This window comes from Cellulophaga sp. F20128, from assembly GCF_023015805.1.
Lineage (GTDB): Bacteria > Bacteroidota > Bacteroidia > Flavobacteriales > Flavobacteriaceae > Cellulophaga.
This window is the reverse complement of record NZ_JALKBA010000017.1, coordinates 1-57,671: the sequence shown is the minus strand read 5'-3', so window position 1 is coordinate 57,671 and position 57,671 is coordinate 1. Positions and strand designations below refer to the sequence as shown.

At 34.8% G+C, this 57,671-nt stretch carries 35 protein-coding genes; 21 read left to right on the top strand and 14 right to left on the bottom strand.

Annotation, left to right across the window (positions count from 1 at the left end; all coding sequences use genetic code 11):
* The first annotated feature begins 12 nt into the window (after window positions 1–12).
* From MWU65_RS14055 to MWU65_RS14045, 3 genes are all read left to right on the top strand, one after another.
* Window positions 13–2,238 carry a cytochrome C gene (locus MWU65_RS14055; RefSeq protein WP_247078883.1) on the top strand — a complete coding sequence of 742 codons (2,226 nt, stop codon included), beginning with the start codon at window positions 13–15 and terminating at the stop codon, window positions 2,236–2,238.
* Window positions 2,239–2,509: 271 nt separating this feature from the next.
* The gene (locus MWU65_RS14050) at window positions 2,510–3,442 is read left to right on the top strand and encodes a serine hydrolase (RefSeq protein WP_247078881.1); all 933 of its coding nucleotides are present in this window, start codon (window positions 2,510–2,512) and stop codon (window positions 3,440–3,442) included.
* A 114-nt stretch (window positions 3,443–3,556) separates the two neighbouring features.
* Complete coding sequence (locus MWU65_RS14045) at window positions 3,557–6,391, top strand: Npt1/Npt2 family nucleotide transporter (RefSeq protein WP_247078879.1); 2,835 nt, start codon at window positions 3,557–3,559, stop codon at window positions 6,389–6,391.
* Here MWU65_RS14045 and MWU65_RS14040 read toward each other — a convergent pair.
* The 12 genes from MWU65_RS14040 to MWU65_RS13985 form a co-directional block, all read right to left on the bottom strand.
* The gene (locus MWU65_RS14040; protein ID WP_247078878.1) at window positions 6,378–7,637 is read right to left on the bottom strand and encodes a serine hydrolase; all 1,260 of its coding nucleotides are present in this window, start codon (window positions 7,635–7,637) and stop codon (window positions 6,378–6,380) included. The genes MWU65_RS14045 and MWU65_RS14040 overlap by 14 nt on opposite strands.
* A gap of 6 nt (window positions 7,638–7,643) precedes the next feature.
* Complete coding sequence (locus tag MWU65_RS14035) at window positions 7,644–10,553, bottom strand: PEP/pyruvate-binding domain-containing protein (protein ID WP_348646039.1); 2,910 nt, start codon at window positions 10,551–10,553, stop codon at window positions 7,644–7,646.
* A 326-nt stretch (window positions 10,554–10,879) separates the two neighbouring features.
* On the bottom strand, window positions 10,880–11,965 hold the full coding sequence (locus MWU65_RS14030; RefSeq protein ID WP_247078877.1) for a Gfo/Idh/MocA family oxidoreductase: 1,086 nt from the start codon (window positions 11,963–11,965) through the stop codon (window positions 10,880–10,882).
* A gap of 218 nt (window positions 11,966–12,183) precedes the next feature.
* Window positions 12,184–12,888, bottom strand: a complete 705-nt coding sequence (locus tag MWU65_RS14025) for an LrgB family protein (protein WP_247078876.1) — start codon at window positions 12,886–12,888, stop codon at window positions 12,184–12,186.
* Window positions 12,881–13,219, bottom strand: a complete 339-nt coding sequence (locus MWU65_RS14020) for a CidA/LrgA family protein (RefSeq protein ID WP_247078875.1) — start codon at window positions 13,217–13,219, stop codon at window positions 12,881–12,883. Before MWU65_RS14020 ends, MWU65_RS14025 begins: the two co-directional genes overlap by 8 nt.
* Before the next feature lie 535 nt (window positions 13,220–13,754).
* Window positions 13,755–14,909 carry a sialidase family protein gene (locus MWU65_RS14015; protein ID WP_247078874.1) on the bottom strand — a complete coding sequence of 385 codons (1,155 nt, stop codon included), beginning with the start codon at window positions 14,907–14,909 and terminating at the stop codon, window positions 13,755–13,757.
* Between the two features lie 25 nt (window positions 14,910–14,934).
* Entirely contained in the window at window positions 14,935–15,708 is a 774-nt protein-coding gene (locus MWU65_RS14010; protein WP_247078873.1) for a creatininase family protein, read from the bottom strand.
* 660 nt (window positions 15,709–16,368) lie between these two features.
* Window positions 16,369–17,754: a pectate lyase gene (locus MWU65_RS14005; protein WP_247078871.1), complete on the bottom strand. Its 1,386-nt coding sequence runs from the start codon at window positions 17,752–17,754 to the stop codon at window positions 16,369–16,371.
* A 50-nt stretch (window positions 17,755–17,804) separates the two neighbouring features.
* Window positions 17,805–18,911: a pectate lyase gene (gene pelA, locus MWU65_RS14000; protein ID WP_247078870.1), complete on the bottom strand. Its 1,107-nt coding sequence runs from the start codon at window positions 18,909–18,911 to the stop codon at window positions 17,805–17,807.
* A 28-nt stretch (window positions 18,912–18,939) separates the two neighbouring features.
* Window positions 18,940–19,755: a PepSY-like domain-containing protein gene (locus tag MWU65_RS13995; protein WP_247078869.1), complete on the bottom strand. Its 816-nt coding sequence runs from the start codon at window positions 19,753–19,755 to the stop codon at window positions 18,940–18,942.
* Between the two features lie 333 nt (window positions 19,756–20,088).
* Complete coding sequence (locus MWU65_RS13990; protein WP_247078868.1) at window positions 20,089–21,366, bottom strand: HAMP domain-containing sensor histidine kinase; 1,278 nt, start codon at window positions 21,364–21,366, stop codon at window positions 20,089–20,091.
* The gene (locus tag MWU65_RS13985) at window positions 21,363–22,040 is read right to left on the bottom strand and encodes a response regulator transcription factor (protein ID WP_247078867.1); all 678 of its coding nucleotides are present in this window, start codon (window positions 22,038–22,040) and stop codon (window positions 21,363–21,365) included. The genes MWU65_RS13990 and MWU65_RS13985 overlap by 4 nt, the downstream gene beginning before the upstream one ends.
* Window positions 22,041–23,012: 972 nt before the next feature.
* Between MWU65_RS13985 and MWU65_RS13980 the strand changes: the two genes are divergently transcribed.
* The 4 genes from MWU65_RS13980 to MWU65_RS13965 all read left to right on the top strand — a co-directional run bounded on the left by MWU65_RS13980 (window position 23,013) and on the right by MWU65_RS13965 (window position 30,419).
* Complete coding sequence (locus tag MWU65_RS13980; RefSeq protein WP_247078866.1) at window positions 23,013–23,981, top strand: family 43 glycosylhydrolase; 969 nt, start codon at window positions 23,013–23,015, stop codon at window positions 23,979–23,981.
* 39 nt (window positions 23,982–24,020) lie between these two features.
* Complete coding sequence (locus MWU65_RS13975) at window positions 24,021–26,342, top strand: discoidin domain-containing protein (RefSeq protein WP_247078865.1); 2,322 nt, start codon at window positions 24,021–24,023, stop codon at window positions 26,340–26,342.
* A 55-nt stretch (window positions 26,343–26,397) separates the two neighbouring features.
* Window positions 26,398–28,050, top strand: a complete 1,653-nt coding sequence (locus tag MWU65_RS13970) for a sodium:solute symporter family protein (RefSeq protein ID WP_247078864.1) — start codon at window positions 26,398–26,400, stop codon at window positions 28,048–28,050.
* Between the two features lie 74 nt (window positions 28,051–28,124).
* Window positions 28,125–30,419, top strand: a complete 2,295-nt coding sequence (locus MWU65_RS13965; RefSeq protein ID WP_247078863.1) for an FAD-dependent oxidoreductase — start codon at window positions 28,125–28,127, stop codon at window positions 30,417–30,419.
* A gap of 183 nt (window positions 30,420–30,602) precedes the next feature.
* On the opposite strand, the gene MWU65_RS13960 is transcribed toward MWU65_RS13965, so the two are convergent.
* Entirely contained in the window at window positions 30,603–31,631 is a 1,029-nt protein-coding gene (locus tag MWU65_RS13960; protein ID WP_247078862.1) for a LacI family DNA-binding transcriptional regulator, read from the bottom strand.
* A 741-nt stretch (window positions 31,632–32,372) separates the two neighbouring features.
* Here MWU65_RS13960 and MWU65_RS13955 point away from each other — a divergent pair.
* The 13 genes from MWU65_RS13955 (at window position 32,373) to MWU65_RS13895 (ending at window position 54,451) form a co-directional block, all read left to right on the top strand.
* Window positions 32,373–34,613 (top strand): glycoside hydrolase family 31 protein, encoded by a 2,241-nt coding sequence (locus MWU65_RS13955; protein WP_247078861.1) that lies wholly within the window; start codon window positions 32,373–32,375, stop codon window positions 34,611–34,613.
* An 898-nt stretch (window positions 34,614–35,511) separates the two neighbouring features.
* Window positions 35,512–38,631 carry a TonB-dependent receptor gene (locus tag MWU65_RS13950; RefSeq protein WP_247078860.1) on the top strand — a complete coding sequence of 1,040 codons (3,120 nt, stop codon included), beginning with the start codon at window positions 35,512–35,514 and terminating at the stop codon, window positions 38,629–38,631.
* Window positions 38,632–38,736: 105 nt separating this feature from the next.
* Window positions 38,737–40,644, top strand: coding sequence for a RagB/SusD family nutrient uptake outer membrane protein (locus MWU65_RS13945; RefSeq protein ID WP_247078859.1), 1,908 nt, complete (start codon window positions 38,737–38,739; stop codon window positions 40,642–40,644).
* Between the two features lie 12 nt (window positions 40,645–40,656).
* Entirely contained in the window at window positions 40,657–41,844 is a 1,188-nt protein-coding gene (locus MWU65_RS13940; protein ID WP_247078858.1) for a DUF5000 domain-containing lipoprotein, read from the top strand.
* Window positions 41,845–41,860: 16 nt separating this feature from the next.
* Window positions 41,861–42,976 (top strand): DUF4998 domain-containing protein, encoded by a 1,116-nt coding sequence (locus MWU65_RS13935; RefSeq protein WP_247078857.1) that lies wholly within the window; start codon window positions 41,861–41,863, stop codon window positions 42,974–42,976.
* Window positions 42,977–43,221: 245 nt separating this feature from the next.
* Window positions 43,222–44,673 (top strand): AraC family transcriptional regulator, encoded by a 1,452-nt coding sequence (locus MWU65_RS13930; RefSeq protein ID WP_247078856.1) that lies wholly within the window; start codon window positions 43,222–43,224, stop codon window positions 44,671–44,673.
* Between the two features lie 419 nt (window positions 44,674–45,092).
* Window positions 45,093–45,824, top strand: coding sequence for a DUF1080 domain-containing protein (locus MWU65_RS13925; RefSeq protein WP_247078854.1), 732 nt, complete (start codon window positions 45,093–45,095; stop codon window positions 45,822–45,824).
* A gap of 33 nt (window positions 45,825–45,857) precedes the next feature.
* Window positions 45,858–49,043 carry a c-type cytochrome gene (locus MWU65_RS13920; protein WP_247078852.1) on the top strand — a complete coding sequence of 1,062 codons (3,186 nt, stop codon included), beginning with the start codon at window positions 45,858–45,860 and terminating at the stop codon, window positions 49,041–49,043.
* A 16-nt stretch (window positions 49,044–49,059) separates the two neighbouring features.
* Window positions 49,060–50,310 carry a VCBS repeat-containing protein gene (locus tag MWU65_RS13915; protein WP_247078850.1) on the top strand — a complete coding sequence of 417 codons (1,251 nt, stop codon included), beginning with the start codon at window positions 49,060–49,062 and terminating at the stop codon, window positions 50,308–50,310.
* 41 nt (window positions 50,311–50,351) lie between these two features.
* Window positions 50,352–50,648 (top strand): Dabb family protein, encoded by a 297-nt coding sequence (locus MWU65_RS13910; protein WP_247078848.1) that lies wholly within the window; start codon window positions 50,352–50,354, stop codon window positions 50,646–50,648.
* Between the two features lie 22 nt (window positions 50,649–50,670).
* The gene (locus MWU65_RS13905; RefSeq protein ID WP_247078846.1) at window positions 50,671–51,885 is read left to right on the top strand and encodes a Tm-1-like ATP-binding domain-containing protein; all 1,215 of its coding nucleotides are present in this window, start codon (window positions 50,671–50,673) and stop codon (window positions 51,883–51,885) included.
* Window positions 51,886–51,919: 34 nt separating this feature from the next.
* Window positions 51,920–52,777, top strand: coding sequence for a phosphoenolpyruvate hydrolase family protein (locus MWU65_RS13900; RefSeq protein ID WP_247078844.1), 858 nt, complete (start codon window positions 51,920–51,922; stop codon window positions 52,775–52,777).
* 63 nt (window positions 52,778–52,840) lie between these two features.
* Window positions 52,841–54,451, top strand: a complete 1,611-nt coding sequence (locus MWU65_RS13895; RefSeq protein ID WP_247078842.1) for an MFS transporter — start codon at window positions 52,841–52,843, stop codon at window positions 54,449–54,451.
* A 174-nt stretch (window positions 54,452–54,625) separates the two neighbouring features.
* On the opposite strand, the gene MWU65_RS13890 is transcribed toward MWU65_RS13895, so the two are convergent.
* The gene (locus MWU65_RS13890; protein WP_247078840.1) at window positions 54,626–56,500 is read right to left on the bottom strand and encodes a right-handed parallel beta-helix repeat-containing protein; all 1,875 of its coding nucleotides are present in this window, start codon (window positions 56,498–56,500) and stop codon (window positions 54,626–54,628) included.
* A gap of 599 nt (window positions 56,501–57,099) precedes the next feature.
* Here MWU65_RS13890 and MWU65_RS13885 point away from each other — a divergent pair.
* A partial coding sequence (locus MWU65_RS13885; protein WP_247078838.1) for a hypothetical protein occupies window positions 57,100–57,671 on the top strand: 572 nt, incomplete at its 3' end.

Sequence of the window (57,671 nt, the reverse complement as noted above, 5' to 3'; positions counted from 1 at the left end):
AAAAGAATCAACATGAAATTGAAATTCACTTACTTCCTTTTACTAATTTCCTTATTCTTTTATAATTGTAAGGAAAAAGAATATTCGGAAAAGATTTATGACAAACCAGTAATTGTAAAAGAGGCGCCTTCTGATTTTCTCTCCCCAGAGGAAGCTATGAAAACCTTTTACCTGCCTGAAGGGTACAAGGTAGAATTGGTGGCCAGTGAACCTATGATTGATGAACCTGTGGCCATTGCATGGGACGGAAATGGCCGTATGTATGTTGCCGAAATGAATACCTACATGCAGGATGTTGATGGTACAGGAACCAATAGATCTATCAGTAAGATAAAGTTGTTGGAAGATACCAATGGGGATGGAAAAATGGATAAGAGCACTGTCTTTATAGATAGCTTATTATTACCTCGGATGATTTTGCCTTTAGAAAATGAACTTATTGTTAATGAAACCTATTCCTACGATTTATGGAGTTATAAGTATACCGATAATGATGGGGTAGCCGATAAAAAAGAACGTGTATACTACAACCCAAACCGAAGAGGCGGAAATTTAGAGCACCAACAAAGTGGACTACTTTGGAATCTAGACAATTGGGTATATACTACCTATAACCCTGTGCGTTTTAAATTCAAAGGAGGGAAAGTCGTGGTAGATTCACTCGATAATATGCCTAGCGGGCAATGGGGTTTAACTCAGGATGATATGGGGATTATGTATTATTCAAGGGCTGGTGGTGAAGATCCGGCCTACGGCTTTCAACAAGCTGCTGTTTATGGCGATTACAATCCAAAGGGTAGGTTAGCCGAAGGCTTTATGGAACCCTGGCCAATTGTAGGTACACCAGATGTTCAAGGAGGTCCCAAAAGACTACGGGATGATAATACCTTAAACCATTTTACGGGCGTAGCAGGACAAGAAATCTTTAGAGGGCATAAATTACCACCATCTACCTATGGCGATTTATTTATTCCAGAACCTGTAGGGCGCTTAATAAGACGCGCTAAGGTAAAAGTTGAAGATGGTAAAAGAGTACTTTATAATGCCTATGAGAAAACCGAATTTATGGCATCTACCGATTTAAATTTTAGACCCATTATGGCTAAAACAGGGCCAGATGGCGCCTTGTATATTGTTGATATGTACCGCGGTATTATTCAAGAAAGCAACTGGACTAAAAAAGGAAGTACTCTTAGGCCAGTCATTATTAGAAAAGAATTGGATAAAAACATTGGAAAAGGGAGAATCTACAGAATAGTGCATAAAGATATCACTCCAGATAAGAAACCGCAGCTTTTGGGTAAAAAAGCAGCTGATTTATTATCGTATTTAGGCCACCCCAATGGTTGGTATCGCAACACGGCCCAGAAACTAATTATTTTAAAGAATGATGTAACAGTGGTGCCTGAATTAATAAAAATAGCTCAGGATAACACTTCTATTTTTGATGGAATTTTTAATAGTAATAAGGATTTAGGAATAGAAAGAGTACATGCTTTATGGACGCTAGAAGGACTAGGAGTAGTTGATAAGGGGCTTATTATTGAGAAATTGTCAGATGAAGATGCACGCGTACGTAGAACAGCAATACGTTTAAGTGAAACCTTTTTAAAATCTGGAGATGACGCTATATTGTCTGAATTGGAAAAATTGATTGATGATACCGATATAGAAGTTGTAAATCAACTAGCCTTAAGTTTAAGATACAGTAAGGCCCAAGAGGCCACCAATATTTTAAATATCCTGGCCGATACATTTTCGGAAAATGAAGTTGTGACACATGCTGTACAAGAAAGCCTAAAAAAGGATGATTCGGAATTGGTAAAACTAAAAGAGTTGATTTCTAATAGGGGGCTAGGAGATAAAAAAAGTGTGCTACGAGGGTACGATTCATACAAACAGTTGTGTGTTACCTGTCATGGTCCAGATTTAAAGGGTCTACCTACTGAAGATGGTTCATTAATAGCGCCTACCTTAATTGGTAGCCCGAGAGTTATGGGTGATAAAACAATACTGAGCAAAATAGTATTGAATGGATTAATAGGTCCCGTAGACGGAACTGATTATGGAATAATGATGCCTTTAAAAGCCAATAGTGATTCGTGGATTGCAGATGTATTAACCTATGTTAGAGCAATGAACAATGAAGGCGGAGTACATAAAAATGTGGTTCGAGATGCCCGAAAAGAATCAGAGGATAGAGAAGATTATTGGACTTTAGAAGAATTAGAAAAGTGAGAAATCCAAGAACTTAGATTCAATTCACAAACAAAGGATTACAATTAATAAAAAAGCCTAAAATTAAGTTTTTAGGCTTTTTCCTGAAAAGGGAGATTACCCGCTCATTTTTTATTTATAAAAATCAAAATTTAACAGATTAAAAGCATCCAAAGCTGCGGCCACATCGTATTTGCTAGTGTGTTTTTATTTTAGAAGCTTTAAATTTTAACAAACTAGTAGCCAATAATTTAGATATTTTTGCATAACTTAATTACTAATGATTTTTTAAATGAAAAAGAAGGCTTATTTCTTATTATTTTTTATCGGTTACAACATAACCTTATATAGTCAAAAAGGACTCCCTATGCATGTAGTCGATTCTAAAATACATCCCTTAGTTTCTCTCACAAATTCCAACTTACAAAAGGGTTTAGAAAAAGAGCTCAATGCCAATCCAGAGTGGAAAAATTTAATCGCATCCAAGAAAATGGCGGTGGGGGTTGTAGATTTAAGCAATCAAGACGAAGTGAAATATGCAAGTGTGAATGGGAACCATATGATGTACGCGGCAAGTTTACCAAAAATCGCCATTTTGTTATCTGCTATGGATGCCTTTGAAAAGGGAGAACTTAAAGAAACGCCTACTATTAAGAATGATATGCGTTTAATGATTAGTAAATCGAACAATCAGGCTTCCACCAGAATGATTGATAGGTTGGGTTATCAAAAAATTGAAAGTGTTATGACAGACCCTAAATATATGTTTTATGATGAGGATAAGGGTGGTGGATTATGGGTTGGTAAGCGGTATGGCGGTGGTGGTGATACTAATCGAGAACCATTGAAACACTTAAGTCATGCTGCTAGTGTCATTCAAGTTTGTCGGTATTATTATTTACTGGCCTATGGTAAGTTGGTCAATGAAAATAGATCAAGACAAATGTTAGATATTATGGGAGATCCAGAATTACACCATAAATTCGTAAATACGGTTGAGAAAATTGCGCCCAATGCAAAATTGTTTAGAAAATCGGGCTCTTGGAAAAGCTATCATTCCGATTCTATTTTAGTGTGGGGTAATGAACCTAGTAGGCGCTATATTTTAGTAGCATTAATTGACGACGAAAATGGGGAACAAATAATTAGAAATTTGATTAAACCTGTTGAAAAAGCTTTAAAAATGAAAACTACAAGCACTAAGAGTGGATTGGTCATTAATTAATACTTGATAATCCTATAAATGAATACTTATCAAAAAGGAATGCATTAATTTTGCGATGGAATTCTAACACCAAGATTTCCATCTAAAATTAAAGGTTGAAATTGTCACAATTATATGTCAATTAAAAACACGCTGAAATTATATATTCTTAAGGTCTTTGATTTAAAAGAAGAAGAGTTAACAAAAACCCTTCTCCTGCAGGCTAATATTTTTATTATTATTACGGTATTACTCATTGTAAAACCTACTGTAAACTCACTTTTTCTCTCAGAATTAACATCAGAAGCCTTGCCTTTGGCTTATGTCTTCACCGCCATACTAGCTATTGTGGGGTATCATTTTTATGACAAGGCTCTAGAACGTTATGCTTTAAATATCATCATAGATAGAACCATCATTGGATCAGTGTTTTCCCTTGTTTTGTTTGCTATAGCTTTTAATTTTAATCTTGCCAAGGGCGTTCTGCTGTATATACCCTATGTTTGGGTCGCTATTTTTGGATTATTAACAGCATCTCAGTTTTGGATTTTAGCCAATTTGGTGTACAATGCAAGAGAGGCAAAACGTGTATTTGGTTTTATTGGGGCAGGGGCCATTGCTGGAGGCATTTTTGGGGGCTATTTAACCTCCTTATTAACTAACTTTTTAGGCACAGAAGATTTATTATTTGTTGCCGCAGTATTACTTATTGGTTGTATTCCCATTACAAGATACATTTGGAAAAACGAAGTTGTGAAGTTAAATTCATTTCAGCTTTCCTTGCGCGCGAGTCCCAAGGGGGAATCCCCCATTAAATTAATAAAACAATCCAAGTTACTTAGTTTAATCGCGGTAGTTATTGGTATTAGTGTCTTAATTGCGAAACTCGTTGATTACCAATACAGTGATTACGCATCAAAATTAATTCCAAATCAGGAAGATTTAACCGCTTTTTTCGGCTTTTGGTTTTCTACACTTAGCGTTATTTCTCTAATCATTCAATTGTTTTTAACCAAGCGTATTGTAGGAACTTTTGGTGTTGGAAAATCATTGTTATGGTTGCCATCAGGGATTCTTGTGGGGTCTATTCTGCTGCTAATATTACCGCAACTTTGGGTCATAGTCTTTATAAAAATAATTGATGGCAGTTTAAAGCAATCGGTTAATAAAGCAGCAACGGAGTTACTTTCTATTCCCATTCCTATAGCGATAAAAAAGAAAACAAAAACATTTACTGATGTAGTAATTGACAGTGTTGCTACTGGTTTAGCAGGTTTTATTCTGATTTTTTTTATCAATGGATTGGAAATCTCATCGACCTATATCAGTTTAATTATTATCGTATTAATTTTAGTTTGGTTGTATTTTATTTATCATTTGAGGCTAGAATATATTGTAGCCTTTAAAGCCTTGTTTGATGATGCGTTGGAAGTAAAAAAAGGAAAAGTAATCAAGGAAGAAATTAAAGTTACTTCTATTGTTGAAACGGTAATCTTGGTATTGCATACCGGAAATGAACGGAAAATAGTACATATGCTTCAAAAGACTCTTGAGGTAAAAGACGAACGGTTTTTCTTTGCTATTAAAAATCTTCTACAACATGAATCGCCCGAAGTGAAGACCTTAGCAATTGAAAATTTATACTTTTTAAAGACTGAAAATTTATCAGACATTATTGAGACTATGGTGTATGATGACAGCCAGGAAGTAACAAAATCGGCCTTTAGGTATTTGTTAAAACACTATAAAAAGAATACGGTAGAACTTTTTAATACTTATTTAGAAGTAGAAGACAAAACTATAAAAAATGCGGCTCTTGTTGGACTTTCCCTGGAATTGAGGAACAATACTGTACTGCAAGAGAAATACAGCTTGGAACAACGGATTGAAAAGGCCTTACGCGAGTACAATCAAGAATGGTCCGAGAGGGATAAAGTGCATCGTATGCAAGCCATATTGGAGGCAATTGGTCATGCTCATTTGGTTCGGTTTTATACGGTTATTAAACAGGAATTAATAGCTAAAAATAGCAATGTTTTACAAAGTGCCATTTTAAGTGCAGCGCAAACATTAGACCATCAATTTATTGCACTTATCATTCCTCACTTATCCAATAAAGAATTTAGGAAAGTGGCCACAGATAGCCTGTTTTCTTATGGAGATTCCATTATGGAGGAATTGTACCACATGCTTAAAAAAGAAGTGGTAGATCAAGATGATGTTCCTTTTGTTATTCAGGTAATCGAAAAATTTGCATCTCAAAGGGCGACAAACCTATTAATTAAACTTACGGATGACAGTGAACATATAGTTAAAATTGAGGCTATTGAAGCTTTAAAGCGTTTAAAATGGAAATTCCCAAGTTTGATAATTAAGGACCGCTTTATTGTAGCTAAAATTTTAGATGAATGTTATCTGTACCAAAACACCCTCTCTGTTATTCATTCACAAATTATAATTCAATATAAGAAGAAAACAGATGTTGAAAATAGCAAGCAAGAAGACGAAGCTAGAAAAGCCCTTATTATTTTATTGGAACAACGTCTAGATAGGCAATTGCAACGTATGTTTCGGTTTTTGGGTATAAAATATCCACCTCATGATGTGGACCCCATTTTAAATACCATTTTAAATGGGAAGGAAGAACAGCGGATTCATGCAATAGAATTTTTAGATAACATTCTAGACAAGGAACTTAAAAAGGAACTCATACCTGTAGCTGAATCCATATTGTTTGAAACAAATACAGAAGAAAAGATTAAGAAACTAAACATTAAAATTTTAAGCGAAACAGAATGTTACTACGCCTTGTTAAAACGAAAAGATGCTAAATTAAAGATTGCAGTTTTATACCTTATTGAGCATTCTACCCCTTTACAATTTAATGCATTATTAGACTTTGTAATACAAACAGAAACAAACCCTAAAGTACAAGAACGAGCTCAAGAAATACGCTCTACTGCCGTATAATTTTATCAATACTAGAGGCCAACATCATGTGATCTGTAGCTGAATTTTTTCGCAAAACATTGGTCATTAATACCACAATATAGTTGCAATTGTCAGGGTGCTCCACTATAGCCACGGAATTCATAAAATTTTGGACATTCCCCATATACTTTCCGCAAACTTCGCCTTTACTCCTGTCGCATTTATACAAACTCCCTGATTTAAAATAAACGGCTGCATCTTTTAGGGCTGGGGCTTGCGCATACCTGATACGCCTATCTGTCATATACATAAGGCGTTTCATTTCTAAACTAGACGCAGCATCTATGACAGTTCCTTGTTCTAGTTGTACTAAAAATTTCATAAGTCCAAGAGTAGAGCCAATACTGCCTCCTTTGTCCCCAACATAGGTGTTAGCGCCTCTTGTGAAAAAGCTACCTAGGCGCCACTCTTCATGAGTAATCCCCAATTGGCGTAAGGGCAGATTTACAACATCATTTCCTGAATCTGTCAATTCTTTTTTTGGTGTTGTTTTAAAATATGCGGTACTTTCTTCTTCCGTTAAACTGGGATATTTTTCTCCAAAAGCTTGCATTAGTAGCACCTCGCGCCAAACAATACTTGCTGCACCATTATTGCTTACGGACAGCATATGATCTGCCCATTCAAACAAGCTAAAAACATCGCTAGCGATCACTTGGCGTTTAACTAATTTTTGAGTTTCTATATTGTAAATGGGAATAGTGTGCTCATCAGTTAAACCCCAAACCCCTGCTTTAACCGATTTAGAACGTAATAACTCCAAACGCTTTTCAAAATCGTCCGGATAGATTTTTGCCAATTGATGAAATAACCCCACCAAGACGGCTAATTTACCAACACTTCCTGGCTGATAACCAGCGGTTTCATTGCGTTGCGCATAGCGAATATGATCAAGATCTGAGATGTCTAACACTGCCAAAGAATAACTTTTATCCAAGCCACGAAATAAGGTGTTGATCTCTTTTTGAAAACTTTCATCAACTTGTAAATAACTGTCTACCGTAGCACCTTCTTTAGAAGTGAGGTTTAGTTGAATATCCATAAAGGATTTTAAAGCCCCTTCAGGAAGTTTTGTGGCATCTTTAAGTTCTCCACTTTTAATGAGTTCCAAGCGCTTTAATCGCTTAATACCTGTATGGGCATAACCATCAATAGGATAGTAATGTATGGTGGTAAATGCAGTACAGATTAAAATTACGGTAAAGATTATCCCAATTTTTCTCATCTCAATTTATATTTTTTTCGCAAGCGAAATTTCTTTGTTTTTATTTATTTTAGGGGTAATAGATTCCAAATAATCAGAACTTAATGCCTTTTTGTTTTCAACAAATGGTCTAATTTGAAACAACCAAAGTTTATTGTTTTTAAACCCTAACTCTACATCATAGGCCCCTTTATAATCAGAATGTGTTTCCTTTGGCAGTATGTCTCGGATGGTATTTGCTAAATTGTGTATCTCATCAATATTTCCGGGATTAAGTATGGGTTCCTCAAAAGTAGCCACCATTTTAGTTGTACCACCCGTTATTGGTAACCTATTGTAAAAAGTTTCTCGCGCCGGTGCTAAAAACCGTGTCCCTCCTTGATTTTTTATCAAATAGGTTTCGGCAGACTGCCCATCAACCGCGCCCCCAGCTCCTCTACTAAAAGCTACGGTGAGGTCCTTGTCATTGCCATTGTTAAGTCCTTTTGTTATTAAAACCCCCGAATAATCTACATCTACACTTGGAATAACCAAAATTGAAGGAAATACATTTTCTGGATTTAACAGGTATTTTTGACGCCATTTAAAACTCCGTTCTGTGTAGGGTGATGCCCATACTGCCTTGATACCTTCTATAATTTTGTCTTTGTTGGCCACATTAAAAAGGGTTAGATTTAAGCCGGCACCCGTAAAATCTTTAAGGTCTTCCATATTGGTATCACTTCGTAAAAATACAGGGGTATCTCCTAAATTTTCGCCTAAAATGGTACTAAAGCTTTCTTCCAATTGCTTTACAAACTCAGGTTTTAAGGTAATTGCTTTAATGGCTTCCCGCAAAATCTCCAACTGTTGTAGTTGATAATTTTCAACCTCCATCTCATGAATTCCTACAACCCGCATGGCTTCCGCTTTCGAAAACATAGTGTTTAAAAATGTCCAATATGATTGTTCGCTATTAGGCATTGGTAAATTCATATGTTCTTTAAAAATTCCAAAGGGGATCACTAAGCCTTCAACAACTTTCTCGGGAAATAACTTTTTTAACTGACCCAAATTCGCTGCCTTAGGTCCACAAAGTTTCCCAGAATCATTGGCATCTACGCTTCTTAAATTTAAGATGTTCGTTTCTGTTAAATTAATCTGCTCAACTGGCACCTCAATTTTTTCGGCATTGCGTTCTTTATTCACAAAAAGTAAGCGCTCCGTTTCTGTCATCTCACTTTCGGGCTTTATAATAATATTTCCTTTGTTTGATACGGCATAAAAGACACGGGATCCATCATATTTTTTTAAATTTTTCAAATTAGCATCAGATAGTGCTGCGTTAGGGATTCCTAGATTGCGCGCCAATAGTTGCACATGAGATACCATATTGCCTTCAGACACCGTGGCAATACCGGCAATTGGTTTTAAATCTGCTGGTGGGCGTTGAAATATATAAATCTGATCAGAAGATACTTCTATCTCATCCGGAGAACCATCAACTACAACCAATTTACCAAGGGCATAGCCGGGATTAAGGCCACGAAACGAACTTTGGTTGCTTACATCCATAACTTTGTTGGTTAGCGAGGATTCTTCAGCAATAAAATCGCCTAATTTTCCAACGCTTTCTCCCAGCTGTAAGGCAATAGAGCCTCTAATTTTATCATCGATAAAGCCATAGGCCTTGGGTTCAAAACCCGTATAAATATCTACCGTGTTCTGATAGTTAGCTTTGACCATTGAAGAACTCCACTCTACCAAGCTTCGTGCATTTTCTAGGACTGTGGTAAGCTCTTCCAATGTTAAATTAGTAGCAGTGGCTAATGGAGCATTTAAATTGATTTGCTCCCATTCATGTATTTCTATATAACCAGATCCTACAGTAGCCATACCTAAATAACAAATTTTAGTCAACATTTGCTGAAGATTTTCAGGCTGCCATTGTGGGGCATTCTTATAAATAATTTCTTCTAGTTTTAAAGTCAAATCCAGCAATTGTAATCGCGCTAAAGGTCGCTTTTCATCAACAATGGATGCTCTTATCTGTACCAATAGTTCTGCCGTTTCGGGAATGAGATCAGCCGGAACACTATTTTCAGAATTTCCTGAAATGTAAGATTGAATCTTTTCTCCAAGGGATGTGTTTAGATACAGGGATGACGAACCTATCAGTGACTGTATTGCTATGGGTTTATAAAATGTAGCCATAGTCTTTATAAGTTCGTCCATTTTAAGTAGCACTCCATTAGATAGTTGTGCCTTGTACTTCTCTTTAAATGCTTTAACGGAGGTTATATCGCTACTTTCTGGTCTACTATGAATTTTGACCCGTACATCCATAAATGGTAAAAATTCATCTGAAATCACTTTAGACTGACTTCTAATGAGTTGCGATAAATTATCATCCCCATTGTGTGGAATGTCTTTTAAAGATTGACGAATTAAAAAATAATTACGCTTTACAAAGGCATCATCTTTTAAAAGCCATTTGTAAAAATCAATACCCCAGGCTTCCTCGTCTTCAGACTGAATGGAACCCCTGTAAAACTGCCCTTTTTCATTGATCCAACCATTATCAATGGTACGTAAATATCTATCCAGTTGATACTGTTTTAATCGAGAGTGGTTGTTTTCAGCATCCCAAAATTCTTCCTTAGACGTAGAGGCTAAAATTTGCCCTAAATAGATTTGATTGGACTTTGATAATTGAACCACCGCATCCTTATACCGGGCGTGTTGTACTCCAGGGCCTATATTGTCAGGACAGGGATCTTTCGGTTGTCGTAAACTACCATCTGTACAAAACCATCGAATATCTTTATAGGGACCTCGACTATCCTTTTTGTATTGAAGTATTTGTTGCGAAATAGCCTCATTATTCAATTTTTGAGCGAAGCAATGACCAGTAAAAATGATACCTATAAAACTAATAAGAACTAACTTTTTCATCATACGACTTAATATACTATAATCTAGCAAAATTAAAGCCAAATTAGATATTAAATGATATTATTTTTGCCCTATTAAAAATCGTATCAAAAGAGCACCCCAATTTTGTTTTAGAATTTTTATGGGTATGGTTAGGATTACATGATTATCACTATTTTTAGGACTACTAAAATCTAAAGCAACACGGATTACAAAAAGTAGTATGACGCTTAGTATTGCAAGTTTAATTCTGTGATTTTTTATTTTTATGTCAATTAAATGCGTAGAAGGATTTAAGTTTTAAAGTTTGGTGGCGAAGAAAGAAGTGAGTTTCTGGGCATTAATTTAGGTTAGAGGGATAGTTCAACTGGTTTTCCCGTTTTTACAGACGCATCACATGCAAGTGCAATCCGCAAACTATTTATAGCATCGTTTATAGATTCCGAAAGGTCTAGATCTTCATGAATAGACTTGAGGAAAAAAGCTTGTTCCCGGTTACATAATTCCTGGTGATCTGGTTCATCTTCCAAATCAATCCATTGATCCGCTTTAATAAACGCATTGTTTTCATCTAGTTCGGCATAATGGCAATGTAGCGATTCCGTTTTTGTATGTGCATCTACCGAATCTGAATTGCCTGTAGCACTTGCTTTCTTGGCTACAATGGATACCGATCCATTGGGACCAATGACATCTTTTATAAAAAAAGCCGTTTCACTAATCATAGGTCCCCATCCAGCTTCATACCAACCTATGGAACCATCTTCAAAGCGAAGCTGCAATTGGCCATAGTTATAATTGTCTTTAGGAATATCATTGGACAACCTTGCGCCAATGGCCGATACTTGTACTGGTTTAGATCGTGCCATTTGGCACATAACATCGATATAATGCACACCACAATCCACTATTGGGCTAAGGCTGTCCATTAGATTGCGGTGCACATCCCACATTCTCCCGTGGCTTTGTTGGTTGAGGTTCATTCGCATTACCAAAGGTTTACCCAATCCGTGGCTTAATGCAATAAAGCGCTCCCAAGAAGGATGGTATCTAAGAATATAACCAACGACCAACTTTTTATGGTATTTTTTGGCAGCCTCGGCTACTCTCATTGCACCAGCTACTGTATCGGCCAAGGGTTTTTCTACAAAAACATGACTCCCCATTTCTATGGCCTTAATAGCGTAGTTCTCGTGGGTATCTGGATAGGTAGAAATACTAACAGCATCTGGTTGCGTCTCTTTCAAAGCAGTTTCAAAATCATTGAAAAGCGTATAAATACCCCCTAATTTCTTGTTCAATTCCACCTTGCTATTTCCTCTTGATACTAGACCACATATGTCAAATCCATTTGATAGGTGATAGGACATGGCATGGGATGCACCCATATTACCACAACCAACTACTAATACGCGAATTTTCTTGTTTTTATTCATAAGTTTTAGATTAATGCTTAGTCAAATATACACTTATTAGATGCCCTCAAATCGTTAACTTTCTTAAGCTTTACCCTATCCTAAAATAGTAAACATTCAACACAGAAATTCAATAATTTAGTATAGGGCGTCATTAAACCCTGAACCAGCTGCTCTACTTTAACACCATTCTAATGAAACCGGCTCCGAATCATAAATGGTTGTATTCTATTGTCATTTTAAGAAAATAATGAAAACACTATATTTATGATATAGGGTGTAAAAATGGCTGTTAAAAACCCATTGATACACATGGCCAATCCACCATATGCTCCAGGTAGTTTTCCTTCATCTAGTGCCCTAGCCGTTCCAATACCATGAGAAGCAGTCCCCAAGGCAGCACCAATGGCATTTTTGTCCTTTATACCCAAGGCACGTAAAATAGCTGGACCAAAGGCATTTCCAAATATGCCCACGGCTATCACTATACCGGCGGTGATGTAGGGAACCCCGCCAATACTAGTAGAGATTTCTAATGCTATTGGAGTTGTAACAGATTTTGGGGCTATGGATTTTATAATAAATTCAGGGGCACCTAATACAAGGGCTATAGTGCTTACAGAAATAATACTTAGAGTGCCTCCGATCAATACAGCAGATACAAAAGGCCATATATTTGCTTTTATTTGCTCATATTTCTCATAAAAGAGAACTCCTAGAGCTACCACAGTTGGTCCTAGTAGAAAACCTAAATATTGACCTCCAATATTGTAGGCTTCAAAATCAATTTTAAAAATGACAAGAAAACAAATAATGGAAACTACTGAAAGTAAAACAGGATTAAAGAGAACAAATTTAAATTTCCGGCTTATGATTTTGGACCAATGAAAAGCCAAAAGTGTAATAAAAATTCCAAAAAAGGGTTGCTGATAAATTTCACTCATTCTTGCCAAATTTTTGAAGAACGATAGCAGTAATATAAAGTGTTAGAATGGTGCTTAGAACCGTACCCACAACAATTGCAATCCAATGCATTTTTAGAATGTCATAAAAGGCCATGAGACCTACGCCATAGGGTACAAAAAATAAAACCATATACTTTATAAACTGGTCAGAAGCTGGTTTCACATCTTTGAGTTGAATAATTTTAAATTTTAATGCAATAAAAATGGCAACCATACCTACAATATTGCCAGCTATTGAAAGGTTAAAAAGGTAGACAATGATTTCGCCAATGACCAGGAATAAAAATATATATAAAACGCCCTTAAACATTTTTTGAATTTATTTTGATTAATTAATGTAGAATAATAGCACTTGTCAATTGCCAAAAATAGCATATTAATCCTATGATGTACGGAGGTTTGTTCCATTTTATGCTGTTAGTATTCCTCGTTTTATTCACTTAAAAAGTATTGGTTTAATGTTTTACAGCACTATAAATAAATGATGGGCATTATGCAATTTTACACTAAAATATTTGACTTTAAAAATATTTTAACCTCATAGATATACTTTCTGTACAAGCAAGTTTATACATCTAGGGGATCGGGGTGTCTATTAGAAAAACAACGGGTGCTAATAACAGCTTTGTGTTGCCAATTTTGATCTATTGGATACTTGGATATCAAGGATATTCCTTAATGTGTTTCCCTTCATAGTTCCTAGCCCCCTTTTTGATAAATTGCAAGCCGCTGTCCAAAGCTTAAAGAAACTCCTTACTATTTCAGGGAATAGAAGCGTATCTACGGATATCTAACTTAGAGTCACCTTGCTATGAACTTACCTCATTCTTTGTTTTCTTCTCAAATTATTTATTTGAGATAATTTCGTTTTTCTTTCGCTTTGATGGTTTTTTCCATTTATCCAGTCCATCTGTCAGCCATTTTAGGGAAAAGCTTACATAAGGATTTTTAGTATACTCATCTTGCTCAAAAAACAAGCCGATATCTCCATTTTTTAAAACGGTCATTGAAGAGTAGGCTGCGCTTCCAGAATAGATGGTTTTTCCGGTAGACCATGTCATTCCTTCATCATAACTAATACGGACCGTCATATTCATTCTTCCTTTTTCCATTTTTGCATTTGAAAACAGCAGTCGATTTTTCTTAAATCCGTCTTCAATAGCGGTATATCTAATGATACTGGCATTACAACCAGGGTCTATTAGTTCTGGTTCTTCAGTTGTAGTCCATGTTTTGCCTTCGTCTGAAGAACGGTGAACATAGCGAAGCCCAGCCTTGTTTACGCGCGCATTAATCATCCAAGTCCCATCCACAAGTTCTATAACTTTAGATTCATCGGCTGGCTGAATAGGAGTGTCTATTAAATACCAAGATTTTCCATGGTCGTCACTGGCAAATAAATGGAGGCCGCTATTTAGATTTACCATAGTATGCAAGAGCTTTCCATTCCTGGTTTGTATTCCTCGGCCAGAAGTAATAAATTTAAAATCGTTATGCCATGCCTCTTTGGCAATCTGACTCGTGATATCTACTGGTTGTGTCCATGTTTTACCGTTATCAGAACTTTTAACCATTTGAAAATAATATACATCCTTCGCTTTGTCTAAATCCATATAATTGTAGAACATGAATATTTCTTTAGTGTCCCGATCTAGGATCATAGAGGGGTCGGAGGCCGACTGTCCAAACGGTAAATTTACCACGGTTTCTATAGCGGTCCATGTCTTCCCATTGTCATTACTTCTTCTAATCACAATATTGATATCCTTACTCCACTTCAGATCGCCACAGCCTGGTACGCGCTCATCTATGGCAGCAATGAGATCTCCATTAGAGGCAGTGATGATTGCAGGAATTCTAAAGCAAGCGACTCCATCTACCACTGCAGCATTAAATAAATCTTTATAAACAATTACCCCATCTGCAATTGTATGGGTTTCTGTCTGTCCCTGTAGGACGATGCTAGTACAAATAAACAGCCCGATAAATATTTTTCTCATATCCATTATTAAAATTTTGTTGTTCTTACTCGTAAAATTCCTCCAAATCCGTTTGATGCAATTCTTCTAAAAACGCAGCTATATTTTTTGTTGAGAGGTCAAAAAATAGCTTCCCTTTTTCTTTTGTTGCTGCTTTAGGGTTTCCAACTCCGGTATCTTGGGTTACTTTGGTCCACTGGCGTTGGGCTTTCACCCACCCTTGTTTAAGGCCTTCTATTTTAAATGACTTTGCAGATCCCGATCCCGCTTCAGAAAGGGGTAATACCAATTCTGGAGTTAAGTGCATGACTGCTGCGGTTTCAAGTTCACCTGCGTGATCCCCTGGTTCATCAAAATAAGCTTTTGGGTCTAAACTAGCCCACCAATTTAAGGTACATACAAATACCTTGGGAAAAGCTACACTTAATTCTCTTATGATTTGTTTAAAATCGTTGCCTCCATGGCCATTTACAATCACTAGTTTAGTGATGTTATGGGCATTAAGAACCGCTACAGTATCCTTTAAAATGGCGTATTGGGTACTTGGGTTTAAATTCATACATAGCTTTACATCCATTTGCCCCGTATTAACGCCAAACGGAATAGTAGGTAATACCACTACTTTTACACCCTTTTCCCAAGCCAAGCTTGCGCTTTCTATTGCTGCGTTCTCTGCCAAAATGTTATCTGTAGCATATGGCAAATGATAGTTGTGTGCTTCTGTAGCTCCCCATGGTAAGACCGCTACGGAATACTTCGTTCCTTTAACTGTTTTCCAGTTTGTTTCAGCTAATACGTAGGGCCTGGGTTTATTTTTCATAACTATTATATAATATCCATAAAGGTACTATAGTATCCACATCTGATACAAAAGATTGTACCTTTTTCTATTCGATTTTTATTTATTTGATATCTGATGTCTTAGATGAAACCTATTGCTAGGGGAGATGGGGTGGAAGGATTACACCCTGGCCATACAGCTATATCTATCTATACGTTAATAATTTTCCTGTAATTAATGGCTATACTCCTTTTTAGAAAGTTATTTTAGAGGGCCAGGATTGGATCAGGGAATAGATTTAAAAACTTCTTCTCTTGAAAATGTTATTTTAAATAGTCATGAATATGTCAGCTTAATTGTTCAGTGAGTAGGACAATATTTTTAGTGATTAATTTTTATAAGGACCTGATTGTTTCAATTCACCAAGCATAAATTATACATAATAGTAACTACGGGGCAATTTCAAATATTATTTGTAGATTCCATGGATATTTTGTTGTTCATAACATTAGGTGTTTTGTAGTATGAAAATAACAATATTGTAGTTAAGAACAATCTCCACTTCTGTCTCATACTACCACTGTATTGTAAGCTGGGATACTTTTTTGGGCTATTCTCAACTAATGTATTGAATAGCCCATTATTTTGAATTTATATTGAAATGTGTTTGGAAATCGGAACTCTGGTTGCTATGAATGTTTATTTTATACTATTCAAATATACCTCTAACATTGTATAACCGTCATTTCCAATAGTATTTCTATCCTTAGCATCTTTTGGATTGAGTTTGTTTTTTATTTCCCAAACATCAGGCATACCATCATGATCTGTGTCAATAGGAGCAGTGGTACTTTTTAGGATTGGCCATCCACCAACATCGCTGGGACTATCAATAATACCATTTTTACCATATTTTGCTGTTCCTTTACGTACATCATCAATAATATCTGTATCTACCTTATCACGTGTGGGTAATGAACATCCTGCACCTTTAAGAACAGATTGATAGGCTTCTTCAGCAGTTTGCTGATTAATCTTCATTGCCGACCATGGTTCATCTAGTCTATATGCAGAACTTGTTTTTGTTACCCCCAACAAATTATTAGCAGTAACTGAGGTACTTCCTTCCATAAAATTATCGGAAACCCACCATTGACCCGCATCAGCATCTCCGTTTCGTGATGAAGGAGCTACAATACGACTCCTTACTTTTAATTGGGTTGCTGGTCCAGGTTTGTAGTAATTTGCAATCATATTAATCGTAGAATGTTCAATGGGCGGGGTGCGTCTATCACCTACCTGGTGTGCTTCACCTCCATAACTACTTGCATACTCCCAATTATAAATCACATTGTTTCTATAATCGTTATATCCGCTGCCTGAAGCCCAGCGCGGATTACGACTGGCATTATGTGCAATAAGGTTATGATGCCAAGTTGCGTAATTGTTACCCCAAATACCTCCAAATCGATGTGAGTCTGTTGTACCTTTGGGACAGGCTTGTGCAATTATGCTCCATTGAACAGTTGTATTCTCATTATGGTAAAGTGTCATAGTCTCATCCGTACTCCAACTTGCTGAAATATGGTCAAAGATTATATTCTTATGATACCTGCTACCGATTGCGTCTTTTTCACCCATAGCTGGATCCCACCGCACTCGGATGTACCGAATGATTATATCGTTGGCACTTGTAGAAAGATTTCCTCTGATGCATATGCCATCACCCGGAGCCGTTTGCCCGGCAATGGTAATGTTGTCATTTTTGATGGAATAATTCCCAGTAATGGTTCCCGAAACCCTAAATACTACTGTTCTAGGTCCTTTGGCTTCTAATGCCGCACGGAAACTTCCTTCACCTGAATCTTCAAGGTTGGTCACTTCGTACACATCGCCACCCCGTCCGCCTACAGTATATTTTCCATACCCTTCTGCTGTTGGAAATGCCAATTGTTGGAGATTGGAATTGGGCGGGTTTTTTGCAACTGAATACAATTCTTCTTTCTGCTTGTTGCTTTTGCAAGATTGCATATGTATGCATAAAATGCAAAAAACGGATAGAATACTTAATGTTGTTGTTTTCATAAGTTTTTGGTTTTAGGAGTTGTTTTAGTGAATTTGGCTTTTTAATACTTTTATTTAGTAGCGATTCTTTGCTTCCATTCGTCATATTTTGAAAATATTTTTATTGGAGCATTTGTATACCAGCTGTAACCATTTCTCCTATTGTATCCAATTTCTGCCAGAGAATTTTTCTTAATCCCATCACGGTCACAGAAAAATGGTTTTTCTGTTTTTAGATCGTAAAACCGACCCCATAGGGAGGGTGCATTTTTATCTTCAACCACAATTCTATTCTTTAATCCGTCTTTTTGAATTTCAGTCTCTATCCTTATTCCTTCAACTTTATGTGTTCTAAACCAAGTTACGGCTCTATTTATTGAGGCTATAATTTCTTTTGATGGATTTTTTTCCTCCATCAACAACAAGACAATGTTAACAGATTCAGCACCGCTAAAGGAGGCTAATTCATAACTTCTGGCCATTGCTGGAGCCAATGTGTTTTTGTCATGTTGTGCACACCACACCGTAGGTGTGCCCTTTACAATTATTTGTGTTTTAAGAAAACATTCAATTCCCTTTTTAAAAGCCTTCTGAGTTTTTTCTATAGTAGTTTTATTTATTTGTAGGGATGCTATTTCGGAGCTTTCTAAAAAAACAGTTTTTAGAAACTTCATTATGTTTACCATTGCATTGTCATTGTAGGTGATATGTGCGGAGTAGGAGGTACTTCCTGTACGTACCGGGAAAAACTGGGGCCACCCACCATTTTTATATTGGGAAATAATAATATAATTCAATCCTTTATTAAAGGCATTTTTATAGCGTTCGTCTTTTGTGTGAGAATATACCTTTGCTAAAAATAGAAGTTCTGTAATGGTAGCGTTGTTATCAAAAGTTGCTCCAATTTTAGAGGTGTTGTTGGCGTAGTTTAGTTTTTCTTTTTCAGTAAATTTTTGGTGAAAAGATTTGTTTTTTTCCCATCCTCCAATTTCTTTTTGTGCAAGTAAAACATTTTCTGCAACTAACTTAGCTTCACTTGTGCCATACCAATCTGATGGCATTTTTATGGCGACATCTTTCCAAGACTTTTGTAAATAATCTGAAGGAGTATTTTGTGCATTGGTTATAGTAATCGATATGATTAACGTAAATAGTAATATAAGGTTTGTTTTTTTCATGGGTTTAATTTCAATTTATACTCTAAATTTATTTAACAGTAAGTACCTGTCCATTCGGGTTCAAGGTTATGTATACTTGATTTTTTGATTTTTTCATAGTTATATAATAATACGATTTTCCATTTTCTTCAATAAAATCGGCATCTCTAAGAGTATGGTCTTTAAACTTAGATGATATGGTTTTAATTATGGGAGCTGGTATTTCGGATAGCTTTATATCGTGAATGTGTTTTAAAATATTCCCCTTAGCATCAAATTTAAAATTATGATCGTCATCATTAATTTCGCCGTCAACGATATAGATTATTACCCCTTGTTCCTCTACGAATTTGGAATAATCGATGTCCATTTTTCCATAATTAGTTGCAATAAGACTGCTTATAAATATTGGGATTTCACTATCCTTTAACTCTTGCCTGTATTTTCGTAATTCCCCTTTTTCATTGACCCAGAAATAGTGGCGCTTTCCATCAATTTTAAATTTAATTGTATAGGTTGTTTTCCTGCCATTTTCATATTTATCAGCATCTTCAACATCAAAATAGGGAATTCTAGTTTTTATAGTTTCCAATACCACTTCTGGAATTTCACTTACATACAAATCTTTAAAATGTTCAATAAGATTTCCTTTATAGCTTAATATGGCCTTATGAGGCTTATTGTTTACTTGAAATTCAATGGTATAATTTTCTTTTTCTTTTTTCCATTTTGCGTGTTCTGAATTTGGATATTTTAATTGAAAACTATTTAATAAAACAGCTGGTACTTGGCTTTGATCTATTTTTTGGCCCCAAGTAAATGTTGTGAAAAATAGGAATACAATTAGCGCTATGATAGGTTTCATCTGTTGACTTTTAAATTTTAATCAAATAAACAACACGAATTTGGAAACAAATGGGAAAGAATCTGGAAAGAATCTGGAAAAGTACATGAATGCTCTTTTGAATAAGCTATTCTGCTTCATCTGTAAATACCTGTTAGAAGTAGTATTCATTTTGCAGTAGCATTTGTTTTCTTAGTGCTTTAAAGTATGCAAATTATGGCTGTAAAATTTTATCGAATCGACATATGCAAACTACAAACGGAATATACTGGTCCATTAATTTTTATATTGCAGACCAACCTAGAGTATGCTGCAAGAACGGTTATTAGAAGTGTTACGTTTAATAGTATAAGTTTATAAAGGGTTTTGACTTATTTTAAATTTATGCCTGTGCTCATATGAATAAGTGATGGCTAAATCAGATACGTCTACAATGGCTTTTACAATGGCCAGACCCAGCCCAGTTGAATTGTTGTTGTGCGAATTTTTGTTAAATCGTATGAATAACTTATTTGCTTGTAATTCTGGTAAATTACTGCTATTTTCTATGGTAAAATAAGCAGTGGTAATATGGATTGTAATAACACCATCTTTTTGGTTGTGGATTATGGCGTTTTTGACCAAGTTCATTACCAGCATTTCAGCAAGGTTTTTATTCATTTTAAAAACCCAATCAGCTTCTTTTACATACGTTATTTTAATTTTTTGAAATTCCGCATAATCAGAAAAATCCGCTATAATTCTGCTAATAATGTCATCAAAACTTAATATTTCGGCAGAAACAAACTGTTTGTTTTCTATTTTAGAAAGTAGGAGTAACGATTTGTTTAAACCAGATATGCGTTGAAAGGATTCAATAATATGGCCTATTTTTTTTATCTGTTCTTCAGATAAATCTGGATCTCCAGCAAGTAACTCCAGTTTGTTTATTCCTATGGCCAAAGGTGTTTGTAACTCATGTGATGCATTTTCAATAAATTGTTTCTGACTGTTAAAAATAGCCCCATTGGTCAGCAATAATTTTTGAACAGATTTATTTAACAAAACAAATTCTTTGATATTTGTTTTAGATAATTCCTTAGTAGTACTGCTGTCTAACCTAAAATCATTTAAGTATTCTAATAATTTATAGAAGGGTTTCCATGTGTTCTTTAGTACAAATCGATTCACTAATACACCACTAATAAACAGAAATAGGAACAACCAAAGTATTGATATAATAATCTTTTTGATTAGGTTACCTTTATTTAACTCATGTGAAAGCACCTTCATTTCAAAGTATTTGCCTTCAGCGGATACAAAAGCCGTTGTAAGTAAGCGCGCTTCGTAATTTGTGTTTTTTAGCTTAGAAAAAATTAAGGTGTCTTTGTAAGAATCTCTCACTTGAAGCGCGTACTCCTCATTTACATTTTTAATACTGTAACTTTTATCTAGAAAATTAACCTGTTCAATAAGGTTAGCGCTATTATCCTCTAAGTTGTCTATAATTGCTATTTTATGATTAGTAAGGCCTTCATCAACAGTAGTTTTAACTTGAATTAGCAACTCAGAATAGAATAGAAATGCCCATATACCAACAGTAGTGAATAGAATAGTAGAAAGAATCCACAAGGTGTGGTTAATTAGTTTCATTTTAGCCCCAATTTATAACCCATTCCATAGACGGAATTAATATCTATTTCAGCATTATGGTCGCGAAGCTTTTTACGTAAGTTTTTAATTTGAGAATAAATAAAATCAAAATCATTTGCCTGATCTATATAATCTCCCCAGATGTTTTCTGCAATTGCAGATTTGCTCACAATTCTAGTTTTATTCATCCCAAAAAACACAAGAATATCAAATTCTTTACGGTTCAATTCTACGGGTTGGTTATTTATATAAACAGAGCGTTCCTCAATATTAATTTTCACATTGTCCAATTCAAGTAGCTTTTTTCCTTCCCTTTTTTTTCGCCGGATTACGGACTTTATTCTTGCATTTAACTCTGTAATATGAAAGGGTTTGGTTAAATAGTCGTCTGCACCAAGATTTAACCCTTTTACTTTATCCTCAAGTGAGTCTTTGGCTGATATAATAATTACACTGTCTGCCTTGTCTAGGTTTTTTAATTCGTGTAATAAATCAAGTCCATTACCATCTGGTAGGGTAATGTCAAGCAGGATACAATCATAATCATAGGATACAATTTTATTCAAACCAGATTGATAATTTCCCGCAACCTCAACAATATAATTTTCATCTAAAAGAAATTCTTTGATCAGTCCTTTCATTTCAGGTTCATCTTCAATTACAAGTATTTTCATTTCATTGGGTAGTTAGGTCTTTAATTTTTCAGACCATGTTAAATTAAACATTTTAACAGGTCAAATCAATTATTCTGAATACTTTATTTATTGTCAACTTAAATAGTTAATCTTTGTTGTAGCGATAAATTTTTTACACCTTAAAATCCAAAACAGTTTGAAACTTGGTATTAAGTAAATTTAAATAGTTGTTGAGAATTTTAGTTTGTTTGAAAATATTTTCTTGTGTGAACTAATGAAAAGGGTGGGTTCCTCGATCGTTTTAAATAACGTTTAAATGGGTTTTCATAATAATGAATACATTCAAAACTCAATTGACTTTAGGCATTTTCTTTATCGAGGTGGCTAAAGGATTTAATACTCAAAAATGATTTTTTTATAGTGCTTTACTTAAGCACCTTGCAGATTACGCTCTGAATTATCCACATAAGTTATAGTCCTTTGTTTGTATTAATTTTTCTTTGGATCATAGGTGTTTTCAATTGAATATGAAAAAGATGGTTTATAATAGTTATGCTTACAAATTATTTTTTCGGAATCGTTACCGGGAAATTAAACCCATTTCGGTATCGTTTTCGGTATTTTTTTTTTAATTCTTGAAAAAAAATGCAAATCAATTATAGATATTAGTGCGAGTAAATTTGAATTACTAACTAAATGGAAAGATTTTTTTTATTAGAATGCTGAATAGAAAAAAACTAAAAAAGTTGATCCGAAATCCAAGTTAATTTTTCTAACAAATTAAAGTTATATTTTTTATAGGTAATGGCTTTGTCTAGAAAATAAATTTATTTATTAAAAAAAAATAGGTTTAAAAATCAATAAGAAGTAGGGAATTCCTATGAGTTTAGATTAAAATATAAACTGATATAGTACCATCTAATAAAATCAAGTTCGGGATTCTATAAAGAAGTGGTCGTTACAAAAAATAAAAATTACTTTCGAATGGCTAAAAATAATTAAATTAAAATAATGATGCGGATACCTTTAAAAGTTTGCTTGTGTTTTTTATTAACTATAGTGTTAAGTCAATGTAAGACTGTGACAATCAATGGGGAGGTAAATGATGAAGAATTAGTAGAAACCAAAAATAAACAAATAACAGATTCAATTGTTTTAGGTGAAATGTTCACAATCTATGAACTACCTTATGCCTATGATCATACAATTATTTATAATTCTAAGGATAGTAAATGGCATTTGTATGGAATTGTAGCAGATAATAGACAATTTATTCACCTTACCGCCGATTCATTAACCCAAAGAGGTTGGTCTAAACAAAAGGAATTTAGATATAAGGGCCAAGAAATTTGGGCGCCACATATTATTAAAAATGCTGATACCTTCTATATGTATTATACTAGTATTGGTGTGCCTCGTCAAATAAGATATGCAGTATCCAAAGATCTTTATAATTGGGAACATCCAACAGAGGAACCTTTATTCGCATATTCTAACGAAATTACAAATAATCAAAAAAATAAAGACCCTATGGTTTTTAAGCATGGGGATATTTGGATTATGTATTTCAGCATGTTAAAAGATGATAAACATTGGGTAGTTGGTTATAGTACCAGCAAGGATTTAATAAATTGGGAAGGTCCAAAAATTTGTTTTGATGAACATACTGAAAACCCAGGGGTTGAATCCCCATTTGTGGTTAAAAGAGGGGAGTATTATTACCTCACACTTTCGGCAAGACCAACGTGGCCATACGGAGGACAGGATATTTTTAAAAGCAAATCTCCATTTTTATGGCAAACTTCAGATTTAGTCAAGCGCATTAATCCATGGCATGCCGCGGAAATTATGAGGGATTTAGACGGTAAATGGTATTACTCACGATCCTCTGGTAATCAACATGATTTTCGGATGGCAGAATTATTTTGGAATGATGGATTAGATGAAGAAGAAACGTCTATGCCAGTTCCTAATAGGTAGGTAATTCAAATAAAAAATTATTTAATTAGTATTGCTCCAATGATAAGAATTCAATTAGTCAAAATACCTTTAAAAGTACTTTTTATTGTACTTGTCCTTTCCTTAAAACCGCTATCAACTTACGCACAAAATAATCTTGCACTTTCCGGTAAATCTATTTCCAGTAATCCTCACGTTCCTAGTAAATCCGATTATACAATAGACGGTAAAACAGATACAGGATGGATGAGTGAGGGCGGTAAAGAGCCCAAATGGGTATTGGTCACTTTACCAGGTGCTACTGAAGTTGTTACCGTAGTATTGCATTTAGAAGATGCTAACGGGCGTACCGTTTCTTCATATGCGCTACAAACGTTTATGAATGGATTCTGGAATGATCTAAAAAAGGTAATGGATAATCATGAAAAAATAATTTCGATTGATTTTAAAAATCCTGTATTAACAGATAGAATAAGGTTGGTAATCTATAATGAAGCTGTAGTAAAAGTTAACGAATTTGAAATCTACGGACGTAAGTATGTTTCTAATGAAGCTACTCCTGTTCGAAAAATTATTACAAACCAGAGTGGGTATAACCTTGATAAACCGAAACGATTTACGGCACCAGAGATATTAGATAATACTGCATTCATAATAAAAAATACAAGAACCAATAAAGAAGAGTATAGAGGTACAGTGATGAGTCATATTGGGGATTTTACAAATTTTAACCCATCATCTTCAGATGAATATGAGATTGTTATAGGGGCCAATACATCCTTTCCTTTTAGAATAGGACCATATTGGCTAGAGCGTGTGACCTATAGAAATATGATCGATTTTATGATAGGCGCTAGGCATTACCTTGGTACTACGGATAAAATAAGACAACTTTCTTGGGCTTGGCGCGATGGTGATTTTTTTAATTGGTCTATGCAAACCTTAGTAGCTCAATACCTTTCCAATCCTGAGGCTTACAAACGTATGAAACAGAAAATTTCATATAAGGACAACACTTCTTTTCCTTTAGAGTATAAAGACAAATGGGGTCGTTTAGAACCTTATAAGAAGGATGCGCCGGATATCGTTAAATTAATTCATTGGGATGCTGATGTTAAAATTTCTCAGGAATTGAATCATGAAATGCAAAAAGCAGAATTAGCACATTTTCTTTATGCATTTCCGTATTTGAAAGAATGGTTGCCGCAACAGAATTTTGATGTTGTTTATAAGTATGTAATAGATAATTGGGAAAATGTATTGGTTACTAATGGTTCAACGAAATATGATCAAAGTCCAGAACATAATTTATTGGCATTAAAAACCAAGATGGGAACCAACAAAGGGGAGTTGCCACCTGGACATTCAGTTATTCCCAATTTAATGATGTTTAAGGTTGCTAAGAAACAAGGTGAAAAAGATGCCATTAAGTATTTTAATGCAGCCTTCAATCAAATGGAATGGATGATCGCTAATCTTGATTGGAATGATCCTCTAACTACAAAAGGTCAACGTATGTCTGAGCATATTACTTTGCGTTCTTTTGCCTTTTTTTATAACCAATACCCTAAAAAAGCCCCACAAGGGTTGATGGAAAAAGTTGAAGAATGGGGCAAAGTTATGGTAGGTCGTTCCAAAAATATGTGGGATTTTAGAAAATATACAGACCATGGGGATTGGGTGCCTAATGGTTGGAATGAAACTGGAAATATTCTAAGCTTTCCAGCAAGTGCTATTGCGGCAATGAGTATAATTACAAATAAAGAGTTGAAACAAGAATTAGATAAAATTACTTGGTCGCATATTGATAATGCATTTGGTAGAAATCCTACAGGCAGACATTTTTCTTATGATGGTCCTTCTGAAATCGAAGGGGTAGATTTAGGATGGTATTCTTTTCACCATGGTGGTGTAGGTTTGTTGGAGGAGGTTCCTTTTGTTTTTGATGGCTCACCAAAAAATAATCATTACCCGAATCATCCAGAAATTGGTAATATAGGATGGACCGAAGGCTGGGTGCAACACAATACTGCATTTAATGTAAGTATGGCCTATTTAGCAAATTATGAAACGGAAATAATACTAAAAAAAAGAAACAAAAAGACCATAGAAATTAGGTTAAAGGCGCCATTGAATTTTGATGAAAATAAAGTTGATATGGTTGATGTATTTTTAAAGTCATCAAGGGGTGATGTAGAGATTGTAAAATTAAGAGAGGAAAGTCCATTTTCAAAATATTTGTTAGGAACGGTGGCAGTTAAGAAAGGTAAGATAAAATTAAAAGATGGTGTTTTGCAGCTAAAAAATGAAGACATTATTGAGGCGACTTATGGTTTTGGTTATTTTGAAAAACGTGCTAGCATTAAAATAGGGAATCATTGATATGAACACAAAAATCTCAAACAGCTTTAAATAAAAATTTTAATAACAAACCTAAATGAATAATATTGATTATCTAGTAATTATAATATTTTCCTTATTGATTGTAATGGCTGGTCTAGCCTTTAGAAAAAGAGGTGGGGATATGAAATCGTATTTTGCAGCGGGAGGTGCAGTTCCGTGGTCTATGAGTGGATTATCACTATTCATGAGTTTTTTTTCGGCAGGAACTTTTGTTGTATGGGGATCTATTGCTTATGAGTTAGGCTGGGTAGCCATTACAATTCAAATGGCAATGTGTTTTGGTGGGTTTTTGGTGGCTTTTCTGATAGCACCCGCTTGGCGCAAGACAAATAGTTTAACCGCTGCAGAATTTGTACGGAATCGATTAGGTAATACTACCCAGAAGTTTTATACCTATCTAATATTAATACTCTCCTTGGCTTATGCAGGGGCTTTTTTATATCCTGTTGCAAAAATTATTAATGTGTCCACGGGTTTTCCTATAAATGCTTGTATTATCGTTTTAGGCTTGTTAATTTTATTATATACCGTTGTTGGAGGTTTATGGGCAGTTATTATCACGGATGTTTTGCAATTTGTAATTCTAACAGCAGCCGTTTTTATAGTAGTATATCTATCTATTCAAGAAGTAGGTGGATTAAATCAGTTTGTTGAGAAGGTGCCAAATAACTTTTTTGACTGGACAAGTGGGGAATATACCTGGGGGTTTATTGTTGCTTTTGCTATTTATAATACTATTTTCATTGGTGGAAATTGGGCTTATGTACAACGATATACCAGTGTGAGAAACGCTAAAGATGCTAAAAAAGTAGGACTAACTTTTGGTTGGTTGTATTTATTAAGTCCCTTTATCTGGATGTTGCCACCAATGATTTATCGTGTTTTAAATCCTTCATTAGGAGGATTGGAAAATGAGGGTGCTTATTTATTAATATGTAAGCAAGTATTGCCAGTAGGTATGTTGGGACTAATGTTAGGTGGGATGGTTTTTGCTACGGCAAGTTCGGTAAACACGACTTTGAACTTAGCAGCCTCCGTTATCACGAATGATATATTTAAAATTATAAAGCCTAAGGCATCCATAAAGACAACCATGCGTGTTGCTAAACTTTCCACACTTTTATTTGGTATAGGGACTATTATGGTGGCACTTTTGGTGCCTTCTGCAGGAGGTATTGTAAATGTGGTATTGAGTATCGGTGCGGTAACGGGTTGTTCTTTGTATGGACCTCCTATTTGGGCGATTTTTTCAAAAAGACATTCAGGAAAATCTATTTTATGGATTACAATTACAAGTTTATTAATAAATATTGTTTTTAAATTTTTCGCCCCTTTATCTAGAGCAAATGAAATGCTTTTAGGAGCCATCTTGCCTTTAACGTTGTTATTTTTATATGAATTTTACATTAGATTTAAAGGTGTGAATGAAAGTGATGATTATAAAATATATCAAGGCAAAATTTCAGTGATGGAAATAGTTGAAGAAGATGCTACCGAACAAAATACATTTGGTTTAAAAGTCTTGGCACTTACATTAATGGCCGTCGGGTTATTAATTTTGATTTTAGGTTTTTTTGCTGAGGAATCTAACGGGATTGTACTCTCTGTAGGGGCAGTGATAGGAATAATTGCACTAATTATTCATCCAAATATTAAAAAGAAATTGCCATTTAAATTATCAAATTAAGATAGTAATTACATATAGAACAAGAATAGAAAGTGTTCTCTTAAAAAGAACATTAACCTTTTATAGATTGAAGAATGATTAAGAGTGAATATAGTGATGCAAGAGATAATAAACTCGTAGAAATAACGGCAGACCTAGTAGTAATAGGAGGAGGATTAGCGGGAGTTTGTGCAGCTATAACAGCTGCCAGAGAAAGCTTAAAAGTTGTTTTGGTTCAAGACCGACCAGTACTTGGAGGGAATTCTTCAAGTGAAGTAAGGCTTTGGGCTTTGGGAGCTACATCACATATGGGTAATAATAATAGATGGTCTAGAGAAGGTGGTTTAATTAATGAAATACTTCTTGATAATTTGAATAGAAATAAAGAAGGAAACCCTCTTATATTTGATACAATACTACTAGAGAAAGTATACGAAGAAAATAATATTACCTTATTACTGAATACAGTAGTTTATGAAACGCAGAAAGCGAATGACACAACTATAGCGTGTGTGAAAGCATTTTGCAGTCAGAATTCAACAACCTATATTTTACAGTCTACCTACTTTTGTGATGCATCTGGAGATGGAATTGTTGCCTTTCAATCTGGCGCTTCATTTAGAATGGGAGCTGAAACCTCAGAAGAATTTGATGAAGGTTTTGCACCAAATATTGAAGACTATGGGAATTTATTGGGACACTCACTTTATTTTTATACTAAGGATGTAGGTAAGCCAATTACGTATAAGGCTCCTTCTTTTGCAATTGACAACGCAGCCGAACTTCCCAGAATTAAAAATTTCCAATTGGGTGATCACGGTTGTAAGCTGTGGTGGGTAGAATATGGAGGACGTCTTGATACTGTTCACCAATCTGAGGATATTAAATTTGAATTGTGGAAGGTTGTTTATGGTATATGGGACTATGTTAAAAATAGTAATAAGTTTCCTGAAGCAGAGAACTTAACATTGGAATGGGTTGGAACTATTCCGGGAAAGAGGGAAAGTCGAAGATTTGAAGGGGATTTTATGTTGTCACAAAAGGATATTGTTGAACAAAGAGACCATTATGACCGTGTGGCAATAGGGGGTTGGGCAATGGACTTACATCCGGCTGATGGGATATACAGTGCGCATAATTCATGTACACAATGGCATGGTAAAGGAATATACACTATTCCTTATAGATGTTATTATAGTAAAGACATTGATAACCTGTTTTTGGCGGGTAGAATAATTAGTGCATCTCACGTTGCGTTTGGTTCATCTCGAGTTATGTTAACTTGTGCTCATGGAGGTCAAGTAGTAGGGAAAGCAGCAGCTTTATGTTTGAAAAACAACTGGAATCCTCGCAATTTGGGTAAAAAAGAGCATATAGAAGAACTGCAATTATCCTTAAACAGAGATGGGCAAGGTATACCAAGATTATCTTTAGAAGATCAAGATGACCTTATTTTAGACGGGAATCTAACGGCATCATCTGAATTGAAACTTAGTAATATTACGGCTTCAGGATTGTATAAGCCTTTAAGGAAGAATACGGCACAATTATTACCGTTAAATGCTAATGAGATATATAGTTTTAAATTAAACGTGAAGGTTTTGGTTGCAACCACCTTAACCATAAAATTAAAAAAGAGTAATTCAGTAAAACACTATACACCAGATATTGAAATACAATCTGATGAATTTGTTTTGGAAGAAGGTTTTCAAGAAATTAGGTTCAATTTAAATAAAGCATTCAGTAGCAACTCCTATGTTTATTTGTGTTTTATGGAAAATGATAATATTGAATTGCCTTTATCAAACCAACTATATTCTGGAGTAATAACTTTACAGCAAAAAATTAATAAATCCGTTTCTAATTTTGGTAGGCAAGATCCGCCTGAAAATATTGGTATCCATGCTTTTGATTTTTGGACACCAGAAAGAAAACCAGCAGGGGAAAATATCGCAATGCTAATTTCTCCACCAATTCAAAAATTTGATGTAAAGAACGTGCTAAGTCTAGAACAACGTGCCACACCAAATGGCAATGTAAATGCCTGGATGTCCGCCATAGATGATAAAAATCCTCAAATAAATTGTAGTTGGTCTAAACCTCAAAAAATAAAGTCAATTAAATTGATATTTGATACAGATTTTGATAACGCATTAGAATCTATATTGATGACGCACTCCCAATCGATTGTAGATATGGTTGTAAATAATTATAAAATATTTGATGAAAAAAATAATTTGATTTTTGAATGTGTAGCTAATTATCAAGCCATTAATCATATTAAGTTTGAAAACCCTATTGAGACTTCATTAATAACAATTGTATTCGAAAAACCTAATGTAAATATACCTGTTTCAGTATTTAAAATATCAGCTTATAGCGACCATTAGAATAGCTATTAAAGAGTTCAAATAACTGAATCAAAGGAGTAGTTGAGCTATGCTGCCATTTTTATTTTTTGTAGAACCTTAATTGATAAGGTTTAATTTGGATTGGTCTCTCAAAGTAGTTTCTCCAAAAAAGAAGTAAAGCTAGAAGAGTTAATGAAAGCCTATAGGGCAATTTAATGAGATTTAAATCTCGTTAGTTTTTCGAACTGATGAATCCCTAATATTTAACACCCCGTTCAATACGACTGTTTCATTATCTACAGAAATTTTTTCAATTTGTTTTAATAATAGTTCTGCAGCTTTTTTACCAATTTCGGTCGTGGGTTGTTTTACGCTACTTAGTTGAGGTGTAATGTGTTTAGCCATTTGAGTTTCTGTAAAACCAATTATTGCCACATCCTCTGGGACCTGATAGCCGTTATTTTTTAATGTTTTTATAGCTCCAATAGCAACTAGATCATTTACACAAAAAAAAGCATCTGGGATATCGTGTTTATAAATTAAATTTTCTATAGCCTCCATACCTTCTATTGATAGTAAACCCGTTTCTATAACTTTATAGTTTTCTTTTTCAATTTTATGTTTATTCATGGCTTTCTTGAAACCTTCTACTCGATCAATAGAAACACATAAATCTTTATACCCTGAGAGATGATATATTTTCTTGTATCCTTGTCTAATCAGGTGCTCGGTAGCAAAAAAACTCCATTTTTTATTATCAAATAAAACTTTTGAAGCCATCAAAGAATCATTAACGCGACTCATAAAAACGATAGGTTGTCCTTTTTTATATTGATTTAGATAATAATTCATATTTATATTATGCTTTTGCATAGTAGGGGCAATTATAAGACCATCAACCATATGGTGAATAAGGGTAGTAACATTTTTTAATTCCTGTTCATCATTCTCGTTAGATTGCATTATGAGTACTTGGTATCCTTTAGGCATTAAGACTTCTTGGATAGCAATAATTATTTCTGAATAAAACTCGTTAATAAACTCAGGTACAACCACTCCAATCGTATATGTTCTTTTCTGACTCAGGTTTTTTGCTATGGGATTAGGAAAATAACCCATTTCCTCAGCGGTTTTAAGGATGAGTTCTTTTGTTTCTTTTTTAATGTCATATTTATCGTTAAACGCTCTTGATACAGATGAAATTGAAACATTCAATTTTTTTGCAACATCCTTTATGGTAACATGTTTCATTCTTCGCTGTTTGTTTAGATATAATCGAAAATTCAATAAATTGCCGAAAATAATTTTTTAGCACTAATTACTTAATCAAAAATAGTACAAATTTAGACTATAAAGATAATGCTTTATCGTAATTATAAGTTTAATTTGTTAATCTAATTTATTGATATATATAAGATTATATCATTTTCGGAAGCGATTTCGTAAATTTAAAACGTTTCCGAAATCGTTTCCGCTATTAAGTTTGAAGATAATGAAAGAATATAGAAATGTAAGTTGGAAATTGAAGTAAAAAAAAAGAAAAAATACCTTTTCCTATTTTTAATAAAGAAAAAATTGAAACCCGGTTTAACCCAAAAAAAGATTTTCAGTTAGTTTAGTTAGTAGTTTGTGGCAAACTTAATTTATGTAATAAATTGGGTTTGCTTTTTTTTTCAAATTATTTTATAAAAGATACTAGAAAATAAATAATACTTTAACAAGCTAAGGGTTCTTATGAATATGAAAAGCAAACATATAAATTTACACTGCTTATTCCTTGGAAATAATTACTTCGTTATTATAATGAATTTTTTAATTATCGGAAACGATTCCGGAAATTAAAAACGTTTTCGGTAGCGTTTCTGTTAAATAAATTGGCTAAGACCTAATTTAATAATGTAATTTTATTTTCACTTCTTTTATTTGATTTAAGTAGACCTTTAATTCATAAAATAAGTTTCGGAATTATAAAACATTATAGAAAAATTAAAAATGAATTATTCAAAATTATTGGCTTCAGTTATTTTAAAAATATATAAGATAAAAATAGTAGTAATAGGTATTGTTTTTATTTCTTTTTGGAGTTGTAATGGTCAAACAACCGATAAGGTTTTGCAATTAAAGGATGGAGATTATAAGTTAACTATAAGTAAGAAAACATTTCAATTCCAATTTGAAGATGTAAAAAAGCATCAAAACATTCCTTCAGCGTCAAATTCTGGTCTTTTAATAAATGGATACCCTGTTGTTTCAGTTGTTCAACAAAATTTTAAAAATAAAGAAGAGCTCATAGTAAAAGTAAGGACATTAAAAGGGGATGAGGCACTAGTTGAAGTTCGTTTTAATGCAGGTATTACTACTTTTAACATCACCCCTTCGAATGAAAAAATAAATGAAATTTCACTTCAACTAGGTGGAATGCCGGTTGCCCATGGTTTAGGAGATGCAGCTGCGTTTAAAGAAGAATTTAATATTATTAATAACAAGGAGAGTATTTATACTATATTAAATGATGGAGGGGGTAGAAGATGGGCTAGTACTTTTGCAATTTTTCCTCAAAATTCGTTTGCTGGAGTATTTTTTGATAAGGGCAAAAAAGTAGTAACCCTTAAGGAAGACAAATATGCGATGAATATTACCAAAGCTGGAAAAGCTAAATTTTATTACTTTCTTGGTAACCCGAAAAATATTTATAAGAACTACAAAAAGGTTAGGGAATCGGAAGGTTACTTAGATGTAGTACCTAAATTTAGACTTTTTGAGTTGGGCTGGGAGTCTTGGGATGCACTTGGCTGGAATACAAACCAAATTACAGTGCAAAAAATTCTTCAAAAATTTCATGAGAATGATTATCCTATTCGTTGGGCAGTAACAGGATCTGGATTCTGGGATCAAGGAGGTACCACCACTAGTTTTGGAAAGTGGGGAGAGAAGTTTCCAGATGCCTTGGTCTTTAAAAATTGGCTGCATGCCAATGATATTAAATGGATGATTGGTCTAAGAACTAATTTTATTCCGGAGGGAGGGCCCTTCTATCCCTCAACCAATAAAAGGGATAAAAATTTAAAAGTCAATTCATTTTATGGTAATGAACTATCAGCAGAAGCAAAAAAAAATGATTTTTTGGTTAACGATAGAAATGGAGAAATTCTCAGTATTACCTCAGGAGTTTTTCCAATTGTTCCTAGTTACCTTCTTAATGGTGATGCGCCCGGAGCAGCAGAATGGTACCAGAAGCAATATCAAAAATGGGATATCGATGGCATCAAAGAAGACACTATGATGAAGATAGATTCACTAACGGGTATATATAATGCTCCAATTCGGGAAATTGCTGCTCAAGGTGGACTAGTGATGGCAAGAAATGGTGAGTTTTCGAGTCCAGGAACGCTTTTAAGAATAAATGATACCGGTGTTGGAAATTTAGATAAAAGAATTCCAATAAACTATTTGCAATATGCGGCTAGCGGGTTTCCAAATGTATATTCAGATGTGGCTGGTGTGCATAATATGGATAATCTTAAGGATGTAGATCGGAATATAAGACATACCTGGTTATTGGCGCTTACGGCCGGATTAGCAGTAGGAAAATATCCAGAGAAATGGCCAAATGATAAATTGAAATCCTTTAAAAAGGCTATTGATTTTCACTATCAATTGGGTCCCTATATGTATAGTGCGGCTACGGAGGGATATCGTTCCGGATATCCTTCAACCCTTACACCTTTAACTATTGCATTTCCTAAAGATACTACTGTTGTTGATCATCCAAATTTCCAATGGATGATCGGGGAATCCATTTTGGCGACCCCATTATTGAAAAACTCGGAGTCAGGTAAAATGGATGTGTATTTGCCACAAGGTGTATGGTATGATTATGAAAGTGGAAAAAAGTTTGAAGGACCTCTAACACTTACAGATTACCAAATACCATTGAATAAAATACCAGGTTTTGTTGGAGGTAAAGGGGTAATTGTACTAAGAACGTCAGATAATTTACCATTAATGGCAACTGTTTATCCAATAGTGAAAAAGAAAACTTCCTTTTATTTTAACTATCCTGATGGGGTAAGTCAAAGTATGATTACCTATAAAAAATGGAAAACTGCAGAGCGTATTAAATTGATGAATATTACTTTGAACAAGGAAATGGACTTCACCATTGACAGCGTAACGGATAAAATAAGCTTTCCCATAGAACCAGGACATAACTACAGCATAGTAGAAAAATAAAATTGCAGATTAGTACTATAGAATAATTACTAAAATTAATATTTTTGTAGGAGGAAATTTTGATGATCGACACTGCAAAAAAACGGTGGTAGTATACCCTTATAATTGTTTTTAGCAAAACCGTATTTTCTATTGCTTTGTTTAACCCATTCTCCTGATACATTATCCTCCTTCCCAAGTTGTAGTATACTTTTAATTAGATGGATTGTAACTAAACAGTTCTGTTTTCTATTTATTGGTGTTCCTCTTTTTTTTGAAATGACTCATTAGTTTTTTATATGAAAATGATGGCTATCTACTGTTCATAGCTATGGTGTAAAAGGAGATAAACAGAAGCTTTCAAAAGTTTTAAATTTTGAGTTTAAACTCACCATAAAATAGAGTATCACCAGCTCTTTTATTCGAAAACTGTGCGTACATAATAAATCCTGTAATTCGATTTGCCTTGAATTAAAATATTTCGGAATCGATTCCGGTAAATGGAAACGTTTCCAGAATCGCTTCCGTTAATTAATACCGTTAAATCATTGTTAATAAATGCAAATCAGTGTTAATTTATAAAAGCTTTTAGTCGTCATAAAATGTGATAATCATTTAAAATTGAGTGGTTTAGTTATTGTTTCATTTAATGAATTTTACCTATAAGAATAATGCAAATTATTTTTAAGGATTAAGGTTTCTCGGAAATCATATGATTAAGAATAAATTTTTTTTCGTATCAGAATGTTGCAACTATTTAATTTAAAGTTCTCTTTTCAGTACATGAAAAAATTCTAAAAAGTACATTTTATAAAGCTTAGCTGTTTTTTAAAATATTTTCTATTAATAAATACCTAACCAAAAAAGGAGCCTGTTATTTAAACGAACTCCTTGAATTACTAATCTCTAATATTTAATTATGAAAAAAAGTTTGATGATCGCGACCTTCTTTTGGTCTTTTCTTTCGCTCTGTGCGCAGGAAAAACAAATAACGGGACGCGTAACTGATGAATTCAACGAACCATTATTTGGCGTGAATATATTGGTAAAAGGTACGAACAACGGTACAATGACCGGGTTTGATGGCGACTATTTAATAAAAAATGCATCCGTTAATGATACCCTGCAATTCACCTTTGTTGGAATGGAACCCCAACTAATAGCTGTGAATAACAGAAATGTTATCAATGTTGTTATGCGAGGGGATGCATCGGAGTTAGAAGGAACCGTGGTAACCGCTTTCGGTGACATACAAAAAAAAGAAAGCGTAGTAGCATCTATTCAAACCATTAGACCGAGCGAATTAAAAATTCCTTCCAGTAATTTATCTACTGCATTAGCAGGGCGTATTGCGGGGTTAATCTCATACCAAAGGTCAGGTGAGCCTGGTGCAGATGGTGCGGATTTCTTTATAAGAGGGGTCACATCATTTGGTTATGCAGCAGGTCCACTTATTTTAATTGATGGTGTTGAATCTCCAGTTAGCGAATTAAATTCTTTACAACCAGATGATATAGATACCTTTTCTATTATGAAAGATGCTGCCGCAACTGCCGTATACGGGGCCAGAGGAGGAAATGGAGTTATTAACGTTACAACAAAAACTGGTGTAGAAGGCAAATTAAAAATTAATATCCGGCATGAGCAATCTTTTAGTAGTGCTACGGATCAAATTAATTTAGCTAACCCTATTACCTATATGAAGCTGCATAACGAAGCTTCTTTAGCTCGAGATCCTTTTGGTGGAAGGTTTTATAGCCTTGAAAAGATTGAACAAACGGAAAAAGGAGCGAACCCTTTTGTATATCCTGCGACTGACTGGTACAATTTATTATTTAAGGACAATGTGAGAAACTCGCGAACTAACTTCAATCTTAGTGGTGGTTCACCTAAAGTCACCTATTATTTGGCAGCAACTTTTAATGAAGATAATGGAAATATAAAAGTTCCCAATGAGAATGATTTTAATAACAATATTAATGTAAAAACATTTGTATTACGATCTAATGTGGGCTTACAATTAACTAAAACTACAAAAGCAACTATAAGATTTACAGGCCAATTTAGGGATTATAATGGACCTTTAGTTAGTGGTAGCGATGTGTATGGAAGTGTTTTGCGTGCTGATCCAGTAGCCTTTGTTCCTTTTTTTAACTCAAATGCCCTAACATCTCCGCGAAACCATATTTTGTTTGGAAATGATCCGGCGGAAAATTTTGTAAATCCTTATGCAGAAACGGTGAAGGGGTTTAGAGAGTCTACCGATACCCAAATGAAAACCCAGGTTGTGATTAACCAGGATTTTAATTTTGTTACCGAAGGACTCACAGGTAGATTTTTGTTTTCTACGGATAGGGCATCCACTTTTAATGCGGAAAGACAATACAATCCTTTCTATTATAATGTAGCTCCAGGATCATACAATCCTACTGATGATACATTCTTTTTATTACCCATTAATGCTGAACAAGGAACTGAATTTTTAGATTTTAGCACCGACCCTGAAAAAAGAACCATCAGTGCCTCAAATTACTTTGAGATGGTTATGAATTACAATAAAAAGTATGGTGAAAGGCATAGCCTTGCAGGTATGTTAGTCGCCACAAGAAGAAACTCACAAAAACCTGGTAACACTTTATCTACTTCCTTACCTTCTAGAAATTCAGGATACGCAGGACGGTTTTCGTATGGACTTAATAGTAAATACTTCACGGAATTAAGTTTTGGAATAAATGGTAGTGAAAGATTTGCTAAAAATCACCGATGGGGATTCTTTCCTTCTGGTGGTTTTGGGTATATGATATCCAAAGAAAAGTTTTGGGAAAGTTCCCCCTTACTTCATAAAGTTATTACTTCAATGAAGTTAAGAGCAACCTACGGTTTGTCTGGAACAGATGCAATCGATGACGGATCAGATCGTTTCTTTTATTTGTCTGATATCAATTTGATAGATAACAATAGGGGATATGCTTTTGGAGAATTTGGAGATGTTTTTAGCCCAGGTGTTAGCACTAATAGGAATCCAAATAATTTAATAACCTGGGAGACTTCTAAAAAATTAAATTTGGGTATAGAGGCAACGGTTTTTGATAAATTTAACGTGATTGCTGAATATTTTACAGAGAGACGAGATAATATTCTACAGGCAAGATCTACAGTTCCAGTAACCCTGGGATTACAAAACACTCCAATTGCAAACGTAGGTAAGGCAAAAGGTTCTGGAGTAGATTTGTCACTTGACTATAACAACAGTTGGCATAATGGATTGTGGTTGAGTTTACGAGGTAATTTTACGTATGCAAGAACAAAATTTGCATTTTATGAAGATGTAGATAGGTCAGAAACACCTTGGTTAAACCGAACGGGACTTTCAACTTCGCAAACATTAGGGTATGTTGCTGAGCGTTTATTTATTGATCAGGCTGATGTAGATAACAGTCCAATACAAAATTTTAGTACTTATGGACCTGGAGATATTAAATATCGTGATATCAATAATGATGGTGTAATTGGTTTTGATGATCAAGTACCAATCGGGAATCCAACAAGGCCAGAAATTATTTATGGATTTGGATTCAGTGCAGGATATAAGGGGTTTGATATTTCTGCCTTTTTCCAAGGATTAGCAAATGAAAGCTTCTTTATTAATACCTCAATGATTCAACCATTTATACGAAATCAAGGCGGTAAGAATGCATTACTACAGGTAATTGCTGATGACCATTGGTCCGAAAGTAATCCCGATCCAAAAGCATTTTGGCCTCGATTAACAGACCAGTCCTTAGAAAATAATGAGATAACAAGTACGTGGTGGATGCGTGATGGCTCATTTTTACGATTAAAAACCTTAGAAATTGGGTACAATTTTCCTGAAAAAATAACCGAAAAGTTAGGCTTAGGTAGTGCACGGTTTTATGCCACAGGTGTCAATTTATTAACCTTGAGCAAATTCAAATTATGGGATCCTGAATTGGCTGGTAATGGTTTTGGATACCCCATTCAAAAAGTATTCAATCTAGGCTTAAAAGTTGGATTATAGCGATTGGAAATTACATTCTGTTTTTATCCTTACGGGGATAGTATACAATGTAATTATCAGGACACCATTGAAATATAAAATAGAAACAATGAAAAACAGAAACAAATGAAAAAGTATATTATAATAGCGTTCATTACACTAATTTCATTTAGTTGTAGTGATTATTTAGATGTTATTCCAGATAACATAGCAACATTAGATCTTGCCTTTCAAGACAGAACTACTACGCTAAGGTATTTAGCAACATGTTACAGTTACATGCCTAGTTTTCAAAATATTCGAAACAATCCAGCGCAGAGTGGAAGTGATGAGTTTTATATTGATCCCAATTCATTTTATGGTAACGAGGCTAATAGGAGAGGAGTATTGATGCGAAACGGCCTTCAAACTGCAGAGGATCCTTATTTTGATCAATGGAATAGTATGTACGATGCCATTAGAGATTGTAATACATTTCTAGAGAGAGCACCTGGTGTTTCTGCCGATCTTCCGGATTTTGAAAAAAGACAATGGATCGCCGAGGTTAAATTTCTAAAAGCCTTTTATCACTTTCAATTAATGAAACTTTATGGGGCAGTTCCTACCGTTAAAGAAAATCTAAGTGTTGAAGCAGGGATAGAGCAAACGCGTATTAGTCGTGAACCATTTGACAGCTCTGTGGAGTACTTGGTAGGACTTTTGGATGAGGCAATTGAGGACTTACCAGCAGAGATTATTAATCTTAGTATTGAAGCGGGTCACATTACAAAAGTTATTGCCGCAACGGTAAAGGCAGAAATGTTGATAACCGCTGCCAGTCCATTATATAATGGGAATTCGGATATCAATTTCTTAAAGAACAATGATGGAACTGCTTTGTACAGCGATAGTTTCGATCAAAACAAGTGGAGCGTTGCTGCCACAGCAAGTAAACAGGCATTAGACCTAGCCTTGAGTGCCGGACATTCTTTTTATGAGATAACACAATATCCTAATATTTCAGATTCCACACGAATTGTTTTGAACCGGAAACAATGTGTAATGGAACAATGGAATTCGGAAATCATTTTTGCAACAAATCGGTATAACACCGCAAATGTTGAAACTGTGACTCCTTATTTTTCGCAATCCCAACATACTTGGGCTCCATATAATACGTATATAGCTCCATCTTTTGAAACTACCAATTTCTTTTATTCGAGCAATGGTGTGCCTATTGATGAAGATAATAGCTATCCGTATGAGCAACGCCATAATGTTGTTCTTGTTCCTCAGGAAGAAAAATTTTATGCATTACCAAATTATGAAACCATGCAGATAAATCTTTCTAGAGAACCTCGATATTATTCCAATTTGGCTTTTGACGGAAGCAGATGGTTTGGAAACGGAAAAACCAAAGATATAAACGAGGGGGCCAATGCCAATGATGAGAGTTATGTATTTAAAATGAAAGAAGGCCAAGAACAAGGAAAAAATGGAAATTTACGTTTTTCTCCAACGGGTTTATACTGTAGAAAACTTGTTCATATAAATTCAGTTTATTCCAGTTCATCTCAAAGCAGGACAGAACGTAATGCTACTTTTGCTATTTACCGCTTGGCTGAACTTTACTTGTTTTACGCGGAAGCGTTAAATGAAAGCTTGGAAGCTCCTAATCAGGAAGTTTATAATGCTATTGATGCCGTTCGTCAAGTGGCAGGACTTAAGGGTGTTGTAGAGAGTTGGACTAATTTTAGTAAGTTCCCTGATAAGGTAACTAATAAAGAAGGTATGCGCGACATTATACGACATGAACGAACTGCAGAATTTGCCTTTGAAGGAAAACGTTATTTTGACATTAGGAGATGGAAAACAGCGAGTGAGCCTATGAATAAACCTATCCAAGGTTTAAATGTAACAAGTGATATTACAAGCGAATTTAATCAGATCATTGCTATTGAACAACAAAAGTTTTTTGGACGTGATTATTTTTTGCCGATCGAAGTTTTAAATTTAAGAACCAACAAAAATTTAGTTCAGAACCCAATGTGGTAAATAATTGATGATATGAAAAATACAGTATTTTATTTAATAGTTATCATGGCTTTATTTAGTATGTCATGCGAAGAAGATGATAATCGTGGACAATTCGCGGTTGATCATAAAGCTCCTGGTCTGGTATCGGAAATTAAGGTAGAAAATGAAAAGGGTTTTAGTGTTCTAACATACACAAATCCTTTGGATGAAGACCTCCTTTATGTAGAAGCTAAATACATTAATTCTCTCGGAAATGAAGCCATTGTAAGAGCTTCGGCATTTACAAATACCATGAAGCTAAATGGATTTTTACGATCAGCAAAAGTGCCGGTAGATGTGATTGCTGTCGATAAAAGTTTGAATGCATCAAAAGCTACTCAAATTGAAATAGAACCTTTAGATAATACCATGTTTGATGTTTTTGAGTCATTAAACTTTCAGGCTGCTTTTGGTGGAATAAAATTGTTTTGGATGAATGAAGCAGAACAAGAATTGGTTATAGATTTTTTAATATATAATCAAGAAAGCAACACATTTAGTGATTACGAGAGTATTTTTACTACTGCCGTTAGTGTCAATCAAACCGTACGTGGACTAGAAGCAGTCGAAAATGAGTTTGGTGTTGTTATTCGCGATGAATATGGCCAACGAACAGATACTTTAAAATTCAAGGCATCACCATTTTTTGAAGAGCAAATAGATCCTGTGGCATTTAGAGAATTGCCCCATAATCCTGATTTTAATACAATCTCTTTCACAACGGGGTTTGCTTCAATGTTTAATGGAGCAGTAGGAAAAGATAGCTATAGTATTTTCGGTAGTGGCATTGATAGAGTTTATTTTACAATGGATTTGGGAGAAAAAATAAAGCTTAGTCGTTTTAAAATGGGAATTCGGTTTGATTTTGTTTATGCGCACAGCCAACCAAGACATATTCTATTGTTAGGAACTAACGATGCGGCAATAGCGAATGATCCACTTAGTGTTGATTCCGAATGGAATGCGATAGGTGAATGGTATGACGAAAAGCCTTCCGGAAATCCTGCAAATATTGCCCCAACCGAGGAAGACCAAACAGCGTTTGACAAAGGAATTGATTTTGAAATTGATATTAACGCCAGTTCATATCAATATTTACGATTTGTTACCCTGGAAAGTTGGGGCCAAACTGACCGTATGTGGTTGGGTGAATTGACATTTTGGGGAGAACGAAACTAATTAAAATAAAATTAAAATGAAGAAACTAAAATATATATATGGCCTTGCCATTTTGCTATTAATAGTAATGACATCATGTAATCAAGATATGAATGAACTCCATTACGAATGGTTAAAGGATGGCGAAATCAATTACATCGGCAAAATTGATTCTTTGAGTGCTTTTGGAGGCAATAAGCGAATAGAATTTCAATGTTATTTAAGCGATCCACGCGCTACATCGTTACGGATAATCTGGAATGAATTAGGTGTTGATAAGCAAGTAACCGTACCGGTTCAACAGCATGAAGCTGCTGAAATGTTTAGTTTTGTTATTGGAGAAAATGAAGAAATAACAGAAGGGGAATATACATTTGCTTTCATTTCTATTGATGATCTAGGGACAAAATCAATTTCGTTTAATAGTTTAGGTAAGGTTTATGGACCAAAATATCAACAAACTTTAAACAACAGACTTGTAACAAGTTTTGAATTGGCTGATGGTGGAATTTATTTGCAACTTAGCTCGGCTTTAAATGAGGACGATAAAGGTATAGAGTTAATGTACAATAATGGTTCCGAAAACCTAGTTCTAACCTTTACAGCAGAAGAACTGAAGGATAGAATATTTTTAGATAATCCAGATTTTAATACATCAATTACCTATGCCACAATATATCAACCAAATAATAGTATTGATGTTTTTAAAACAGAAACTGTAACACCACCAATAGAAAAGTTAGTAAATATTGCATTGGGTAAGCCAGTTACTTCAGATAGTAATTTAAATGATTCTTTTATTCCAGAAAATGCCGTTGATGGAATTATAGGCGATAATGCGTCACGATGGATTAATGATCGTGTCGTTGGTAATCATTGGATAGAAGTAGATTTCGAAGGCACTTTTGATATAGAAAAAGTAGTTGTATATGACGATTCACCAATTAGTGATTTTATTTTACAAATTGAAGTGGGTGGTATTTGGCAAGATCTAGAGAATATATCGGCTAACAATCAAAAAGTTTTTACGGGCATATATGACGGGGTGAGCGCAAGTAAAATACGTTATACATTTGAAACATATGATACAGATCCCAGTGAGATTATTAGGATGTTTGAACTTGAAGTTTTTTCAACTGTTAAAATTCAATAAAGAGACATAAATTAATTGTAGTAAAAGGTAAGAAGGTCGCTTGAAAATTATTTTCAGGCGATTTTCTTTTAAACAGAATTATTTCAACTATTTATTTAAAAACTTATCCAAGGATATCTCTTATTATTGAAATTAGTTCTATTTTGTTTTTTGTTTTGGAACGAAATTTTATTTTTAGATTTTTATGTTTATCCATACATAGGTATATTTAGCAAAAATTATGTTATCTAACATTTGCCAAATCTATGCTATTTCGTTGCAGTTTTTTTTTAATCGCTTTTTTATTTACTTCCTGTAGTTCTCCAAAGGAATCAGATATTATTTTTGAAGATTTTGAAAAAGCCAACTTCGATAATTGGGAAATACAGGGCGTTACTTTCTATAAACCTTCACAATTGGACTCAATTGATGAGAACATAAAAAATGTGCAGGGAAAATATTTTGCCTTTTCAAATTTTATAGGGTCAGGGAAAAGCTATAATCAGGGAAAACTTGTATCAAGAAGCTTTGTAATTAAAAGAGATTTTATACATTTATTGATTGCTGGAGGACATCACGAAACAAGGGAATGTGTAAATCTAATTGTAAATAATAAAGTAGTTCGGGTTGCGACCGGCTCAAATGATAATGTATTAAGGAAGATATCCTGGGATGTAAGTGATATGCAAGGTCAAAATGCTGTTTTGGAAATTGTAGATGCAATGGCTACAGAGTACGAGCGAAATTCCTTAGCTTATATTATTGTCGATAATATACTATTTAGTGATTATAATTTTACCAAGGAAGAGGTATTTGAAAATTTCGAAAGTGGTACCTATAATAATTGGAAAGTTGAAGGGGATGCCTTTGAGGTTCCACGTGATAGAACTAATATTTACTATCCCATAACGGCAAATGGTTTTAAAGGAAAATATTTTGCTTTTTCGTTTGGGGAGACACATGATACGAAACAAGGGAAACTTACTTCAAGTCCTTTTAAAATTAAATATGACCGTATTAAGTTTTTAATCGGGGGAGGTAATCACCAAGAAAAGACTTGTGTTAACTTAATTGTTAACGATTCCGTAGTTTTTTCTGAAGTAGGGCAGAATGATGGACAGATGAGGTGGCACCATTGGAATGTAGACCCTTTTGTGGGGAGTATTGCTAAAATTGAGATTGTAGATCATCATTCCGGAGATTGGGGGCACGTTATGGTGGATGATATAATTTTTTACAATAAACCGATCGATTTTAGGTTACTTTATTATTTAGGAATTGGTGTTTTCTTCCTTGGTGTAATCTTTTATTTAAATAAAAGATCAAAATTTAAATGGAAGTCCAACTCCAAATTTAATGGAAGTGAAGAAGAACTAGAAAAATTTAATACACTAAAGGAGTATATTGAGAATTCTAAAATCTACATAGAACAAAATCTATCAATACATGAAATTGTAAAGAACTCTGGAATAAGCGAAGTAGACATCAATCTTCTATTTGAAAATGTAGGCAACACATCCTTAAGCAACTACATAAACTTTTTAAGGGTAGAAGAATTTAAACGGCAACTGAAAGACCCAGCAAATGCTGCTTATACAATGATGTACCTTGCAGAAAAAAGTGGTTTTAATTCAAAAACTTCATTTTATAGGGTATTTAAATCAGTAACCAAGCGTACACCTTCTGAATATAAGAAGAGCCTTCATCAGAATCATTGATCTTGAAGTTTTTTATATACCTATATCACTAAATACTTAAATTTTTACTGGATACTTCATTGATTGCCATCTGAGCATTTTTATAACAATCGAAATTAATCTATTCCCTATTTTAGGAATTAGTTGCTTCCTTAGTTAAACAAGCTACACCTTCATTTTCCAGATTTTTAGGCATTATGCAACATATTATCCATGCTTGTTTTTGGAAAAAGTGGGGTTATTATTGAAATATTCCGCTATTTGTTTAAAAATATAAACTCTTTAAAAGTCCCTTATTTAGAGGTTTGGGACGTCCCAATGTCATTATGGGATACAATATGCGCTCAAAATCGGCTAATTTTTAAATTCTAAACCTAATTTAGGGCAATCAAAACCGTAAGGTTTAAACTAAGGAAGTAATAAGCTAAGAATTAATAGTTATGAAAATAAATAGGCAGTGTAGAACTAAAAGTAAATTAATTGAAAACGATAAAGTTGGAACGGATCAGTTGTCTACTATTATTAAAGGAGTTTTGAATACAAATTTTTTGATATTAACTTTTCTTATTTTAGGAAATTTTAGTTGTTCTGCCCAACGGAACTCTGTGGCAGTCTCACTTTTTGATGGTACAACATTAACGGGCTGGGAAACAGTAAAAAAGCAGAACGCATCACTTTGGAAAGTAACCGATAGTACATTGATAGGAGGTGATGGAACAATTAAAATTCCTGAAAATACGTATTTGTATACAACACAACAATTCCAAGATTTTGAATTTCGTTTTCTATTTAAACTAACAGGTGATCATAGCACTGGTCTTATCAATAGTGGTGTGCAGTACCGTTCTATTATAAAGGATAATCATATAATTGGGTATCAGGCCGACATTGGTAAGGGGTATTGGGGAGATATTTATGATGAGCACCGACGAGGTAAGCTGGTTAGTGGTGACCTCAGTACACTAAAGCATATCCTAAACGAAGATGGGTGGAATAGTTATATTATTCGCTGTGTTGGAAACAAACATGAACTCTATATCAATGGTGTAAAAACAGTTGAATATTTAGAAAAAGACAGTTTTATTCCTTCAAAAGGGGTAATAGGAATTCAATTGCACAGTGGTGGAAATGCAAAGATTGAATTTAAACATATAACTATAACTGAGCTGTAGAAAAGCACAATCATTAATATTTAAGGAAAACACATGAAAATTAAAAGAATCATACTTTTATATGGCTTTGCTATGGCCTTAACTAGCCTAGGCTGCAAACAAAAAACACCTGTTTCTGAAGGCGAAGACCCTAGTGGTACTGAAGCTATAGACTACAATAGAAAAACCCAATCTGCCAGAACAGAAATCTATTCTCCAGAAGAGGAATTGGCTGGTTTTCAAGTACCCGATGGCTTTGTTGTAGAATTGGTAGCGAGTGAAAGAGAAGGTGTTGTGAACCCTATTAATATGGCTTTTGATGATGCTGGTCAGTTATGGACACAAACTGCAGAAATGTATCCCTTAGATCCGGTAACCAATATAGGCTGGCAAGATTTGTTGCGATTAATGGATGACCCTGCAGCCCAAGAGAAGGATCCTAATTTCAAAAGAATTTTAGATCTTTATCGGGGTAAGACAAAAGGGAAGGACAAGATATTAGTGCTTTCTGGATTATATGGTAAAAACAAAGCTTCAGCAAAAATTTGGGCAGACGGTCTAGCTATTCCTCAAAGTATACTACCTTATAAAAATGGGAGTTATGTTGCTCAAGGTTCAGAATTGTTTTTCTTAGAAGATACGGACAATGATGGAAAGGCAGACAAACGTACGCCTTTGTTTACTGGGTTTGGTATTACAGATACGCATACTATGGCACATGTATTGGTTCGTGGTCCTGGGGATTGGATTCATTTTAGCCAGGGTGCTCTAAACAAAGGAGAGGTTAGCTCCTTGGTTAGTGATGCAAAAATTCGGTTAGACTTCAGTAAAATTGCTCGGTTTTCCTTAGATGCAAAAAAGATAGAATTGGTGAGTTCAGGGCTCAATAATATTTGGGGATTTAAGCTCAGAGGCAATGGGCAGTGGTATGGGATGGAGGCCAATGACATTGGTTATTCTGTAGCGCCTATGGAGATAGGATCAGGTTTTCCAGGGATTGGGAACGATCGACTTAGGCCTTACCAGCCATGGATGCCTGAATTGCATAAATTTCGAGTTGGTGGGACTGGAATTTCAGGTGTCGCTTTTGCAGATGACTTAAATGGGTCATTTCCTGAAGAGTGGAAAGATGTAGCTTTTATAGCAAATCCTATTACGAGCGCTATTAATGCCGTTAAAATTGTCCGCAACAAGGATGGATCTGTTTCTTCAGAACATTTGCCGGATTTTTTAACCTCCAAAGATGATTGGTTTAGACCAGTCAATATGGAGTTTGGTCCTGATGGATGTTTATATATTGCGGATTGGTACAATAAAATTGTTTCTCATAATGAGGTAGCAACTACCCATCCTGATCGAGATAAATCGCATGGTCGTATTTGGAGGATTCGACATAAATCTCAAAAAAAGCGGGAAATTCCCAATTTTTATGAAGTTAAGACCAATGAATTAGTTGATTATTTAAAGTCGCCTTCTATTTGGGCAAAACGTGCGGCGTGGCACCAGATCAGCGACCGGCCTATAGAAGAAACTTGTAATTTGTCCAAAGATTTAATACTTCTCGTATCGGATACAAATCAAGATGAAATTACACGCATCTTGGCGCTATGGTCTTTGGAAGGGATAAAGCATTATGATGCTAAGGTAATGAGAGCCTTATTGGCAACCCAATCTGATAATCTTAGACGTGAGGCTGTTCGCTCTTTACAATCCTTTTCTTTAAGTGCCGATTTACTTGCTAATTTATTGCAAGGACCGTCAAAAGACAATAATCCTATGGTAAGATCACAAGTTTTGAGGACCTTGGATGCGGTTCATACGGCAAGTGCCGAAACCATAGGGCTTTTGGTAGCAGCTTGTAATCCACCTCTTGACGGGAATAGTATGGGAGGAGCATACGAACGTAATTTTGAGAGATATTTAGCAAGGAAAGCCCTAGAGAACTACCCAAAAGAACTGTTGCGTTTTATCAAATCAGCGAAATCCTCACAATACAATACTTCTAATTTAATTTGGGCCAGTCAGGCATTGCCAAAAGAAGAACGAGAACAAGTCTTTGTTGACCTTTGGAAAAAATCAGATCAAAAGGATTTGGATGAGCCTACCTTTATAATTGTTGCCGGAATGTTGGAGAATAGAAAAGTGCTAAACGTTGTTCTTCCAGTTTTAGAAAATGAAGCTGAAGCACAAAAACATGTTACGCTTACTCTAAAAAATATAGCGAAGGTACAATCTGAAGCGCTGACCCTATCATTAATTAAACCGATAAAGCACTTGTTGAAAAGTACAGATAGAACACAACAGAACCTAGGGTTAGAAGCAGTGGGTAAATTAAACATTCACGCTCTAAGAAATGCCGTAATACCATTTGTAGATAAAGGGTTTTCTTCTGAAACTATTAAGCTTGCAATGTTCGCTCTAAAAGGGCAACCCATAGAAAATAAGGCTGTTTTTGAGCGGATAGCCAAAATGGAAACTTTGGAACTGGAGTTGCGGGCCTCTGCAACACAAACCCTGGCTAAGGCAGATATCCAATCCGCAGAAAATAATATAAGTGGTTGGGCACCTAATTTAGAGGAGTCTGAAAAAAGTAAGGTCATTAAGGTATTGTCCAATTCTGAAGAGGGAAGTACGCTTTTAAAACAACTTGTGGGAAAGGGGACATTGACAACCGAAGAATTTGACCTGTCGAGTGCAGAAAAAGTATTTCAGGCTAACAAACAAGACGAAAGGGGGATTACCATATTAGATCAAGTTAAAGAAAGAATTGAGGCGGAAAAGATAGCTTTTGAATCCAAATTAGGTCGTTTTATGGCTATTGCAGAGAAAAACGAAGGAAACCCTGCAAATGGTGAGAAGCTGTTCCAAGTATGTTTATTATGCCATACTGTGGGGGATAAAGGATTTGATTATGCGCCAGCTTTAGACGGATCTGCTTTACGAGAAAACGAAGCGCTTTTAACGGCTATTCTAAATCCAGATGCAGCCGTAGAAAGTAGCTATGCTGTTTACAGAGTGACTAAGAAAGATGGTGCAACTGTAGATGGTTATATGGTTAAAAAGGATGAAAGAGGAACAACTGTAGGATTTATGGGGGGCAGTAGTCAATTTATCCAAGCTTCAGAAATTGCATTTGAAGGATTTTTGGGAGGACGCTCCTTTATGCCCAAAGGCTTGATTGAAAATTATTCAGAAGAACAAGTTTCTGACTTATTGTCTTATATTAAAACATTAAAGTAATCTGGAAATTTAATTTATGAATTTTATAAAAAAGTATAGCGCAATACTTTGTTTTTCTATGCTTCCGTTATGCACTATTTTTTCCCAGTTGCAAAAGAAACCTTTAACGGAAGTAAATTTTGAAAAAGTACAACTCTTAGATTCCTATGTTTCTGAAGGTGTTTCAATTGGTGATATTGATTTGGATGGCCACTTGGATATTGTTGCTGGTCCTTTATGGTGGAAAGGGCCTAATTTTAAGGAAAAATATGCCTATGACACCGTAAAATATTTTCCAATTATAGGTCCAGGTTTAGAGGGATACTCAACAATTTTTTTCACGTTTACAGGACATATAGATAATAACCGTTGGACTGATATCTTACAGGTAGGGCTTCCGGGGGAGGATAGCAAATGGATCAAAGACCCTGGGAAGTCCTCCTATGCGTTTATTGAGGGTGTTCCTAAAACTAAATATTTACCTGCACTTAGTAAGGTAGGGCATGAATCTCCAGTATTTGTCAATATTATTGGGGATGAAAATAATGAACTTTTAGCCTTTAGTGATGGAAGACTTGTGATAGGAGTCCCTTCTAAAAAAGTAAAGGAAGAATGGAAAGTACTTGCAATTAGTGAAGTAGACCCAAGTCGTTTTCCGGTGTATTCTCATGGCTTAGGAGTAGGAGATATTAATGGAGATGGCTTGCTCGATATAATTGAAAGAAGGGGATGGTGGGAGCAACCTATCAATTGGGATGAATCTGCACTTTGGAATTTTCATTCGTATCCTTTTTCACCAGGAAAAGGAGGGGCTCAAATGTTTGCCTTTGATATTGATGGTGATGGTGATAATGACGTGGTTACAGCAATGGATGGTCACGGTTATGGATTTTCTTGGTTTGAACAAATAAGAGATCAGGGTGAAATTGTGTTTAAGGAGCATAAAGTGATGACTCATAAAAAAGAGGATAACCCTTATGGCGTTTCTTTTAGCCAGTTGCACGCCTTAACCATTGCCGATATTGATAATGATGGAATTCAAGATATAGTAACCGGAAAATGCTATTACGCACACAATGGTCGAGACCCAGGTGCGGAAGAGCCAGCAGTTTTGTATTGGTTTAAAACCCATAGGTGGGGAAATGGAATTGTAGAATTAATTCCATATCAGATTGATGATGATTCTGGTGTAGGAAGGCAGATTGCAACCCATGACCTTAATGGAGATGGGAAAATTGATATTGTCAGTTCCAACAAAAAAGGGGTGTTTGTCTTTATCCAGAAGTAAGATAAGAATGAAAATTATTTAAACAATTAAAAAATAGAAGTATGACCAGACATTACGGAATGTTTCAGTTTAAAAAAGAGGTTAGTAAAACGGACATAGATAAATGCTTTACCACGATGAATGCTATGGTAGGAAAAATACCAGGATTATTAGATATGGAGTATGGCCCATATGATAGTACAGAAGGGTTAAACGATGGTTACACCCATGGTTTTATTATGACTTTTGATAGTCCGGAATCTCGAGAAGCCTATTTGCCTCATCCTATTCATGAAAAGGTGAAGGAATTGGTAATCCCCAAATTGGAACGCGCTGTTGTTTTTGATTTTAATGTTTAAAGAAAAATGAAAAGGAAGCGCAATGAAAGATAAAAAAATAGTGATACTCGGTTGTTTTGATACTAAAGGAGAAGATTTTACGTATCTCCTCAACTGTCTTAACGTGCATTATCAGCCAATACTCACTATTAATGTGGGGGTTATGGAAACTTCAGTTGATTTCTATATTGATGTTGATAATGAAACGGTGGCTGCCGCTTCCGGGACAAGTATAGAGGCCATTCGGGCTTCTAATGATCGCGGTAAGGCGGTAGAACTTATGGGTAGGGGAGCTGCCGTCATTCTTGCAGATCTTGTTGCTAAAGAACAAATTAAAGGTGTTGTTGGTATGGGCGGTGGTGGCGGTACCTATATCATTCTGGAAGCAATGCAAGCGGTGCCATTAGGTATACCTAAGTTATGCTTGTCTACGGTTGTTGCTAAAGACCTTTCCAGACAGATAGGTGTCAAGGATATTACTATGATGTCTTCAGTTGTGGATGTGGCTGGTCTAAATAAAATCAGTAGGTTATTGATACGACAGGCTGCGGCAGCAATAAGTGGGATGTCACAAGTAATTGCAGATAAATCAACATCAACCAAAAAGAACATTGCAATTTCTATGTTTGGGAATACCACTAAATGCGTAGATAAATGCACGGAACTGTTAAAGGAAAAAAAATATGAAGTTATGGCTTTTCACGCAACAGGAGTAGGTGGTACTACGATGGAAGCCTTAATAAGGGAAGGAGTTTTTGATGCTGTGCTTGATGTTACAACAACGGAACTAGCCGATGAACTTTGTGAGGGAATTTTGAGTGCTGGACCAAATCGGTTAACGGCAGCATCAGAAATGGGAATCCCACAAGTTGTGGTTCCGGGCTGCTTGGATATGGTGAATTTTGCACAAATAGATACTCTTCCTGAAAAGTATAAATTGAGAAAGCTTTATAGTTGGGCCCCAGACGTTACATTGATGCGGACCAATATTAATGAGAATAAAATTTTAGGCAAGCAGTTGGTAGATAAATTAAAAAAAAGTAAGGCTCCAGTAGAGATCCTTATTCCCCTAAAAGGAATATCGCAAATAGATAAGGAAGGCGATATTTTTTATGACCAAGAAGCTGATAATGCCTTGTTTCAATCCATCAGGGATAATGCTAAAGGTTATATGAAGGTTCTTGAAATGAATGCCCATATTAATGATGATGCCTTTGCCAAATTATTAGTAGATCGATTGTTAAAAATAGTAGAATAAATCAAAAGTAAATAAATCAAAAAAAGTAAAGATTATGCCAAATAAATGGACAGGAAAGGGTAACCCCTACACAAGAGAAGAAGTGAGACAACGCTTACAAAAAACCTTGGCCGAAAAAAAAGCTATTATAGGTGCTGGTGCAGGAACTGGTATAAGTGCTAAATTCATAGAAAAAGGAGGAGCTGATTTTTTAATTATTTACAATTCGGGTCGTTTTAGAATGTCTGGTCATGGTTCTACTGCCGGCTTAATGGCTTATGGTGATGCCAATGCTGTAGCGATGGAAATAGGGGAGTTTGAGGTATTGCCCGTGGTTGAAGAAATTCCTGTATTCTGCGGAGTTCATGGTTCTGATCCTAGAAGGAGAATGTGGCATTTTTTACAACAGGTTAAAGCAATGGGTTTCTCTGGGATTAATAATTTCCCCACACACTCTATTGTAGATGGGAGTTTTAGAGATATTCTTGAGGAAACTGGAATGGGTTTTAGCAAGGAAGTTGAAATGGTACGTTTGGCTACTAAAATGGATCTTTACTCATGTGTTTATGTGGCCACGCCCGAAGAAGCTGTTCAAATGGCTGAGGTTGGTGCCGATGCTATAATTGCACATGTTGGAACAACTGTAGGTGGTTCTATCGGTGTAGTAGGGGCAACTGTTGATATGGACTTTGCAATCAAAAGAACCCAGGAAATTATAGAAGCTGGTCGGAAAATTAATAAGGATATTATTTTCTTAGCACATGGAGGGCCAATTAATACGCCTGAAGATGTAAAGATCATCTTAGAAAATACAGATGCGCACGGGTTTGTAGGAGCCTCTTCCTTGGAACGCATGGCAGTAGAAACTTCCTTGACCGCCTTGACACAAAAGTTTAAAGCCTTGGAGCTTTAAGGAGAGATTGCAATTTTAAGCGAGGTATCCACATTACTAAATAAATATCAAACAAAATTAATTATGAAAAGAGTACCGACAAATGATGCTTCTAAGAAAAGAATACTTTTCTTAGGTTGCTTTATTGCTTTGTTAACAACAGCATTTGGTTTTATCACTAGGGTGTTTCTTGTAGATTCTTGGAGCGAATCCTTTGATCTTAATCCAGCTGAGGCAGGGAGGCTTATGGGGATCGGTATTTGGCCCTTTTTTGTAGCTATCATATTTTTCAGTCTTCTAATTGATAAAATTGGCTATAAAGTAGCTATGATATTTGCCTTTGTTAGTCATATAACATGGGGAGTAATGGGATACTTCGCTTATCAATATTTACAATATGGTGATATAGATACAGCCTATAATCTCTTGTATTGGGGAAGCTTAATTTTTGCATTGGGTAATGGTACTGTAGAGGCTTTCATTAATCCCGTTGTGGCTACCATGTTTAGTAAGGACAAGACCAAATGGTTAAACATATTACATGCTGCATGGCCTGGCGGATTGGTACTTGCAGGTATCATTTTAATAGGTATGGGCAATGTAGAATGGTGGATAAAGATTGTTATCACCGTGGTTCCGGCTATCCTTTATTATTTAATATTAATTCGGCAGAAGTTTCCGCCAAATGAAAGGGTTGCAGCCGGAGTGAGTTATAAAGAAATGTTACAGGAGTTTGGGGTAGGGGGAGCTTCATTGGTGGCATTTTTAGTTGTTTTGCAATTGAATGATTTTTTTGGACTTAAATCAGAAGATTACTTATTGCGTTATGGGTTCATAGCCATTGGTGTACTTATGGTAGCCGCCTTTGGATGGTATGTAAAGACTTTGGGACGCCCCATATTATTATTTCTATGCTTTATAATAATGCCTTTAGCGACAACCGAATTAGGTACCGATTCTTGGATTCAGTCTATTATGCATGGAATAGCGAGCAATAAAGGATTTGATGCAGGTTGGGTCTTGATTTATACCTCAGTCATTATGTTGGTACTCCGACTTTTTGCAGGTTCTATTTTACACAAAGTATCACCTCTTACCTTATTGGTTATAAGTTGTGTTCTAGCTATAGGTGGACTGTATTTTCTTTCGATATCAACAGGTTGGTACATTTTTGCTGCTGCAACCCTATATGGTCTAGGTAAGACATTTTTCTGGCCAACTACCTTAGGTGTTGTTGCAGAACAAACTCCTAGAGGGGGAGCACTTACTCTGAACGCAGTAAGCGGTATTGGTATGCTAACGGTGGGTATGTTGGGCGCACCTATAATTGGGGCATTTCAATCCAATTCACAGGTAGAACAACTCCAGAACTCTACTGAACTTGCTGAAGCAGCTCCTTCACTACTAGTATCGGATGGGAAGATAAATTTACCACTTAAAGATGAAACCATCTATTCCATAATCGATTTTCAAACGGTAGATACGCCACAACTTAAAGGGTTATTGGTGAGGTTGGAAAATTCTGATGAAATACATTCTATTATTACGGAGCTAAAGAATGTGGGAACCCAAAGGGCCCTGGCCAAGGTTATTATTTTTCCAGTAATTATGTTGGTTTGTTACCTTATTTTAATTTTCTACTTTAGAACAAAGGGCGGGTACAAACCCATAGTACTGAAAAAAAGCAAGATTTGATTCTTTGCTCTTGTATTTGATCTATTTTACTTCTCACTAAAATAAGAGCTAGGAATATTAACTTGGCTGATGAATTTAATAGATATAATCGCTGTGATATGTGGGGGGATTTATAATTCACCTATTTATTTTATTGAATTTGATAAAGGTGAGTGGAAGATTGGTTCATGCTTTCTATTGTTTTAAAGGAATTGTTATGACTTTATCGTTCAGTTTATTATTGAATATTTGAACATTTACACAAGATTTTGTATGTATTAATTGGTTTGTGTTTAAATTTTTATTCGCCCTAATATTGTTGGTAGCAAAGGTGATATTCCCAGTGCTTTTTGCAGAAAGAATCTGTTGACTACCCAAAAAGAATTGATTGTTGGTTATGGCAATATTGCTATGTACGGGTTCACCTTCTATGATTACTGAATTTTCAGGATGGATATTGAGTACAGGCCCACCACAATCGATAAATTTATTATTGCTGATAGTTACATCTTTTACATAACCAGATTCAAACCAACTATTAGCATCATCAGATATTAAAATAGCACTCATAGCTGTTTTAAAAAATTCATTGTTATCAATAACTATTTTACCTCTTGTTGTTGTAAGAATACCTCGTGTGGGTATGTGAACAATTTTGTTATTTTTAATAGTAACATTGGCTGTCCATGAACTATTTTCAATTACATCGTTTATCGCTATAGAGCGAGGGATGTTTTTTTCTAATTCCAATTCAACTTCTTTTTCATTGAGAATATTAATTTTGGAGATTACATTTTTTGAATAAGGTAATAAGGTTTTGGCTCTAATGAATTCAATACTATCACCGATAAAAAAAGCCTCAAATCCATATGTTTGTGGATGCATAAAACGGACTTTTATTTTATTGCTTGCAATAGAATCTGTAATACGGAGGTGGGTGCCATGCACATTTATAGCATCATCATTGGCCGCGGATAAATAGGAATTTAAAACTTGAATTTCACCTTTACATCCAGAGAAATGAAGAATATCTGCCCAAGCTGCACAAGTTCTTCCAGAACCCACTTTTGGAGCAACAACAAGGGAGTCAAAAGTAAGGTTTTCGGAAAACTGACTCACAATTCCCATACCATGCATAAAATGAATAGTGACATTTTTCCATAGTATATTTTTGCTTTTCTGCATAAATATTGAAGCATAATCACGAAAAGTATTTCGGTTCTGATAGACTAACCCTTTTGTAAATCCAGATTTTTTATCAAAATGGATACGTACTTTATTTGTTTCTAACTCACTAAAACGCATAGTGCTTACAGGAATATGCTTGCGGGATACCTGTTGGGTTTCAGGGTTAAACTCTTGCCAAAGGTCTTGAGCATTGTGTTTCCATCCTTCTCCGACCCAAACAAGAGTACTGTCTACTATCTCATAGTTTGAGTCCGTATGAATCTGAACGTCTGCAAATTTTTTTGCAACGTTTAAAACGAGTAACTCTGATACTGTTGGCCGTTTATAATCAAAACTAAGATCTTCTACACTGATGTTACTACAATTATTTAAAGATGTTTGAATTGTTTTTCCTCTAAAATTGATTTCGGCACCAACCCCTTTTAGCTTTACATTTTCAGAATTATACAAATAGAAAGCAACGGATTTAAGGGAATCAGGAGCGTCATTGGCATTGGAAATATGAAACTTGTTTTTGAAAAATTCTTTGGGGTAAAAATCATATTCTCCCTTGGCAAATTGAACAACTATAGGCGCCTCTGTTGTTCCTTTACCTATTAGATATAATGATTCTCTAAATGCCCCAGGAGCCAATATTTCAATGCTGTTTCCTTTGGTAAGGATTAATTGATTTACCCTTTTAAAAGTCTTCCAAGGAGATTCTTTCTCTGTTCCAATATTAGCATCACTGCCACTAACAGGATCAATATAATAGGTGCTTTGCTCTTTTGAAAGAGTACGTTCACTTTCATCAGGATAAATATTTCCTGAATCTATAGTGGTTGTAGCTGAATTACATCCGACGAGTATTAAAATTAAAAAAGGTGTAATTATACGCATCATAACGATATTTTTGAAAGGTATTATAGTTTTGTGACTGTAATTATAGTCATTTATATATTAACTTAATTTTGGTAGGGAAGGTTAGGGGTGATAACCCCTATGTTTAATGAATTAGCTCTACTGATTTCTTAAGTTTTTAAGACCTAGTTGCAATTGGATTACATCCTTGAAATTCAATATTTTGTGTAACAAAACCTATAAATTTCTGCATACTATTGGATTTGGATTCTTATTTTATTTATTTTCTTGTCCGTTGTAATTAACCCTTAAAAAGCCAACATAAAAACTAAAATTTGTGTTTTCATCGTTTTAAGTATTAGTTAAACCACAAGACTACTCGGTATTCTATTTAATCAAAGTTATATTCTAGAATAAAAACCTAGGTACAAATTATACTTATAAGTAAAATACAAGAATGAATTTAAAGATGAAATATTTTTATATATCAAACCTAATTCAATGGAGTTTATGCGATTGAAATTTAAAGAAAAGCGATCGTTGTTTGAAGATAGGAGGGTTTATATTTGTTAAATTGTTGCTTAAAGCGCACAACAAACTATTTATAAGTGCGTTAAAATTAAAACTCCAACTACCAACCTATGATTGTATATAGTGGTCATCATTTAAATGTCAAATTTGAAAAAGAAAATAACCTTTTTGTTAATTCTTGGAAAAAACCACCTGAAACTACCGAAATATTTAAAAGTGAATTATTAGAATACCGCAAGGCGCTAGAGAAAATTAACCCGACTCAAATTATATGGTTGCAACAAAATTTTACTTTTAAAATTGATGATGAAACAAAATTATGGGTAGAAATTAATATTTTAAAACCAAGGTTTGATGCTGGTTTTGTAACTGCTGATAAAGATGGTTTTCACCCGATTGCTTTTGTTGTTGGCCAGGATGTGCTTTCTCATATGGAAGTTATGGGTGTGTTTAATGAACCCTCTCCTAGTGTTTTTAATCCTAAACACTTTGCTAACGAGCAGGGAGCTAGAGATTGGTTGAACAAAGAGTTTTCTTTACCTTTAAAAAAAGCTAAAAAGACCGAACTTATTTATAAAGGATTGAATGATGAGGGTGATGCTATTATTGAATTTCGAAGCTCTCCTACTGATATTGAAAATACCATAAAATCTTTCAAAACAATACTTGAAGAAAATGATTT

Coding starts and splice junctions, on each gene's coding strand:
- MWU65_RS14055 (WP_247078883.1), top strand. CDS start 13: ATGAAATTGAAATTCACTTACTTCCTTTTACTAATTTCCTTATTCTTT.
- MWU65_RS14050 (WP_247078881.1), top strand. CDS start 2,510: ATGAAAAAGAAGGCTTATTTCTTATTATTTTTTATCGGTTACAACATA.
- MWU65_RS14045 (WP_247078879.1), top strand. CDS start 3,557: ATGTCAATTAAAAACACGCTGAAATTATATATTCTTAAGGTCTTTGAT.
- MWU65_RS14040 (WP_247078878.1), bottom strand. CDS start 7,637: ATGAGAAAAATTGGGATAATCTTTACCGTAATTTTAATCTGTACTGCA.
- MWU65_RS14035 (WP_348646039.1), bottom strand. CDS start 10,553: ATGATGAAAAAGTTAGTTCTTATTAGTTTTATAGGTATCATTTTTACT.
- MWU65_RS14030 (WP_247078877.1), bottom strand. CDS start 11,965: ATGAATAAAAACAAGAAAATTCGCGTATTAGTAGTTGGTTGTGGTAAT.
- MWU65_RS14025 (WP_247078876.1), bottom strand. CDS start 12,888: ATGAGTGAAATTTATCAGCAACCCTTTTTTGGAATTTTTATTACACTT.
- MWU65_RS14020 (WP_247078875.1), bottom strand. CDS start 13,219: ATGTTTAAGGGCGTTTTATATATATTTTTATTCCTGGTCATTGGCGAA.
- MWU65_RS14015 (WP_247078874.1), bottom strand. CDS start 14,909: ATGAGAAAAATATTTATCGGGCTGTTTATTTGTACTAGCATCGTCCTA.
- MWU65_RS14010 (WP_247078873.1), bottom strand. CDS start 15,708: ATGAAAAATAAACCCAGGCCCTACGTATTAGCTGAAACAAACTGGAAA.
- MWU65_RS14005 (WP_247078871.1), bottom strand. CDS start 17,754: ATGAAAACAACAACATTAAGTATTCTATCCGTTTTTTGCATTTTATGC.
- pelA (WP_247078870.1), bottom strand. CDS start 18,911: ATGAAAAAAACAAACCTTATATTACTATTTACGTTAATCATATCGATT.
- MWU65_RS13995 (WP_247078869.1), bottom strand. CDS start 19,755: ATGAAACCTATCATAGCGCTAATTGTATTCCTATTTTTCACAACATTT.
- MWU65_RS13990 (WP_247078868.1), bottom strand. CDS start 21,366: ATGAAACTAATTAACCACACCTTGTGGATTCTTTCTACTATTCTATTC.
- MWU65_RS13985 (WP_247078867.1), bottom strand. CDS start 22,040: ATGAAAATACTTGTAATTGAAGATGAACCTGAAATGAAAGGACTGATC.
- MWU65_RS13980 (WP_247078866.1), top strand. CDS start 23,013: ATGATGCGGATACCTTTAAAAGTTTGCTTGTGTTTTTTATTAACTATA.
- MWU65_RS13975 (WP_247078865.1), top strand. CDS start 24,021: ATGATAAGAATTCAATTAGTCAAAATACCTTTAAAAGTACTTTTTATT.
- MWU65_RS13970 (WP_247078864.1), top strand. CDS start 26,398: ATGAATAATATTGATTATCTAGTAATTATAATATTTTCCTTATTGATT.
- MWU65_RS13965 (WP_247078863.1), top strand. CDS start 28,125: ATGATTAAGAGTGAATATAGTGATGCAAGAGATAATAAACTCGTAGAA.
- MWU65_RS13960 (WP_247078862.1), bottom strand. CDS start 31,631: ATGAAACATGTTACCATAAAGGATGTTGCAAAAAAATTGAATGTTTCA.
- MWU65_RS13955 (WP_247078861.1), top strand. CDS start 32,373: ATGAATTATTCAAAATTATTGGCTTCAGTTATTTTAAAAATATATAAG.
- MWU65_RS13950 (WP_247078860.1), top strand. CDS start 35,512: ATGAAAAAAAGTTTGATGATCGCGACCTTCTTTTGGTCTTTTCTTTCG.
- MWU65_RS13945 (WP_247078859.1), top strand. CDS start 38,737: ATGAAAAAGTATATTATAATAGCGTTCATTACACTAATTTCATTTAGT.
- MWU65_RS13940 (WP_247078858.1), top strand. CDS start 40,657: ATGAAAAATACAGTATTTTATTTAATAGTTATCATGGCTTTATTTAGT.
- MWU65_RS13935 (WP_247078857.1), top strand. CDS start 41,861: ATGAAGAAACTAAAATATATATATGGCCTTGCCATTTTGCTATTAATA.
- MWU65_RS13930 (WP_247078856.1), top strand. CDS start 43,222: ATGCTATTTCGTTGCAGTTTTTTTTTAATCGCTTTTTTATTTACTTCC.
- MWU65_RS13925 (WP_247078854.1), top strand. CDS start 45,093: ATGAAAATAAATAGGCAGTGTAGAACTAAAAGTAAATTAATTGAAAAC.
- MWU65_RS13920 (WP_247078852.1), top strand. CDS start 45,858: ATGAAAATTAAAAGAATCATACTTTTATATGGCTTTGCTATGGCCTTA.
- MWU65_RS13915 (WP_247078850.1), top strand. CDS start 49,060: ATGAATTTTATAAAAAAGTATAGCGCAATACTTTGTTTTTCTATGCTT.
- MWU65_RS13910 (WP_247078848.1), top strand. CDS start 50,352: ATGACCAGACATTACGGAATGTTTCAGTTTAAAAAAGAGGTTAGTAAA.
- MWU65_RS13905 (WP_247078846.1), top strand. CDS start 50,671: ATGAAAGATAAAAAAATAGTGATACTCGGTTGTTTTGATACTAAAGGA.
- MWU65_RS13900 (WP_247078844.1), top strand. CDS start 51,920: ATGCCAAATAAATGGACAGGAAAGGGTAACCCCTACACAAGAGAAGAA.
- MWU65_RS13895 (WP_247078842.1), top strand. CDS start 52,841: ATGAAAAGAGTACCGACAAATGATGCTTCTAAGAAAAGAATACTTTTC.
- MWU65_RS13890 (WP_247078840.1), bottom strand. CDS start 56,500: ATGATGCGTATAATTACACCTTTTTTAATTTTAATACTCGTCGGATGT.